The organism is Aureivirga sp. CE67 (genome assembly GCF_015767245.1).
In the GTDB taxonomy this organism is placed as follows: Bacteria; Bacteroidota; Bacteroidia; order Flavobacteriales; family Flavobacteriaceae; genus Aureivirga.
Genome location: NZ_JADOTV010000009.1, coordinates 1 through 57,671, shown reverse-complemented (window position 1 = coordinate 57,671; position 57,671 = coordinate 1). Strand labels below are relative to the sequence as shown.

General features: G+C 28.1%; 46 protein-coding genes (1 of these 46 running past the window's edge). 21 read left to right on the top strand and 25 right to left on the bottom strand.

All coding sequences use genetic code 11. The annotated features are described in order from the left end of the window. The 7 genes from I0K12_RS11945 to I0K12_RS11915 form a co-directional block, all read left to right on the top strand. Positions 1–508 carry the 3' portion of a carboxypeptidase-like regulatory domain-containing protein gene (locus I0K12_RS11945; protein WP_231372753.1) on the top strand. Its footprint begins 230 nt before the window's first position, so 508 of the gene's 738 nt are visible here — the last part of the coding sequence; its start codon lies off the left edge, out of view; it ends in the stop codon at positions 506–508. Position 509: 1 nt separating this feature from the next. Beyond that, entirely contained in the window at positions 510–1,229 is a 720-nt protein-coding gene (locus I0K12_RS11940) for a carboxypeptidase-like regulatory domain-containing protein (protein ID WP_196888347.1), read from the top strand. Continuing rightward, entirely contained in the window at positions 1,222–2,247 is a 1,026-nt protein-coding gene (locus I0K12_RS11935; RefSeq protein ID WP_196888346.1) for a transglutaminase domain-containing protein, read from the top strand. Before I0K12_RS11940 ends, I0K12_RS11935 begins: the two co-directional genes overlap by 8 nt. 415 nt (positions 2,248–2,662) lie before the next feature. After that, positions 2,663–3,298, top strand: a complete 636-nt coding sequence (locus tag I0K12_RS11930; protein WP_196888345.1) for a hypothetical protein — start codon at positions 2,663–2,665, stop codon at positions 3,296–3,298. Between the two features lie 210 nt (positions 3,299–3,508). Then, positions 3,509–4,129: a hypothetical protein gene (locus tag I0K12_RS11925; RefSeq protein ID WP_196888344.1), complete on the top strand. Its 621-nt coding sequence runs from the start codon at positions 3,509–3,511 to the stop codon at positions 4,127–4,129. Between the two features lie 282 nt (positions 4,130–4,411). After that, positions 4,412–4,753 (top strand): arsenate reductase (glutaredoxin), encoded by a 342-nt coding sequence (gene arsC, locus I0K12_RS11920; RefSeq protein WP_196888343.1) that lies wholly within the window; start codon positions 4,412–4,414, stop codon positions 4,751–4,753. Between the two features lie 204 nt (positions 4,754–4,957). Then, positions 4,958–6,079 carry a C1 family peptidase gene (locus I0K12_RS11915; protein WP_196888342.1) on the top strand — a complete coding sequence of 374 codons (1,122 nt, stop codon included), beginning with the start codon at positions 4,958–4,960 and terminating at the stop codon, positions 6,077–6,079. Between the two features lie 184 nt (positions 6,080–6,263). On the opposite strand, the gene I0K12_RS11910 is transcribed toward I0K12_RS11915, so the two are convergent. Continuing rightward, the gene (locus tag I0K12_RS11910; RefSeq protein ID WP_196888341.1) at positions 6,264–6,941 is read right to left on the bottom strand and encodes a hypothetical protein; all 678 of its coding nucleotides are present in this window, start codon (positions 6,939–6,941) and stop codon (positions 6,264–6,266) included. Positions 6,942–7,070: 129 nt separating this feature from the next. Here I0K12_RS11910 and I0K12_RS11905 point away from each other — a divergent pair, with 129 nt between their 5' ends. From I0K12_RS11905 to I0K12_RS11885, 5 genes are all read left to right on the top strand, one after another. Then, entirely contained in the window at positions 7,071–7,799 is a 729-nt protein-coding gene (locus tag I0K12_RS11905; protein WP_196888340.1) for a pirin family protein, read from the top strand. A gap of 185 nt (positions 7,800–7,984) precedes the next feature. Beyond that, complete coding sequence (locus I0K12_RS11900; RefSeq protein WP_196888339.1) at positions 7,985–8,875, top strand: hypothetical protein; 891 nt, start codon at positions 7,985–7,987, stop codon at positions 8,873–8,875. Positions 8,876–9,403: 528 nt separating this feature from the next. Then, a complete protein-coding gene (locus I0K12_RS11895) occupies positions 9,404–10,309 on the top strand; it encodes a hypothetical protein (RefSeq protein WP_196888338.1) in 906 nt (301 codons plus the stop codon). A gap of 179 nt (positions 10,310–10,488) precedes the next feature. After that, positions 10,489–11,199 (top strand): hypothetical protein, encoded by a 711-nt coding sequence (locus tag I0K12_RS11890; protein WP_196888337.1) that lies wholly within the window; start codon positions 10,489–10,491, stop codon positions 11,197–11,199. 3 nt (positions 11,200–11,202) lie between these two features. Next, positions 11,203–11,685, top strand: coding sequence for a hypothetical protein (locus I0K12_RS11885; protein ID WP_196888336.1), 483 nt, complete (start codon positions 11,203–11,205; stop codon positions 11,683–11,685). Here I0K12_RS11885 and I0K12_RS11880 read toward each other — a convergent pair. The 3 genes from I0K12_RS11880 to I0K12_RS11870 are packed head-to-tail and all read right to left on the bottom strand — an operon-like array spanning position 11,682 to position 12,975. Next, a complete protein-coding gene (locus tag I0K12_RS11880; RefSeq protein ID WP_196888335.1) occupies positions 11,682–11,969 on the bottom strand; it encodes a hypothetical protein in 288 nt (95 codons plus the stop codon). The two genes, I0K12_RS11885 and I0K12_RS11880, sit on opposite strands and share 4 nt — an antisense overlap. Continuing rightward, positions 11,966–12,733, bottom strand: coding sequence for an ATP-grasp domain-containing protein (locus tag I0K12_RS11875; protein ID WP_196888334.1), 768 nt, complete (start codon positions 12,731–12,733; stop codon positions 11,966–11,968). Before I0K12_RS11875 ends, I0K12_RS11880 begins: the two co-directional genes overlap by 4 nt. After that, positions 12,715–12,975, bottom strand: coding sequence for a hypothetical protein (locus I0K12_RS11870; protein WP_196888333.1), 261 nt, complete (start codon positions 12,973–12,975; stop codon positions 12,715–12,717). Before I0K12_RS11870 ends, I0K12_RS11875 begins: the two co-directional genes overlap by 19 nt. Before the next feature lie 64 nt (positions 12,976–13,039). Between I0K12_RS11870 and I0K12_RS11865 the strand changes: the two genes are divergently transcribed. Then, on the top strand, positions 13,040–13,540 hold the full coding sequence (locus I0K12_RS11865; RefSeq protein ID WP_196888332.1) for a hypothetical protein: 501 nt from the start codon (positions 13,040–13,042) through the stop codon (positions 13,538–13,540). A gap of 278 nt (positions 13,541–13,818) precedes the next feature. Further along, positions 13,819–14,493 (top strand): ATP-binding cassette domain-containing protein, encoded by a 675-nt coding sequence (locus I0K12_RS11860; protein ID WP_196888331.1) that lies wholly within the window; start codon positions 13,819–13,821, stop codon positions 14,491–14,493. A gap of 275 nt (positions 14,494–14,768) precedes the next feature. Here the strand turns inward: I0K12_RS11860 and I0K12_RS11855 are convergent, their stop codons facing one another. Further along, entirely contained in the window at positions 14,769–15,527 is a 759-nt protein-coding gene (locus tag I0K12_RS11855; protein ID WP_196888330.1) for a hypothetical protein, read from the bottom strand. Between the two features lie 208 nt (positions 15,528–15,735). Here I0K12_RS11855 and I0K12_RS11850 point away from each other — a divergent pair, with 208 nt between their 5' ends. Beyond that, a complete protein-coding gene (locus I0K12_RS11850; RefSeq protein WP_196888329.1) occupies positions 15,736–17,088 on the top strand; it encodes a DUF1800 family protein in 1,353 nt (450 codons plus the stop codon). A 20-nt stretch (positions 17,089–17,108) separates the two neighbouring features. Here I0K12_RS11850 and I0K12_RS11845 read toward each other — a convergent pair whose 3' ends face one another. After that, positions 17,109–17,258, bottom strand: a complete 150-nt coding sequence (locus I0K12_RS11845) for a hypothetical protein (RefSeq protein ID WP_196888328.1) — start codon at positions 17,256–17,258, stop codon at positions 17,109–17,111. A 241-nt stretch (positions 17,259–17,499) separates the two neighbouring features. Here I0K12_RS11845 and I0K12_RS11840 point away from each other — a divergent pair, with 241 nt between their 5' ends. Continuing rightward, positions 17,500–18,687, top strand: a complete 1,188-nt coding sequence (locus I0K12_RS11840) for a DUF1501 domain-containing protein (RefSeq protein WP_196888327.1) — start codon at positions 17,500–17,502, stop codon at positions 18,685–18,687. Positions 18,688–18,746: 59 nt separating this feature from the next. Here I0K12_RS11840 and I0K12_RS11835 read toward each other — a convergent pair whose 3' ends face one another. From I0K12_RS11835 to I0K12_RS11815, 4 genes are all read right to left on the bottom strand, one after another. Then, on the bottom strand, positions 18,747–20,456 hold the full coding sequence (locus I0K12_RS11835; RefSeq protein ID WP_196888326.1) for a hypothetical protein: 1,710 nt from the start codon (positions 20,454–20,456) through the stop codon (positions 18,747–18,749). A gap of 3 nt (positions 20,457–20,459) precedes the next feature. Then, positions 20,460–21,536: a hypothetical protein gene (locus tag I0K12_RS11830; RefSeq protein WP_196888325.1), complete on the bottom strand. Its 1,077-nt coding sequence runs from the start codon at positions 21,534–21,536 to the stop codon at positions 20,460–20,462. A gap of 237 nt (positions 21,537–21,773) precedes the next feature. After that, positions 21,774–22,838 carry a hypothetical protein gene (locus tag I0K12_RS11825; protein WP_196888323.1) on the bottom strand — a complete coding sequence of 355 codons (1,065 nt, stop codon included), beginning with the start codon at positions 22,836–22,838 and terminating at the stop codon, positions 21,774–21,776. Positions 22,839–23,379: 541 nt separating this feature from the next. Beyond that, complete coding sequence (locus I0K12_RS11815) at positions 23,380–24,042, bottom strand: class I SAM-dependent methyltransferase (RefSeq protein ID WP_196888319.1); 663 nt, start codon at positions 24,040–24,042, stop codon at positions 23,380–23,382. Between the two features lie 669 nt (positions 24,043–24,711). Between I0K12_RS11815 and I0K12_RS11810 the strand changes: the two genes are divergently transcribed. Beyond that, positions 24,712–26,106: a T9SS type A sorting domain-containing protein gene (locus I0K12_RS11810; RefSeq protein WP_196888317.1), complete on the top strand. Its 1,395-nt coding sequence runs from the start codon at positions 24,712–24,714 to the stop codon at positions 26,104–26,106. Between the two features lie 231 nt (positions 26,107–26,337). Here I0K12_RS11810 and I0K12_RS11805 read toward each other — a convergent pair whose 3' ends face one another. The 9 genes from I0K12_RS11805 to I0K12_RS11765 form a co-directional block, all read right to left on the bottom strand. Further along, a complete protein-coding gene (locus I0K12_RS11805; RefSeq protein WP_196888315.1) occupies positions 26,338–27,192 on the bottom strand; it encodes an ADP-ribosylglycohydrolase family protein in 855 nt (284 codons plus the stop codon). A gap of 16 nt (positions 27,193–27,208) precedes the next feature. Continuing rightward, the gene (locus I0K12_RS11800) at positions 27,209–28,042 is read right to left on the bottom strand and encodes a hypothetical protein (RefSeq protein WP_196888313.1); all 834 of its coding nucleotides are present in this window, start codon (positions 28,040–28,042) and stop codon (positions 27,209–27,211) included. Positions 28,043–28,047: 5 nt separating this feature from the next. Next, positions 28,048–28,803 carry a hypothetical protein gene (locus I0K12_RS11795; RefSeq protein ID WP_196888311.1) on the bottom strand — a complete coding sequence of 252 codons (756 nt, stop codon included), beginning with the start codon at positions 28,801–28,803 and terminating at the stop codon, positions 28,048–28,050. Between the two features lie 5 nt (positions 28,804–28,808). Continuing rightward, positions 28,809–29,549 (bottom strand): hypothetical protein, encoded by a 741-nt coding sequence (locus I0K12_RS11790; RefSeq protein ID WP_196888309.1) that lies wholly within the window; start codon positions 29,547–29,549, stop codon positions 28,809–28,811. Between the two features lie 37 nt (positions 29,550–29,586). Next, positions 29,587–30,045, bottom strand: coding sequence for a hypothetical protein (locus I0K12_RS11785; protein WP_196888307.1), 459 nt, complete (start codon positions 30,043–30,045; stop codon positions 29,587–29,589). 781 nt (positions 30,046–30,826) lie between these two features. Then, complete coding sequence (locus tag I0K12_RS11780) at positions 30,827–46,264, bottom strand: T9SS type B sorting domain-containing protein (RefSeq protein ID WP_196888305.1); 15,438 nt, start codon at positions 46,262–46,264, stop codon at positions 30,827–30,829. A gap of 96 nt (positions 46,265–46,360) precedes the next feature. Beyond that, the gene (locus tag I0K12_RS11775) at positions 46,361–47,191 is read right to left on the bottom strand and encodes an ABC transporter permease (protein ID WP_196888303.1); all 831 of its coding nucleotides are present in this window, start codon (positions 47,189–47,191) and stop codon (positions 46,361–46,363) included. 14 nt (positions 47,192–47,205) lie between these two features. Beyond that, positions 47,206–48,108, bottom strand: coding sequence for an ABC transporter ATP-binding protein (locus tag I0K12_RS11770; RefSeq protein WP_196888301.1), 903 nt, complete (start codon positions 48,106–48,108; stop codon positions 47,206–47,208). 219 nt (positions 48,109–48,327) lie between these two features. After that, on the bottom strand, positions 48,328–48,972 hold the full coding sequence (locus tag I0K12_RS11765; RefSeq protein ID WP_196888298.1) for a hypothetical protein: 645 nt from the start codon (positions 48,970–48,972) through the stop codon (positions 48,328–48,330). 119 nt (positions 48,973–49,091) lie between these two features. Here I0K12_RS11765 and I0K12_RS11760 point away from each other — a divergent pair, with 119 nt between their 5' ends. From I0K12_RS11760 to I0K12_RS11745, 4 genes are all read left to right on the top strand, one after another. After that, entirely contained in the window at positions 49,092–50,417 is a 1,326-nt protein-coding gene (locus I0K12_RS11760; protein WP_196888297.1) for an aspartate kinase, read from the top strand. A 233-nt stretch (positions 50,418–50,650) separates the two neighbouring features. After that, entirely contained in the window at positions 50,651–51,169 is a 519-nt protein-coding gene (locus tag I0K12_RS11755) for a hypothetical protein (RefSeq protein WP_196888296.1), read from the top strand. Positions 51,170–51,345: 176 nt separating this feature from the next. Beyond that, positions 51,346–52,248, top strand: coding sequence for a hypothetical protein (locus I0K12_RS11750; RefSeq protein ID WP_196888295.1), 903 nt, complete (start codon positions 51,346–51,348; stop codon positions 52,246–52,248). A gap of 156 nt (positions 52,249–52,404) precedes the next feature. Further along, a complete protein-coding gene (locus tag I0K12_RS11745; protein WP_196888294.1) occupies positions 52,405–53,031 on the top strand; it encodes a hypothetical protein in 627 nt (208 codons plus the stop codon). A 131-nt stretch (positions 53,032–53,162) separates the two neighbouring features. Here I0K12_RS11745 and I0K12_RS11740 read toward each other — a convergent pair whose 3' ends face one another. The 6 genes from I0K12_RS11740 to I0K12_RS11715 all read right to left on the bottom strand — a co-directional run bounded on the left by I0K12_RS11740 (position 53,163) and on the right by I0K12_RS11715 (position 57,380). Then, positions 53,163–54,200 (bottom strand): nucleoid-associated protein, encoded by a 1,038-nt coding sequence (locus I0K12_RS11740; protein ID WP_196888293.1) that lies wholly within the window; start codon positions 54,198–54,200, stop codon positions 53,163–53,165. Positions 54,201–54,655: 455 nt separating this feature from the next. Next, positions 54,656–55,429: a tetratricopeptide repeat protein gene (locus I0K12_RS11735; RefSeq protein ID WP_196888292.1), complete on the bottom strand. Its 774-nt coding sequence runs from the start codon at positions 55,427–55,429 to the stop codon at positions 54,656–54,658. Continuing rightward, complete coding sequence (locus I0K12_RS11730; protein ID WP_196888291.1) at positions 55,404–56,129, bottom strand: hypothetical protein; 726 nt, start codon at positions 56,127–56,129, stop codon at positions 55,404–55,406. The genes I0K12_RS11735 and I0K12_RS11730 overlap by 26 nt, the downstream gene beginning before the upstream one ends. Before the next feature lie 79 nt (positions 56,130–56,208). Next, the gene (locus I0K12_RS11725; protein WP_196888289.1) at positions 56,209–56,421 is read right to left on the bottom strand and encodes a YgjV family protein; all 213 of its coding nucleotides are present in this window, start codon (positions 56,419–56,421) and stop codon (positions 56,209–56,211) included. Then, positions 56,414–56,902: a GNAT family N-acetyltransferase gene (locus tag I0K12_RS11720; RefSeq protein ID WP_196888288.1), complete on the bottom strand. Its 489-nt coding sequence runs from the start codon at positions 56,900–56,902 to the stop codon at positions 56,414–56,416. The genes I0K12_RS11725 and I0K12_RS11720 overlap by 8 nt, the downstream gene beginning before the upstream one ends. Next, entirely contained in the window at positions 56,895–57,380 is a 486-nt protein-coding gene (locus I0K12_RS11715; RefSeq protein ID WP_196888286.1) for a MarR family winged helix-turn-helix transcriptional regulator, read from the bottom strand. Before I0K12_RS11715 ends, I0K12_RS11720 begins: the two co-directional genes overlap by 8 nt. Positions 57,381–57,671 lie beyond the last annotated feature (291 nt).

Genomic DNA, 57,671 nt, shown 5'->3' with positions numbered 1-57,671 from the left:
TTTAGAAAAGAAACCTCGATTTAAATATGCTGGAGCAGCAAGTATTATTGGATTTTCTTTACTTTCTTTTTTTAATCCAAATTCTGTTTATGCACAAAAAAACACGAATAAAACTCATCAAGTAGAATCGAAAAAACAGAAAGAAGTTAAACAAACAACAAAATATACTGTAAAAGGAATTGTAAGTGATGAATATGAAGGTTTGCCTTCTGCAACTGTTGTTTTGAAAAATTCGACGATTAGTACTGAAACTGACTTTGATGGAAATTTTGAATTCCCTGAAAAATTAAAAGCTGGTGATATTCTTGTTTTTAGTTTTGTTGGATATCGTGATTTTGAATATAAGATTAAAAGAAAAGAAGAAAATGAAACCATTAATTTAAATATTATTTTAGAGCAAGAATATATTGATGCGGTTATTGGTAAAGTTGCGACTAATAATGTTTACCAATCCAAACCTTCTTTTTTTCAAAGGGTAAAAAATATTTTCAAGAGAAAAGAAAAATAAAATGCAAAAGATTAAAATTTCAATTCCACAACCTTGTAGTGAAAAATTTAAAAACTTCACACAAACTGAAAAAGGTGGATTTTGTCAATCTTGTCAAACAGAAGTCATTGATTTCACAAAAATGTCTAAAGAAGAAATTATAACTTTTTTTCAAAATAAATCATCTAAAAACACTTGTGGAAGATTTAGAAAAGAAGATCTTGATTTTGTACTAACAGAAACTAAAAAAGTTAAACCTAAAAAGTATAATTTACTTGGAGCTGCAAGTATTATCGGGTTATCATTTCTTTCTTTTTTTACTTCAGGAACAACTTTTGCTCAAGGAAAACCTTATTATATAGAAGAAAATAAACAGGCAACTCCAAAGAAAAAAACAAAAAATGAAAAAAAATATTCTGTAACAGGTACAACATATGATGATACTGGAATATTTCCTGGTGTTGATATATTTCTTAAAGGCTCAAACATTGGAACTTCATCAGACATAAATGGGAAATTTATTTTTCCTGAAAAATTAAAAGAAAATGACATTCTTGTTTTTAGCTTTATGGGCTATGAAGAAAAAGAAGTTATAATTAAAAAAAATAAAAGAGAAGATATTATAATCCTTGATATCATTTTAGAAGATACTTCACATGCTTTAGGAGAATATGAAGTCATTGTAGAGAAACCTAATCTTTTTCAACGATTTTTAAATTTATTTAGAAAAAAAGATGCATAAAAAATACTTATTAATTTTCCTTTTTACCATTTATAGTTTTTCAATTAATGCACAACAATCCGATTTTGGAGAAATTGATTTTAAAAAAGCAGACTCCATTGCTGCAATTTATAAAGGTGAAGATTTAAAACATTTACATATTCTAACTTACAAACTAACTAATTCTCTGGAGACAGATGTAGAGAAGTTTAGAGCAATCTACAAATGGGTATGTGATAATATTAAAAATGACTACACAGCTTTTTCTACAAATCGAAATAAGCGATACAAATTTCGTAATGACAGTTTAAAATTACGAGAATGGAATAGTCACTTTGTTCCGATTGTGATCAAGAAACTTTATGAAAAGAAAAAAACGCTTTGTACTGGCTATGCCTATCTAGTCAAAAGAATGGCGAATATTGTTGATATTGAATGTGAAATCATAAACGGATATGGTAGAACTCCTGCAATTGTAGATGAGAAAAATAAAATTCCAAATCATTCTTGGAATGTGGTTTTATTAAAAGATAAATGGTATTTGTGTGATCCTACTTGGTCTAGTGGTTATACGGATTTGGATGTAAATCGTTATATTTTTGAATATGTTGATGGTTATTTTTTGACCAATCCGAGATTCTTTTCTAAGACACATTATCCTTTAGAAAAAAAATGGCTTTTGACAGAATCAAATCTAGCATTAGAAAAATTTCATGAAAGTCCACTTTTATACGAAAAGGCTTTTAAACATAAATTATTCCCTGTTTCTCCTTCAAAAATGAATATTAGAGTTTCTAAAAATGATACACTCACTTTTGTTATGGAACAAGAGCAGAAAAATAGAAATCAGAAAATAGATTTGATGATTGTTTCAGGGAAAAATACTATCAGAACTAAACCTGAAATTATTTATAAAGAAAATGGAATTGTAGAACTGAAAAGAGAATTTAAAACTAAAGGTACTTATGATGTTCACATTCGTGTTGATGGAGAAGTTATTTGTACTTATGTTGTAAAAGTGGTTCGTAAAAAGAGGTAAAATTTAGTTGATATTGAAATATCTCATTTACCCACACCTGGCGCACTTTTGTGAAGTGTGCCTATTGTTTCTAATGATTATATGAATATGATTTAGAAAATTTTACAAAAAAATATACTTCTTTCCTCTTTTTTTAAGAAAATTTATATAACTGTAAAAAGCGACACTATAGTCGTTGTTTAATCTTTAATATTTTAAATAAAAAATACTTATAAACTTTAAAAATAAAACTCATTATATAAATATTTAATAATTTATTATATATTTGCAGCCGGATGTAGAAAATATAAGTTTTAAATCTAGCATTAAGGAAGAGATTGGGATTTGGAACTACTGCTTATAGACTTCAACTGTTTATATACCTTAATCATTGTAATTGAAAATCAAACACAATTATTAATATAAACAGTTATTTATGAAAAACAGATTTTTATTTAGTACCCTTTTAGTTTTATTTATTACTGTATTTACAGCATGTAAAAATGATGATGATTCAACTAATTCAACAACTAAAACATACCCTAAAACTTTTGGAATTTTTACGGTAGTAGATGCTAACACTATAACTATGGATGGTGAAATTGGTCATAATTCTAAGAAAAACTTTGACAAACTTATTGCTGAGTATTCTGAGATTAATCAGATTAATATTGTTGAAATTCTTGGATCAAATAATGATGAAGTGAATCTTCAATTATCTAAAACGGTTTATCAAAACAACATCAATACACATCTTAATGATAATGGATTAATTGCTTCAGGTGGTGTTGACTTTTTCTTATCAGGGCATAAAAGAACAAAAGGAACAAATACAAAAATTGGTGTTCATTCTTGGGGAGGTGAAGACGATAACGGAAATGAAGTTACTGCAACAGATTTCCCTGAAGGACACGAATATCATTTACCATATATCGAATATTACAAATCAGTTGGTTTTTCACAAGAAGAGGCTGAAGCATTTTACTATTTCACGATAAATGCTGCCTCTTTTGATTCTATTCACTGGATGACAGATGCTGAAATTGAACAATATAAACTTCTTAAAGAGTAAATTTTTGACACAAAATATGGTTCTTACCTTAAAGTAACTTTCCCTTATTATTTACTTTTCCCCTTGAAATCATATTTATTAAGCTACTCCTTCATACGAGTAGCTTATTTTTTTATGTGTGTACTACTTTTTAATTTTACTTACAAATTCTTAACTACTTTTTAACTTTTTTATTAATTTAGCAAGCTATTTATAAAAAATTGATTTTAAATGAAACTTATCAAAAGTACTATTTTAGTATTGGCAGCTTCTATCTTATTTACAAGTTGCGCCTCAAAGTATGAACTAATTAAGCCAAAAACTCTAAACTACAGCAATGTAAGTATAGACAAAGGTGTTTCCGTTAGTTATAAATACAATTTACTAGATAAAAGGTATGCAAAAAAAGAAGAAAAGAAAGGTGTAAAAATTGTAGCTATTGAAATTAAAAACAACTCTGGAAAAGATTTAGTATTAGGTAAAAATTTTGAATTAGAATATTCAAATGGAAAAAAGCTTTATACAATAAATAATATGGAAGCCTACAAGATGGTAAAGCAAAGTACGGCTATTTATTCACTATATTTCTTATTATCGTTTTTAAAATTTGAAGTTACAAAAACTACACCTAATGAAATTAAAAAAGATTCGTATCCTGTAGGACTTATCGTGGGACCTGGAATTGCTGTCGGAAATATGGTTGCTTCTAGCAATGCTAATGGAAAATTCGAAAAAGAAATGATGGAATATGATTTAACAAATGCTGTTATCAAAAAAGGAGAAACAAAGTATGGATTAATTTCTGTTATTTCAGACGATTATCAAGAAATTGTTGGTAAAATAATCAACTAAAAAATATTACATTATTTTAATTATAGCTTTTTAGAAAAAATCAATTCTAGAAAGCTATTTTTTTATGTGTATATTTGGTTTCTTTTAAAAGAACTCGTTTAAACTTTTTAACTCAAAATTCGTTTCAAGCATGTTCATTACTGGCTTGTGAAAAATTTCAACCATAGCTAAGGCTATGCTGAAAATTTTTCCCTTCACCATCAATAAACATCAGATGAAACTCCTTGTTTTGGCAAAAATGTTTAAACGAGTTCAAAGTTTAATCAAATAAAACTACATAAAATGATTAAAATTTATCACAATCCAAGATGTAGTAAAAGTCGTCAAGGATTAGCAATTTTAGAGAATTCTGGAAAAGAATTTGAAACGATCAAATATTTAGATACACCTCCTTCTGAGCAAGAATTGAAAGATATTTTGGCTTTATTAGATATTTCACCAATCAATTTGGTAAGAAAAGGAGAAGCAATCTGGAAAGAAAACTATAAAGGGAAAGATTTATCAGATGCAGAAATCATTAAAGCAATGGTAGAAAATCCTAAACTTATCGAGAGACCAATTGTTATAAATGAAAAGAAAGCTGTTATTGGTAGACCACCAGAAAACATCGAATCAATCATTTAATGAACTCATTTAAACTTTTAAATCAAAAATCGTTTCAAGCATGTTCATTACTGGCTTGCGAAAATTTTTAACCATAGCTAAGGCTATGCTGAAAAATTTTCCCTTCACCATTAATAAACATCAGATAAAACTCTTAGTTTTGGCTAAAAAGTTTAATCGAGTTCAATTTCAAAAACAATTACGCATTAATTTAATCATTTATTTATGAAAAAAATCTTATTAAGTGCAGGATTATTATTAGCAACTTCTGCTTCTATTTTCGCACAAGAATATAAATTTAAAGATGTTGTAGATATCGAAGCTACAGAAGTTAAAAGTCAAGGAAGAACAGGAACTTGTTGGAGTTTTTCAACTTCTTCTTTCTTAGAGTCTGAAATTTTCAGATTGACTGGAAAAAAAGTAGATATCTCGGAAATGTATACTGTAAGAAATACGTACCCACAAAAAGCGCATAACTATGTGATGCGTCAAGGGAAAGCTCAGTTTAGCGAAGGAGGTTTAGCACACGATGTTTTAAATTCTGTTGAAGCAAATGGTTTAGTTCCTCAAGAAGAGTTTTCTGGATTATTTGGTCAAGAAAAAACATATAATCATGCAGAAATGATTGCTGTTTTAAGAGCAATGGTAAAAACATATGCTGATAATCCTGGGAAGAAATTAAGTCCAAAATGGAGAGATGCTATCAATAAAGTTTTAGATGTATATATTGGAGAAATTCCTGAAAAATTCACTTATGAAGGAAAAGAATATACACCTGAATCTTTTAGAGATGCCATGAAAATTGATGCGGACAACTATGTTACGCTTACCACTTTTACACATCAACCATATTACGAAAGTTTTATTTTAAACATTCCAGATAATTTCTCTAACGGTAGTATGTATAACTTACCTTTAGATGAATTTGTAAACGAAATCAATCATGCTTTAGAAAACGGATATTCTATTGCTTTAGATTGTGATGTTTCTGAAAAAACTTTCTCTGCAAAACACGGAGTTGCAACTTTACCTCATGACATTGGAGATAATGAGAAATCTATGACTGAAATTGTTGCTGAATTAAACGTAACTCCAGAAAACAGACAAGTAGAATTTGAAAACTTTAATACAACAGATGATCATTTAATGCATATCACAGGTATGGTAAAAGATCAAAAAGGAAATGTGTATTATAAAGTGAAAAATTCTTGGGGTGGAGATAGCCAAAGAGTTGGAAATGGAGGATACATCTACATGAGTGCTCCATATTTAAAAATGAAAACTATTTCTGTGCTATTACACAAAGACGGAATGACTAAGAAAATGAAGAAAAAATTAGAAATCTAATTTTTAGTTTCTCAAATAAATAAAACCTCCTATTTCACAAGAATTAGGAGGTTTTTTTATTTTATCAACTATTTTTACGATCGCTGGCGCGAGTTTGTAACTCGTGACCTCATAAATACTAGAAACAATGGGCACACTTTACAAAAGTGCGCCAGATTTTAAATTAAAAAAATTATATATTTTATCAATTATTTTTACCTAAATATAATTCTCCTTGTTTTAAAAGTAAACCACCAAAATCTTCCTTTTGCACATCGTCTAAATCTATATATTCGAAATAAGCATCTTTTCTGAAAACTTTATACAAAGCTGTTTCTATCTTATTCGCTTGTACTTCAAGATCATTTTTTGTTGAAACTCCAATCATAAAATAAGGTTCTGTATTATCTTCTGGAGCTAAATATAAACCTACAACGACTTTGTTTAAATAAATATCATTTTTCAATTTCTCAAATACTTTTACAAAACCTTTATGATCATATTTATTTGGTTTTGTAAAAAGTGTGGTAACCATTTTCATTTCAATTTCTTTAGACCTCACTCCTTCTTCTGTAAGATTCAAGAGAATATCTTCTGTCACATCTAAAGCTCCTTTTTTATTATTTTTCAAAAACTGGAGAGATTTAATTGGTCCCCAAGGAACAGCCCACCAACCAAATAAATACGTATATAAATTATATTTCTTTTTATATTTTAAAAAATCTTCTTCAGTCTCTACATATATTGCTGGAGAGATTCTTTCCATGGATAATAAAACAATTGAGATACAATACTGAAAAACTACAAATTTTCCTTTTTTCTCTATTTCTTCCTTTGAAATATCTTTTTCTATCACCAATTTTTGCATTAATTTCCTTTCCATACTTTATATTTTGATGGCTAAATGTAAGTATTTTTTTAATTCCATCAATTCAAATCATTTTCTTAACCTAGATTAATGGAAAAATACATAATAGAAAATAATTTTGTCATTCAACAAAAAAGGAATAAAATGAAAAAAAATATAATAATACACAAAGCAGAAAGTCGAGGAAATGCAGATTATGGATGGTTAAAAACTTCCTACACATTTAGTTTTGCAAACTATTTCAACCAGGAAAGAATCAACTTTGGTGCACTTAGAGTTTTGAATGACGATATTATTTCTGGAGGTATGGGATTTGACACACATCCACATCGAAATATGGAAATTATTTCTATTCCACTAAAAGGAGAAATTCGACACAAAGATAATATGAGTAATGAAGCTGAGGTTATAAAAAGTGGCGATATTCAAGTGATGAGTGCTGGAACTGGTATTACCCACAGCGAGTTTAACAATAAAAAAGAGGAAGATTTAAAATTGTTACAAATTTGGGTTTTTCCAAACAAGAAAAATGTTGCTCCAAGATATGATCAAACGACTTTAAAAGAAGAAGATCGAAAGAATAAATTCCAACAAATTGTTTCTCCAAATAAAGAGGACGAAGGTGTTTGGATTCATCAAAACGCATGGTTTCACCTTGGAATTTTTGAAACCGATTCTGAAACAACTTATTCCCTAAAAGATAAAAAGAATGGTCTATACATTTTTGTGATAAGCGGAAAAGTTCAAATAGAAAATCAAATTTTAAATCAAAGAGATGGTATGGGAATTACAGATTTCGAAACCGCTGATTTTAAGTTTTTAGAAAATAATTCAGAAGTTTTATTAATGGAAGTTCCTATGGATTTTGAATAAAATATTTAAAGTTGGAAGAGTATTTTTTAAAATTTAACAAACATTAAAACAATTAAAATCAAAAATATAAATCTAAATTAGTTTAAAACACACCCCTAACCCCTCTCAAGAGGGAAATTTGATAATATTCATTCAAAAAATTAAACCTTAGAGTCAAAATTATTTTTATTTTAGCCAAAAAAAAGATGAGAAAAACTCTGATAATTTTATTTTTATTTTCCATAAAATTTTGCAATTCGCAATCAAAAACCAATCTGAGTAAACTTCTTTGGGAAAGTGTCAATTCTTGTTATAAGATGATTGAAAATGGAAGTGATGAAGATTATGGCATGGATTTAAACAAAATTGATGATGCCAAAAATGGTTATTTACAAATCTCCGGAAGTTGGCCTACTTGCGGATGTTCTTGTACTTCTACTGTTGCTGCTTTTAAAAATCTTCAAGGAAAATATACACTTATTCAAACGGATGAAGAACCATGTGCTTGGAAAAAAAGTATTCATTCCAATAAAGATTTAAAAAGCATTTTTCCTGAAAATTTTGGAATTCAAAGTTTTGGAGCTAAAGTGAATTCTGAAAATGTTTCTTTTCCATATTTCTATCTTTCTATAGACATTCCAAGATATGGTACGGATATGAAAGTTGAATTATTCACAATTCCTTTTGGATTGAAAAACGAAGGAAATCAACTGATTTCTTATGGATATGGTAATTTTAAAGAGCGAAAATATCTCCATGGAATTTCTACAATTGTAAATAGCATAAAAGATCAAAACACTTTAAATCATTTAGTTTCTGGAAATTTCAATAAAATTCAGATAGAAGATTTAAAGATTATTCAAGAAGAAATTGGAGATGATGATAGTAGGTTTGATAATTTGGGTGAATTGCAAAAATATCTGAAAGAATTAAAAGAAATCTATATAGTGTACAATCAACTAGAAACTACTTCTCTTGTTTTCGGTTGGGATAAAAAATCATCTCGATTTTATATTAAATCAAAAGGAAAAAATAAGACAAAAACTAGTTTTTTAGAGTTTTTACAAAATCATGCTTATTGGAGTCCTGTTTGTTAGTATATTGAGTATTTGAAGTGTAAAAATCATATATTATTTCCTAATAAAACCTTTATGCAAAATAATATTTTAAACCAAATAAGTTCTTCATCTAAATCTGAGAAATATGGAATCTTAAATTTACTTATTTGGATTTCTACTTTTTTTATAATTTTTCTTACGGATATTTTTAACAAATATCCCTCTTTATATATAATTCAACGAAATGTAAGAACGATAACTTTAATTTTAAACCTAATTCTAGTTGTATTCTCTTTTCTAATGAGTTTAAGTTTAATCACAGATTTAATTTTAAAAAAAAATCAAAAAAAGAGAAAATTGATTTTTATAATTTTCATTTCTTTTCCTTTTATACTAACTATGATATTAGTGTTTATTGCATTTTTATTGACTAATTATTAAAGATTTTATCAAAAAATACTAAGCTCCTGTTAAACTTTCTAGTGAGTTTTCTTCTGATTTTAAATTTATAGTAACTTTAAGAGAAACAGACTCAAGTCTACTATTTATAAACTAAATCAGACTAAAATGAAAAATTTATTAGCTGGAATTTTCATTTTTGGTTTACTCGTAAATTTTACTTCTTGTAAACCAAAAACAGAAAAAGTAGAAACGGAAGAAGATGTTACTATTGTGCAACATTACTCAGAATACCCTCCAACTTATCATCATGAATTAGCTTTGGAAGTTTTGGATGCAAGCATGGAATGGATTGGAAATTTCAATAAAGGAAATGTTCAGGGTTGTGTAGATGGTTATACAGATAATGCGGAAATGAGTGCTTTACCTTTTGGAATTAAAAAAGGAAAAGAAGAAATTTCTGAGTTTTGGACTTCTTTGGTTAAAAAATCTGGAGCGAAAAATATTGTTTATACAAATGTGAGTGTAGAAATTGCTAGTAAAAATATCGCTTTTCTTTCTGCAAATTGGAGTATGAATATTGGTGAAGGAATTATCTTTCAAGAAAAATGGGAAAAAATCAATGGAAAATGGATTCTGACTTATGATAATTTTCAAGTTTTAGAACAATATAAAAGTCCAAAAAAAAATCCTACAAATCCTGTGGGAGATCATCTTCATTTGAAAACTATTATCAATAATTCTAAAAAATGGATTGAAGATTTCAATTCAGGGAAAGGAGAAATTCTTAGAGAAAGTTATACTTCTGATGCTCGCTTAAATGCAACTCCTTTTGAAAATATTGATGGTAATGAAGGAATTCAAAAATTTTGGTCAAAAATGATTTCAGATGGAGCAAATAATCTCACTTTTCATAATCCAACTTTTAAAATCAAAACAAAAAATTCTGCTTACATTTCTTCAAGATGGAGTTTGAATATTGGTGAAGGTAAAATTTATCAAGAAAAATGGGATTTAGTCGATGGAAAATGGAAAATGTCTTATGATGAATTTCGAATGTTTAAGAAGTATTAAATATCTATTTTAAAATCAGTTACTAAAAAAACACACCTAACCTCTCTCAAGAGGGAAAAATAAAACTAAAGAATCCGAGAATTAATTTTCTTGGATTTTTTCTTTTTTATAGAGGTTATGTTTGAAAATTTATAAGCATTTTTACATTTCTCAAAAAATAACTAAAAAAACGAAAAGATATGAATTACAAAATTATTGCAAATGAAGAAGAATTATTAAAATTCATCCATTGGTTACCAGAATTAGAAGAAGGAGAAAAATATTATTTAGCATTGTTTTCAAGAAAAAAATATTGTGAAACGCTAATTCAATCGAGTGATAAGACACAGTTGAAAAGATTTGTAACAGAAAAAGATCGTTTTTATAACAGATTGAGACAATTGGAAATTCCGGTTGGAGCTTGGAAATTAAAAAATGGAGAGGATGTTCCACAAGAATCACTTGCACTTTATATCACTATAAATCCAAGATCGATGAAAAAAGCTACGGAGATGATGGGTAAAAAATGTTGGGATTTGATGAGTAGAGGAAATTATAATGTTCATGCGGAAGCTTTGAGTTGTATTCAAAAATCAAAATCTAGAACTTGTTTTATCGATTTTGATATAGATACTAAAGAAATTGACTTAGATTTGCAGTGGTTAAATGAAGAAATTGGAGAAGCGAATTATGAAATTCTGGAAACTCGCGGAGGATATCATATTATGGTAAATCCTACTCAAGCTTCTGCATTTCGTCAAGAAAAATTTGGTGATAAGAATTGGCATGTAAAAATCCAAAAGAAATATCCAGTAGATCAATCTGGTGATCAATTGGTTCCTGTTCCAGGGTCTTATCAAGGTGGTTTTGTACCAAGATTTATTAAAAAGACATTATCTGTAGAAATTTAAAAAATGAAAGAAATACGATTTAAATATGAAATGAACACCAAAAAAACAATCTCTTCTTTAGTGTTTTTTGGAATCATTGGCGCTTTACTTTTAGGTGCTGGATTTACAAATAAAAAAGCAATTTCTATTTGGAAATTTAATTTTTCTCAGGAAGCTTCCACTACATTCTATTTTGTTTTAGCTGGAATTTCATTGCTTTTTGTTTTTCTTCCATTGATAGGAATCTTAAAAAATAAAAATACCAAACGTGAAATTATTGTTGGAGAAAAATCCATTTCTGCTCCAAAAAGTCAATTTAGTAATAAAATAATCACGATTGATTTTGATCAAATTACAAAGTTTTATCTGGAAGATGTTGCTGAAACTAAAAGTATGATTTTGAAAACTTCAAATCAAAAATTGGTAATTTATGATATCATGATTTCTAATAAAGAAAAATTTCAAGAGCTTTTTGAACTTGTAAAAGAAAGGTATAAGAACAATTAAATATTAAGCCAATTTATATTTAAAGCTTGACATTTTTTACAAATTACGTATTCATCTGTAGAAATTGAAGTTTTACAATTATGACATTTTTCATTTTCAATGTTTAGATGCTGAATCAAAAACTTAGCTTCTAGGTGTGAAAATTCACAATTATCCATAATAAATTTTACACCTAGAATTTTTGAATCTTTCGTAATAGTTACAATTTGTTGTTTTAAATTTTCATCGATTTTTTCAACTTCAATACCTTCTTTAGGCAAGCATCTTTTACATTTTAAATTCATATAGTACTTTTACTTAAAATTTCTTTCCAACGAGTCATTATTAAATCTGTATAAATCTCTTTTTCTAAATTATAAGAACCAAGTGCAAAACCATCATTCCATTCAATTAAGGCAGTTTCTCCATTACTTAAAACTCCAAAATCAATTCCGTAAGCAGCTGTTTTTTCATCTGATTTTTCAAAAACTTTAATTGCTTTTTCTACTTCTTTTAAATCTAATTTTATTTCAGGATTCCCAGCGTAATTTTTAATTCCAACAATTTTAGAATTTATAACAAAAACTCGAAATTCTGAAAGCCAATCTACAATCTCAGAACAATATAATTTTGTAGATTTTGAATAATTTTCAAGTTGAAATAAATCAAAACTTGAATTTAAAACAAAACCTGTAAACAATTTTGTTTTATTTTTTGGCTTAATGAATATATCTGAAATATCTTTTTCCAAACTTTCATTAAATAATCTAGTAAGTGAACTTTCCCAAACATTTCTTTTCAAAAAAGGTTTTAAACTTTCTGGATAAGAATTGTTTTGACAACTAAATTTCAGCCTTTTGAAAACTGTTTCCATTACAGAATGATCACCAACAACTAAAGTATTTTTATTTAATTTCAGTTGATTTCGATGCAACTTTTTAGAAGTAAATAATTCATAAGGAATGTCTCTGGATTCTAAAACTTGAACAATATTTTCATGTTCAATTTCTAACTTACCATTTCCATATTCATGAATTAAAGCTTTTGTAATTATTCCTTCTTTTTCCAACTCTCCATTTCGATTTTAACTAAACTATAAAATGAAACAATCGCAAAAGCACCACTAAACCATTTCTCTATTTTTTCACTATCATTATAAATAGGGTGAGAGATATTAAAAAAAGAGAAAAAAGAAATTAGGAAAACAAGAATTATTAATATTTTTAATCTAGTAGTTTTTTCGATTTTAAACATATAAAATGTTAATATAATTACTGTGATTGCTAATATAATTACAAATAATATTTTCATTGTTTTTCTTGCAATATTAACAAAAAAAAGAATTACTTTTCTTTTATTTGTAAAAAAATAAATAATGAAAGAAAATTTCTATATCAGCTTTAAGATTGAAAATTCTGTTCGACTAAAAGCTTTAGAAAAATTACTTAAACGTGTAAATGAAGAAAAAACAATCTATTTTGAAACTTTCGTTGAACCTCCAAGTGAATTAGAGTTTTGGGAAGAATATTTAGACCAAAAAACATTAAATCATTTTAATCAAAAAAATATTCATTGGGATTTTGATTCTATTTTACATACTATTATTAATGGAGAATACGAGTTTTTAGAAATTGAAAAAAAGGATAATATTTCTTATTTATATTATAATCCATTTAGTTGTCCTTTTGGTGGAACTGAATCTATTAAGGCAATGATTGAAGGTTTTGGAGCTGAAGTTCTATATGATTCTTGGAATGATGGCTTGGAAAAATTTGAAAATGATATAGAAGAAAATCAAATAAAATCTCCAAAAAGAAACTTTTTTATTCAATTCAAAAAAAGGATTTCTAAATTTGCTACGATAAACAAAACCTAAAAAATGTGTCTACTTAAAAAAGCCTTTCTAGTACATCTTAAAATTTTTCTGATTGCTTTTCCTATTTCTCTTATTTTTGTTTTAGGTGATTATGGATCAAGTTTTATATATCTAATTCTGACTTTTGCTCTGCACTACTATTTTCTGTATTACAAAGGAAAAAAACAATTGTATTATTACTACAATCTAGGATTCACAGAAAAATCTCTTCTAATTTATAATTTCATTTTTGGATTTTTTATTTCCTGTGTTTTAGAAATTATTTAAAATTTTAAGCTATGAAAAAATTACACATTGAAAATATTTTAAAATCTTATGATCATCGAAATATTCTTTCCAATATTTATCTTGGCTGCAATACTGGTGAAATTATTGGAATATTAGGTCGAAATGGTGTTGGAAAATCTACTTTATTGAAAATAATTTTTGGTTCTATAAATACGGATAATAAATTTATTAGAATTGATAATCAAACATTATTAAAGACTTCAGAAATAAGAAAAAACATTAAATATCTTCCACAAGATTCTTTTTTACCAAAAAACACAAAAATCAAATATTTAATTTCGAATTTCTGTTCAAAATCTATGAAAAATGAAATTTTAAATCATGAATTTGTAAAACCTTTTTTAAACCAAAAAGCAGTTGAATTATCTGTTGGAGAAAGAAGAATTCTTGAAACTTTAATGGTTATGCACACCAATGCAAATTTTATTTTATTAGATGAACCTTTCAGTGGTGTAGCTCCTTTGATTAAAGAAAAATTAAAAGAAATTATCCTTGAATTTTCAAAGAAAGGAAAAGGTTTTATCATCACAGATCATGATTATAAAAATGTACTAGAAATAGCTACTAGAGTTGAATTATTAAAAAATGGAAAACTAAAAAGTATTTCTTCTACTGATGATTTGAAAACGCATGGATTTTTGAGTTCTGTTTCAGTAAATTTTTAATTTCATTTTCTATGCATTAAAAGATTTTATCATGTTTAAAATCTTATGAATGAATTTTATTTAATCTAAAACACACCCCTAGCCCCTCTCAAGAGGGGAACTTGACACCTGTATCGTTTTATACAAAATCAAACGTAATAATTACTTAAAACAAAAAAACAGTATCTGAAAAAGATACCGTTTCTATATATTGAATTGTTATTATTTAATTTAAAACACACCCCTTGCCCCTCTCAAGAGGGGAATTTAAAATGTTGTAAAAATTTATCTAAATATTATTTACTAACAATTTTCGCGTCTTGACTTAAGATTTCTTTTCTTCCACGAAAAACCATTAAATATGCATCTGGAGAATCATTCGTTCCTAATTCATTAATATAACACTCATAGGTATAATCTACATTAGTAAATTTATATTTATGGTTTCCTCCACTCCCATCAGGAATCAATCTTCCATTTTTTAAAACCAAAGAAGGTTTATCTGTCATTTTTGAATCAAGCGGCCAAGAAGCATAACGATAAGTTCCGTTTTCTAGTTGATCCACACGAACTCTAAACTTCTTTGTTTCCATAACTAAAATTGGTTTCTTAAACACTTTTAAACTTTCATGAACTTTTCTACTGCTTTTCTTAGAAATTTTTGCTACTTTTTTATCTCCTTTTTTCGATTGGTAATTAACTGCAATTAAATTTCCATTCAAACCAAGCCAAAGCGCTCCATTTTTAAACATTATTCCATTAGAACCAACTTGAGACCAATCTTTATTTATATCTGAATTTACAATCATATTCATAAAATCTTGGTCAAAAATTTCTTTAAACTTTCTTTTAAACTCTGATTCATTTTTAATTGCAGAAAGTGGTTTTGCTCTCCTAAGGGGATATCTCACTATTTTTTTAAGTTTATTTACATCTTTATTTTCGATATAATCAATAAAAGTTTTCACCATTTCTTGTTGATTTTTTTCAAGACCTTGTGCAAAAAACTTTGTAGTAACAATTAGTAATAAAACAAATAAGTAATGTTTTTTCATGTGATTATTTTTGTTAAGTGTATTTTTCTTTCATACAAAAAAAGGAAAATAAATATTAATTTAAATAACTAACAAAAAAAAATTCGAATCTTTTCTTCACATTACATCAAACTGTTTTTAAACCTTTCTATTTTTTTACTGTCCTATTTATGGCACGAAATCTGTAAACGGATTCATTGCCAATAATTAAACTAAAAATACTCCAAAAATGAAAACAATAGAAATTAAGCATTTATACAATCGCGCTGGTTTTGGAAGTATTCCTTCGAATTTTAAGCAATACAAAAATACTTCTCGTAAGGAAGTTGTAGATAATTTGTTTGTGAAGCATACCGACAATCAACCTTTTCGATTGAATTTTGATATTCCTCAAAATATTCAGATGCTTCCAAAAGAAGAAAAAAGAAAAGCAATTAAGAAAATCACCAAATCGGTGCAAAAACTGAATTTTGCTTACATTGAAAAATTAGCAAATACAGATGCTTTTTTGAGAGAAAAAGTAACACTTTTTTGGCATGGACATTTTGCTTGTAGAACGAGAAAATCGGATAGAGCTCAGAAATTAAATAATACGATTCGTAAACATGCACTTGGAAATTTTCGTGATTTGGTAATTGCAGTTGCAAAAGAACCTGCAATGCTCGATTTTTTGAATAATAAACAAAATAGAAAATCGCATCCTAATGAGAATTTCGCAAGAGAGTTAATGGAACTTTTCACGATTGGACGAGATAATTACACCGAAAAAGACATTCAGGAAGCTGCAAGAGCTTTTACTGGTTGGAATTATAACAAACAAAATGAATTTGTATTAAAAAGAAAATTCCATGATTATGGAGAAAAAACTTTCTTCGGAAAAACTGGAAATTTTGAAGGAACAGATATCATCGATATTTTATTGGAAGACAAAAGAACTGCAAAGTTTATTGCAACCAAATTACATCGTTATTTTGTAAATGATTATGATAATACTTCAGAAATCAATGCGATTGCTGATGTTCTTTATAATTCTGATTATAACATTGAAGAAACTTTAAAATACATGTTCAATGCGGATTGGTTTTACGCTACAGAAAATGTAGGAACTAAAATCAAATCGCCAATTGAATTTATAACTGGATTACACAGAACATTTTCTATTTCTTATAAAAACAAAAAAGCAACTTTCATCATCCAAAAAATGCTTGGACAAGTTTTATTTCTTCCTCCAAACGTGGCAGGTTGGCCAAGCGGAAAAAAATGGATTGATAGTTCTAGTTTGACTTTGCGTTTAAAACTTCCTTCAATTCTTTTGAATAATGGAGAAATTCCTTTTTACGAAAAAGGGGACGACGTGGATATTGCTGTAAAACGAGGAAAAGGAAACAGAAAATTGAGAGCAGAAACAAACTGGGAAGGTTTTATGGAAGCAACTTCCGATTTTACCCAAGCAGATTTAATTGAATATTTGATTACTCCAAAATTGAGCGCAACTGCTCAGAAAATCTGTCAGGATTTGACTTTGGATAAAAAACAAAATGCAACTGTCTTGGTTTCTTTACCAGAATATCAAATGTGTTGATTTCGCTAATTAATATTTAATTACGAAACGATACTATTTTCTGGCTCAAGTTTGTAAACATTACTTATTGTAAAACACATTGCCCTATTATCAAGAGCTGGACTATCAAATTCTAATAAAATTTTCGCTAATACAGAGAATTTTGAAATCCTATTCACGTTCTTGTTCATTTTTTGCTTGTCCAAAAAACGAACCAAAAAAGGACACTTTCATAAAAGGTGTTTTTTTGACAACAAGGTCAAAAAACCGTATTTTAATTACTAAAATTCCTACAAGGATTCGGAATTTCTTAACGTAATTAAAATACTACACTCATTATGAAAGACTAAGAAAATCTTCGATTTTTAATAAAAAATTAAAGAATTTGACAATTTTAACTCTAAACAAGGGAATTTAAAAAAAGAAAAAAAAATGAAACGTAGAGATTTTTTAAAAACTACAGGAGTTGCTTCAATGACAATGCTTTTACCAAATTTCTTAAAAGCATTAGAGTTTTCTCCGAGTTTAAAAGGACATAAAAAACTAGTAATCATTCAGCTTTCTGGAGGAAATGACGGCTTGAACACTGTAATTCCTTATGAGAATGATTTATATTATAAAAACAGACCAACTTTAGGAATTGGTAAAAATGAAGTTCTGAAAATCACGGACGAACTTGGTTTACATCCGAGTATGAAAGGAATGGAAAAACTTTTTGAAAAAGGGTATGTTTCTATTCTGAATAATATTGGTTATCCAAATCCGAATCGTTCGCATTTTAGAGCGATGGATATTTGGCACACTGCAAGTGATTCGGATAAATATTTAGATTCTGGTTGGCTTGGTCGTTATTTGGATTCTAATTGTCAATCTTCACATGAAGTTTTAGAAATTGATACAACACTTTCTTTGGCTTTAAAAGGAGATGCAAAAAATGCTTTGGCACTGAAAAATCCGAATTCTTTATACCAATTGACGAAAGAACATTATTTTGATTCTTTGCTTCGAAATACTTCGGATGAAATGTTGAGCGAGGATAATTTAGGGTATTTGTATAAAACTTTGGTAGAAACAAAATCTTCTGCAAAGTATATTTTCAATACTTCTAAAACTTATGAAAGCAAAACAGAATTTCCGAAAACAGATATTGGTCAAAAACTAGAAACTACCGCAGAATTGATTAATTCTGGATTGGACACTTCAGTTTATTATGTTTCTACAACAGGATTTGACACACATGCTTTTCAGCAAAAACAACAAGAAAAGCTTCTTGGAAATTATTCGGATGCGATGCTTTCTTTTGTGGAAGAATTGAAAAAAGGAAATAATTTTAAAGATACTTTGATTGTTACTTTCTCTGAGTTTGGAAGAAGATTAGCTGAAAATGGAAGTCGTGGAACGGATCATGGAACTGCAGGACCAATGTTTGTAATTTCTGAAAACCTCAGCAAAAATGGAATTTTTAATGAAGCTCCAGATTTGGTAAACTTAGATGGAAATAAAGACATTAAATATCATTTGGATTTCCGACAAGTATATGCAACTGTTTTAGATAAATGGCTGAAAGTTGATAGCTCAAAAATATTGAATAATAATTTCCAGCATTTGGATTTTATTTAGGATTGACTTATTTTATAAATTGATATAAAAGCACAGTTTTTAGCTGTGCTTTTTTTGGATTAAATAATATTTAAAGTTTCATCTATTAAAGCCTTATAATTATTTGTGTTTTTAGACAAAAATGCTCTCTTTTCTTCTAAATTAATACAGATTAATTTAGCTTTATTATTGAAATAATCAGTATTATAATCTTCTACTCTTCTTAAGTTATCATCTGATTGAGCAATTGAAAAAATTATTTGAGTATCATTAGGTTTATTTTTTTCAATAAATTTCAAAATTAAACTTCGATTTGTATCATCTATATCTTCTTTAAAAATAGCATCTAAAACAAAAGGTAATCTATGAACATAATTAGTTTCTTTTATCAGTTTATTAAATGCAAAATTATATGCTAATAAAGTCTTTAATAATTCTACACCTTGTTGTGGAAAAAGCTTCATTCGATATAAAAAATAGTCCTCATTAAACGTTTCTACTTTTAATTCTTCTAAATATTTTATAAATATTTTTTTAAACCTGTTACCTTTAAAATTTCTTATTTTTTCTATATTTCCCTCTTCATTATATCTATCTAATAGTAAATTTAGTTCATTTACCTTAGTTTTTAATTTTTGTACTTTTTCATTTATATTTCCATTTAATTTTAAGTCCGCCTTTATGTCTAACCATTTTTCAAATGTTAATCCATCAATATCATAGTTAAACAATAAATAATAATCTTTAGAAATTTGTTCTTTTAATTCTGAAACTTGTTTTTTAACAGTATTTAATCTACCTGTTTTTTCTTTGATTTTTTTCTTATTAGTGCTTTTAAGAGAATTAATATCATCTTGATTTTGATAAAATTCATATACTTTTTCAATTGATGAAGGAAGGGATTGTTTACATGTAGGACAGTCATTTACTAAAGGTTCTTGTGATGAGTGTTCTAAATTAATTTTTCTTAAAATTTTATTATGTTCGTCTAAATAATTAATTTCATTACTTAATAATAGATATTCTTTCTCCTTTTCTATCAATTGTTTTTTATTGTTCTTATATATTTCTAGATAATCAATTGATTTTTGCACTAAATTATCATCATAAAAAATTGCTTCCTTAAAACTATCACCTTCTATTCTTTTTAAAAAACTGAGATTAAATTCTAAATCTTTCTTTTGAGCTTCTAGTTTTATTTTTTCTTCTCTATTAAATTCTTTTTGAATTCCTAAATAATAATCATAATAATCAAATTTAAAATTTTTATAAAAATCAAATCCTCGAAATGATTTTAATGTTAATACCCACCCATAATCCTGTGCAACATAATATGGAAGAAACATAGCTTCTATAGAAGCCAAAATAAACTCATCTTTTTGTTGTAAAAATAAATCAAACCCAAATAGTTTTGTAATATATTTTTTAAGCCTTTTATGTTCTGCAGAGCTATTACCTTTAATTCCAGAAAATTTTTCAATTTTATTATTACTATTATCCTTAATATAAATAAATTCAAAATCTCTTATTATGGTATAGTTTTTCTTTTTTTGATCTTCTTTAACCTCAAAATCCAATCTAAAAATAATATCCTCAGATAAAATCTCCTTCAATTTATGATACTCATCATTAATACCAAATGTGTAATTTATTGATTGTAATAATGTACTTTTTCCCGAGGTGTTTTTTCCATAAATAATATTGACTCCATCTTCAAACTTAACATAAAAAGATTTATCTGATGTTTCTGAAAAGACAAAAAATTGAATGTATTTGATTGTTTTTTTCATATTTTAATTTTTCTTATAAATTGTTTCAAAATAAGCTGCAAAAAAAATAGCTTTAACTTTATCTTTATCTAATAAAGAACTACAATTCTCATAGAACATTTCTATTAATTCTAAAACAATTTCTTCTTCTTTATATTTTTTACATTTTTTATAATTTAATCTAGTAAATTCTAAAATATCTCTATGCTCAACTTGTTTCATACTTTTAAAAAAATCAAATGAAGAATTAAAAGTTAATTCAAATTCCTCACGTTCATATGGTTTCACCTTAAGTATTTGAGATACTTGACTTTCATGTTTTCTCCAATAATCAAAACACTTGGATTTTGTAGTTAAAATTTTAAAAGTTTTTTCAATTTGTTCACTAGTAATTCTTTTAGAATTATCTAATAATTTCACTACATTTCCTTGATTAAATATAACTTCTAATTCATTAAACATTTCAAGCAAAGCCATAACAGCTGCTCTAGGATTATTAATTTTTTCACCAAAAACTTTATCTAATTGCCCAACTAATTCATTAATTTGTTTATCAACAGTTCTATTTAAATCAATCCAAATAAAATGTAAATAGTCAAATTGTTTATTTAGTGATTCATCATTTATTCCTTTAATTATTCTTTCTTTTATAGGAGTTGGTAAATAATTATATTCAACTAAATAGTTATCTTCTTTTATTGAAACACTATAAGGAACCTTATTTTTCTTAAGTTTTAATTGAGTTATTTGATTAGATGAAAAAAATAATAAATGTCTATAATCTTTTGATTTTATGATTTCATCTTTATTTAATGCTTCTCCTGTTTTTAATAATTTCTTTAAAATATTAAACAATTCTTTATCTAGTTTCCAGATATCAGGAGATTTCTTTTTTGATTGATATGCTTCAATTAATTCAATTTCATTTTTTTCTGACAAAAAACAAAATAAAAAATCATCATAATGTTCTAAACATAAAAAATAATTTTTATCCTTAAATTTTTCTTCATAAAACTCCAATAACAAGTATAAAGCTGTATTCCTTTGAAGAGCGAAACCAGTTTGAGCAGAAACACCTCCATTTATTGATTTATCAATCATAGTATTTTTTAGAAATCATATTTATAAATTAGTTTCAGTTAAAACTGAAAAAACCAAATATAACTTTTCCTAAAAAAACAACAAAACAAAAAACTCTTTTTTAAAACATTAAATATTAATTAATAAAAAACAAAAAATAGTTTTAAATCTACAAAACAAAAATCTTTAATTTAATATAGTTTATAACTGAATAAACTATCAATAAAAAGTAGCTTAATTCTTAGAATCTTTTTCAGTTTATTTATTCAAAATCTTCAATTTACACTTTATCCCAGCAGCATTACACTTATTAATTATTTCCATAAAACTTGGGTTTATTAAATACTCTGTTTTACTTTTTTCGTCTAAAAAACCCATATCATAATAAGTTTCACCCAAAAACCTATCGGTATTAATTGGTTCTTCTAAAATTATTTTATGGTTAGTTACTTTTTCAAAAACCTCAACTTCTGACAAATCAAATATTTCTGTAAACTTATATAACTTCCTCTTATCAAAAGGAATTTCCACATACCAATATTCATCTAATCCACGAATTTTCAATTCAAATTTTCGAACCCAATCTACTGGAGCTGATCCTGTCAATTCTATATCATCTGTTATTTTAGAAACTAATAAACTTCCTGTTCCAATCCACGTTGTTCTCTTTACACTGGAAACATATTTATCTTTTGTAAGAATTTTCGGAATCGTATAACAATAATCATATTCCATCACACCTTCTCTTAGCCCACACAATTGCTCATAAGATGCATCTTCTTTAAAATTCTTTTCAAAATAATCATCAACTCGCAGCATTAAATTATCTAATTCTTTTTTTGGAATCGGCGGTTTCTTTCTTTCCTTAATGTAATATTCAATTAGTTCAATTGCATGTCCTAACCTATATTTTTCAAAATCATTCTTTGCTTTTTGTTCTAATTCTTTAAAATAATATGGTGTTTCTTCATAATGCGCAATCCAACGTGTCGTATTATTTATCAAATCATATAAAAACAAAAAATCTTTATATAAATCCGCTTTTTCATCATGTCCTGAAAAACTTCCATTGAAATCTCCTAGAAAACTAGCATCATAATTATTTCTAATCCAATTCAATATCGTTTTACAGCTAGCATCAGATAACACAGAACCATCATGTTCTTTTAAGTACAGTAAATCATTAAGTATCTCTATTCCTTCTCGCCAAGTTATTCCTTTAGCATTAAAAATATTTAATTGTTTTTCAATCAAATTTTCTAATTCTTCTATCAGGATTCCTCCTTTTAAATTCTCAATTTCTGAAATTTTTGTTGTATCCATAACACACCCCTAATCCCTCTCAAGAGGGGAAATTATTAATCTTTAAACATTTATCTAAGACGACTCCTATTAAAAAATCTACTTAGAATAAAAAAACACGATTTCCAAAACCGTGTCTGAATATATATTGTTTGTAATTTTTAAAATGTAATTCCGATTTTCAATATTTATAAAAAATTAAAAACCTCTGTTATTTCTATTTCGTTCTTTGAAAATAATAATTTCCATCAAAAAGAAAAGAATTAGACAAAGAGCTAAAAAACTAGCTGAAATTATCTTTATAAAAAAATAATTATTCAAAAATAGAATAATAGTAGAAATAGTAATAAACATCCAAAGTAGTAAATTGACTACTGCAAAATGATCTTTCTTTCTTATTTTTAATTTTGACTGATTTATGAATAAAATCCCCATTACTAAAAGAAAAACTATAATAATACAAAGAGTCGTTGTTGACATATATAACAATTTTTTATTTTCATCAAATATAAAAATTTATTTGAAAATCTCAGGATACTAAAACTATATAATTATCAATCATCTATAGCTCAAAAACCTTTGTCAAAATAACTCCTTTCCAGTCATCTTTTATGCAAAGTAACACTTTTGTTTCTTTTATTTTAAAATTAAATGGTGGAGCTAAAACATCTAATCCGCTTTTCTTTTTCAGTCGAATTCCTTGTCCAGAAATAATATCGATATTTGGAGTAAATTCTCCTTCAGGGATGTGCTCTGTTAGAATTACATATTTATAATTGGAAAGTTTATCCAGAACACTTTGCACCTCAGTATTGGATAAATGTTGTAAAACTTGACGAATAATCACACAATCCGCAGCTGGCAATTCGTCTTTTGCAATATCTAAACATTGAAATTCTAAATTAGCCGCTTTAAACACTTTTTTGTTTCGCTCAATCAAATCTGGAACAATATCCGAAGCAATATATTTTTTGGTGTGCTTCACCAAATGTTTTCCTACATTAAAATCTCCACACCCTAAATCGCAAACTGTCAAAGGAGTTTCGGAAGCATTCAAAAACTCAGAAATCACTTTTAAATATGGTTCTACAATTTTCGGATCATGAGAACCAGAACCTGAATAAAATTCAACTTCTCCTCCCCAAAGATTCTTTTCATAAATCTGTGCCATCGCATCTTTGGTTGGCCATGGTTTTTTATTTCTTTTTGTTTCGTTTTTTGACATTTTTGTTTGGTAATTTTCTGGCTTAGGGATTGCAGCGGCATCCTTTTTTGCTTTTCTTCATAAAATTGCTTTAGCAAAAAAGATATAGCGGAAAGCCCGACTCTGCAGATCCTGAGCGAAGTGCAACGAAGTCGAAGGATTCTGTGGAGGAAGCTCCTAATATCTAGAGCCTGTTTAAATTTATGAATTGCAAATTTATCAAATTAGAGTTAATAACATTTGGTTAAAATCAGAAGAGTGAATTTTAATTATTTTAAAACACATCCTTAACTCCTCTCAAGAGGGCAGGGCTGTAAAGTTCTAATTTTATTTATCGATTTTGATGATTGCTGACGCGAGTTTGTAACTCGTGACCACACAAATGCTAGAAACAATGGGCACACTTTACAAAAGTGCGCCAGGTTTTTAATTAAAAAATTAGGAGAACCTGACAGCCCTGCTCTCAAGAGGGAAATTTGATAATCTTAATACAAAATGAATCGTGAAAATGTTTATGCAGTTTTAAAAATGTATCCTCAAAATAATTCTCACGCCTAATTTTAAAAAAGCTAAAATAAACGATAATTTGTTTTGATTTATTACAATTTTTAAAAGTTAATTAACATTTTTTTGAATTTTCTCCTTTATCAAAGCTTTATTTTTATGTATCAAACTTAAAAAGAGTTAATTATGCAAAAAATTACTTTTCTATTTTTTACTATTATTTTTAGCTTGAATCTATCTTTTGCACAGGTTTGTCCAGATGCAAATTATAGTTATACCAATCAGGATTTATTGGATAATTTCCCACAAGATTGTGACGAAATTTCAGGAAACATCCAATTATTAGGAAGCGGAATTACGGATTTGACTCCACTTGCAAACATCACTAAAATTGGTGGAACATTAAGAATTGCTACTTCAGGTTTAACTTCTGATTTGAGTGGATTGGAAGCTCTGACTTCTGTTGGTGGAGATTTGAGAATTGAAAACAATGAAAATCTTCAGACTATGGAGCAATTTGATAATCTGACAGAAATTGGCGGAGATTTAAATATTACAGGAAATGAAGCTTTATCAGCACTTCCTCAAAACAATATTTTGACCGAAATTGGTGGTTATTTCAACATCACGCAAAATAGTAATCTTACAACAACTGACGGTTTTAATAGTTTAGAAAACGTAGGTAGATTTATTCAATTTATATCAAATAGTAATCTAACAGAAATTCCAAATTTCAATAATCTAGTAAACTATGATGGAGAAATTAGAATTATCAACAATGAGTCTTTGGAAAGTATTATTGGTTTTTCAAATCTGATTTCTGTCACAGAAGATATTGACATCAAAAACAATCCTTTACTGAATAATTTGACAGGTTTTGATAGTTTGGAAGAAATTGGAGAATCTTTAGAAATTTCAGATAACGAAGGTTTGACTGATCTTTTAGGGTTTAACAATCTTGGAAATGTTGGCGAAAATATTGCGATTTTTCAGAACAATAATTTAGTTGATATTGCTGGTTTTGAAACACTAAACTTTGTACAAGGAGGAATTCAAATTGCTGTAAATCCTTTAATGGTAGATATTTCTGGTTTTGATGCTATTCCATCTATTAATGGTTATCTGATTATTTATTATAACGATGGTTTAGAAGATGTCACTGGATTTAATAATCTATCTGAAATCGGTGCTTTTATGGAAGTTAATAATAATCCTTTATTAGCTATGTGTGATGCTTTTTGTGAAGTTTTAAAAGATGATATTGGTTCTGTTACTATTAATAATAACGCTCCAGGATGTGATACTAAACAAGAAATATTAGATAATTGTAATATCGGAATTTTTGAAAATGATTTACAATCAATCTCTATTTATCCTAATCCAAATAATGGAAAATTTAAAATTGATGGTTCTATTTCTTTTGATAAGCTAGAACTTTTAGATCTTTCCGGAAGATTGATTCAAACAAAATCGGTTTCTAAAAATTCGTACTATGATTTTTCTAATCTGGATAAAGGAATTTATTTAATCAAAGCTTATAATGAAAACATTATTTATCAAACGAAAATTTTCATAGAGTAATAATTATTTTAGTGTATTTGTAAAAAAGCTTCTAATTTTTGGTTAGAAGCTTTTTTTGTAGTTTTTCCTTATTCTTTAAAATTGATAAAAACTAAAATATTTTATTGGTTTAGATCACTTTATTATGATAAAACCTTATGAGTGAATTTAAAAACACACCCCTAGCCCCTCTCGAGAGGGGAATTTGATAATCTGTATATTTTTATACTATACGAATTGTTATAATATCTATTATTTAATTCTATTTTGTTCAAAAAAATCATTCAATTTTAAATCCAATTCGTTTATATAATCTCTTCCAAAATCTCCATTTTCTAAATTATCATATAAAAAATGTGGTAAATCATTTTCGATAGAATTGTCTAGACTAGAAAGTGCTAGAGAAAGCGAAGCAACCGTATCTACATCTCCACCAAAAGTGACACTTTTTTGAAGTTTATTTTTCAGAGAAGAATCATTTAACACAATAGCTAAAGTCGCTTCAAAAGTTTCAATTCCATTCATTCCGACTTCCTGATTCCACATTCCTTTCCAATTGTATTTTTGAATATCATTTAAATATTCCAGCAAATCTTTTCGATTTCCTTTTTGATAAAGAAAATAGTGACTTATAAGCGCTACAGCATTTGCAGCCAAAATCGCTTCTTCGGTTTGATGAGTTACTTCAGCTTGAATTGTACATTTTTCAATAATTTCATTTTCAGATGGAAAAACTCCAAGAACATAAGCTCGCATTGCAGCTCCATTTCGATTACTTTTATTAATGATTTTATCCAAAAACTCTTGACCAGAATTAATTTCAGACAAAAAAGAATAAAATCGCTTTGCATATCCTCTTCTCGGATCTCTCTTGAAAGTATTTACAAAAGCTTCTGCAATATTTAGAGAATTCCATTCTTTGTTAGAAAGAATCAATTCTGCTAAAGCGATTGACATTTGTGTATCATCTGTATATTTTCCGCAGATTTCTGGAAAAAGTGGATGTGTTTCGTATGTTGTTACCTTATTTTTTTCTAGGATTTTTGAACTTTCTGCAAATTCAAAACCTGCTCCATAAGCATCTCCTATTGCTCCTTTTAATAGCATATTTTTTGTTATTTCATTAATATTTCTTCCCCAGAAAATCTTTCAAACCTTGATTTCTTATTGTTTCAAGATTATAATTCAGATTTTCATTTAATTTTTTCGGATCTCTGACTATTATTTTTTCATTCTCATTTTTAAAAATATATTCAGAGTGATCATTTGATTTTAAAACCATTTTCACATCAATTGTATCAGATTTTGATTTAATAAAATAAGAATAAATTGGATTTTTATCTTTATACAAAATCTCAACATTTTCATTATTTGGATAAAGTTTTAAACTATTTTCATCAAAATCCTCTCCATGTCCTCTTTTGATATGATCGCTATAAAAATTAACGATTACTATACTATCATTCAAACGAATTGCCAAATCATCTAATAAAATTCCAGAACCTGTAGAAGTCTTAAGAGGATTTCCAATATGTAAATAAACCGTTTGATAACTTAACAATTTTAATTTTCGTAGTAAATCAAATTTCTCTTTATGATTCTTAATTTCTTTTGGAAACTCTTCTAATTTTAAATATTTATTTTCTTTATAATTTTCTATAAGTTCTTTTTTCAAAGACTCTAAATGTGAATTCGTAGTTTCTAAATTTTTCGAATCCAATATTTTCTGTTCAAAATCTAAAAACAATTTATTTAAGGCTAAAGCTTCTTCATAAACTTCCTTTGTAAAATACTGATGATATTCTTCATTTGCATAAAGCTTAATTCTTTCTAGTTGGTATTCGATTTTTTCTTGTTTATACTTTAAATCTTCACGAACATAAGTTTCTAATGTAGATTTATAATCTTTTTTACAGGAAGTAAAAATTACAAGAAATAATAGTAAATACTTTTTCATAAGTTTTATTTTAAAAATACTTTTTCTCCAACAACAATCGTCGTATCTATTTTAGAAACAACACGTTCGATTTTTCTATTAGATTTCAAAACTGCATTGATATAAAATGTATCTAATTTTGATTTTATAAAATACGTTTCATAAATATCAGAATCTCTTTTTAGTATTTTTATTTTTTGATCTTTTAAATCTGTAAGTTTTTTCATTTCAAAACTTTCAGTACCATAATCACTATCTTTTTTAGCTAGTTCGCTATAAAAATTCAACATCACAAGACTATCATTTAAACGAATTGGCAATACATAAGAAGTATTTGATAATTCCTTTAAATCATTACTTAATTCTAAACCAGCGATTTTAAAATTCATCATTTTCATTTGTCTTAGCAAATCATATTTCTGGCGAGTATTTTCTATTTTCAGAGGTAATTTTTCACTTTTTACTTTAGGATTTTCTTTAAATTCGGAAGCAAGTTTATCATTTAATGAATTCAAATAAATATTTACAGCATCTAAATCTTTTGCATTAAGTATTTTTTGTTCATATTCAAAAAGTAAACTGTTTATTACATTAGCCAATTTATAATCTTCTAGGTAAATAGCTGGTTGTTCCTTAGATTTCACTTCTAAAGCTTCAAGATATAAATCAATATTTGATTGCTTGTTATTTAGATCTTCTCGAACATAATTATCTAAAGCAGGTTTGTATTCATTATTACACGAAGTAAAAATTATTAGAAATAGTAGTAGAAAGTTTTTCATAGTTTTTATTTAAAAAATGTTTTTGTTCCAACGACAATTGTGGTATCAATGATTTCTGTTGAAAAATCAGGATTTTCATTCATTTTTAAAAATGCATCTATATTTAAAATATCGGATTTTGTTTCAATAATATAAGAATCCAAAATATTTTTTTCTTGATCTAATTCTTCTATTCTTTTCTTATTTACATCAGATATTTCATATATGTAAAATTCATATACATTTTCTCGTTGACGTTCTAAATCTTTCCTTCCACTTGTAATATTTAATAGTACAGTAGAATCCGTCAATCTCATAGACGAAATGGATGATTTCTGATGAATAATAAAGCATTTTATTCCAAATCGACTTTCAATATACTTACTATTAATAGTTTTCAATTTTCTTAGCAAATCATATTTTTCACTTATTTCTTTAATTTTTTGAGGATAGTAACTTTCTTTAAAACTTGAATCTATTTTACTTTCTAATTCCGAAAGAAATACGTTTATAGAATCTTTATTTTCAGATTTTAAAATTTTTGGTTCATACTGAGAAATTAGCTCCGTAAAAAGATTAGATCTTAAATGTGATTCAAAATATGCGCGTGGCTGCTCTTTTTCCTTCTCTTTTAAGTGAAGAATTTTATAATCAATTTTACTTTGAATATATTTTAAATCTTCTTGAACATAATCTTCCAGAATTTCTTTGTGCTCATTTTTACAAGAAGTAAAAATAATTAGGAATAGTAGTAGATATTTTTTCATAGATTTTATTTCATTTTCCAATTATTTCGAAATATAGTTATTTCTCTTCTTTTAATTCAAAATCTAAAACTTTTTTACAAAACCATTCATTTTCAGATAATTTTTCAACTTTTAAAACCAGTTCCACTACTTGTTCTTTTTCTTTTAAATCTTCAAAAGTAAATTTTGAAAATCTCAACAAGTCTTCATCGTTCATGTAAACAATATAATCGGTATAAGAATTTTTTGTAATTCTTTTAGCAACATGGATATAATCTTTTTGTATTGAAATAGAATCTCTTCGGTTTGCATTTTCATCTAATTCAGAAAAATTAATTTTTCCTTTATAATCATGAAATATCAAATTCCCAACCAAGGTGTGTATGTCTCCTACTTTTACTAGTTCTTCTTCCGTTTCTGATTTATTTTTAATTTTTTGTTCAATTTCAATGGAAGCTTCAGAACTGAAAATTGTAGAAATAAAAATAGCTATTAGCACTAAAATAAATATCGGCAACAAAGATAGTTTTCTTCTTTTACGTAGGATTTTGACAAAAATTAAGGCACTAAAAATTATAAATAATAAAACAAGGATAAATGTAATTGTACTTAACATGATTTTCTTTTTCTAATTTTTAAAAAAGCAAAAATAGATGATTTTTTTAACACACCCCTAGCCCCTCTCAAGAGGGGAACTTCAGAATCTGCATATCTTTATACAAAATCAAACGTGATAATATTTATCATTTTCTAATTTCTCTCTTAATTATTAAAATAAATCACGGTAAATAGTTACTTCAATCCGTTATTGTAGTTATTTTCTATTACTTATTCAGGTATATTGGTTTAAATATTTTTTCAGAATAAAAAAACTACTTATCATTGTAATGTAAAACAAGATAACAATAGTAAAGTTATTATTTGAGGGGTAAAAAAAGGAACGCATTTAAACGTTCCTTTTTTTTGTTTTATCTAAAACCTCAACTTCTTCTCTTTTTAAAATCAAATTTTTATTTCTTTATTTTTTATGTTAATTATAATAAAACATATAAACTCATTGTTATAATAATATACAATTGCTTTTAATTAGAAATAAATCACGGAAAAAGGTTATTCAAAACAGCTCTCACAGTTATTTTCTGTTACTTATTCAGGTATATTGATTTAAATGTTTTTTCAGAATAAAAAAACTACTTATTATTGCAATGTAAAACAAGATAACAATAGTAAAGTTATTATTTGAGGGGTAAAAAAAGGAACGTATTTAAACGTTCCTTTTTTTTGTTTTAAAGAAATAATTATCGTCGTATTAAACTAAAGTGCCCCTTATAATTTATTTCCTCTCCTTCTTGGGTAACTAGATTAATTGTATACCAATAATCCGAAGATGGTAAATCAAATCCTTGATATGTTCCATCCCAACCTTTACTCTTTATATTAAACTGCGATAAAACTTTTCCAAATCTATCATAAATTGTCACTTTATTAAATTTGAAATCATTTTCCTCAAATCCTGTTACTTGCCAATAATCATGTGTTCCATCATTATTTGGTGTAAAATATTGTGGGAATCCCATAATTGAGAATGGAATTGAAATCGTCGTACAACCTTTTTGATTTCTTACATAAACTATATGATCACCAGCATTTACATTTTCAAAATATGGTTCTGTCTGATAATCTCCATCTATATCATCTAAAGAATACTCAAATCCGGTATCCGATTGATTTTGAACATTCACCGTTACAGTAGTTCCTTCAATCGTAATATCTGCTTTGGTCATTTGTGGAACATCAATTGAATGTACTTCAATAATTTTTGAGCTTTCACAACCTTTATCACTCATCACCGTTACAGCATACATTCCAGCATTTTGAATATAAATCGATTTTGTTTGCCCTAAAGAATTTCCATCTTCATCCATCCACTCGTATGTAAAACTACCTGAATTCGAAATATCAATATCTAATAAATGATCAAATCCTTCACAAATATATTGTGGTGTTTCTACTTCAAAATCTGGAAGCGGATTTACAATTAACATAAATGATTTTTCTGTATTCGCACAGCCTGTTGCAACACTTTCCACACGAACAAATATTTCTTGTTCATTTGGAGTTACATTTTGATAAGTTCCAATAGAAATTGCATTTTGACCACTCTCAGCATCTTCTTGTGAAATGTGGAATGTAACATTATGTGTTGTAAGATTTATACCATTTGCAATGGTTGTATTTTGATCATTTAAATCAAAAGTTTGAATTCCATCAGCAGCATCATCACACATTTCTAAATCATCAAAATCTGGAACTTTTGCAGTTTCATAAACATTTAAATCAAAAGAAATTACAGGTGATGGACAGTTTGTCTCTGGATCTACGATCACAACAAATAAGGTCTGTGAATCTGGACTTGTATTTGTATAAACTGTATCCGTTATCCTATTTGTATCATCTAAAGCATCTTGATAAGATGAATAAATATTAGCGATATGGTTTGTAATATTATTTTCTTGTAATAAAGTTCCAACGTGATTTGCAATCGTAAAGTCTGCAAATCCATCATTATCGTCATCGCAGATTTCCATATCTGGAATAGCTGTTAACGGGATTGGATCTGCTAAATTTACTTGGAACGTTTTCTTATTTTCACAATTGGCATTTGAAACAACTAATGTAAATAATCCTTGATGTGTAATTTCTAAAGTACTTAATGTACTTACTACAGTTCCACTTTCATTATACCAAGCATATGTTGCATTTAGATCTGAAACATTTGTTGGTTCTAGTGTTAAAGTCGAATTTAAACATAAAGTATATTCGTCTTCCATTTCAAACTCAACATAATTATTTACAATAATATCAAATGTTCCATAAGCTGGACAACCATTGTCATTATCTGCAACTCTTACCCAAATCGTCTGTGTATCAGGGATAATATTAGTATAATTTCCTGTAGGAATTGGATCTAAATTATTTCGAGCATCATTTTCAGATTTATGATATGAAATTGTATGGTTTGTCATACTCGATAATTCTGTATTTGTTTTAGAATGAATATTAAACGAACTCATAAATCCATCATTATCATCATCACAAAGTTCCATCGAGCTCATAGTTGGCATTACCGGAATTGCATCTACATTTAAATTGAATGACATATTTGTAACATAACATCCAGTGAAATTATCGGTAACTCTTGTATAAATAGTTTGTGAATTCGGAGATGTATTCGAATACATATTATTTAAATCCATAGAGTTTGTATCATTATCTGCATCACTTTGACTTGTATAAAGTTCAATTGTATACATATTTGCAGGATAATTTGTCAACACATTTTGCATATGACTATCCATATCAAATTCTGTAACTCCATCATAATCATCATCACATTCTGTCATGTCTGGAAGTGAAGTAATTTGAATCTCAGGATGCGCTGTTACTGTAAACACTTTAGAATTAGAACAATTTTGATTCGAAACAATCAATGTATATTCTCCTATTTGTGTTACATCAATAGAATCTGTGTTTCCAATTGGATTTCCACTTTCATCTTTCCACTCATAAGTAACGCTTGTTTCACTAACATTATCCGCAGAAAGCGTCACAAAAGAATCTTGACATAATTTATCATCTCCAACAATATCAAATTCTACATAATTGTTTACTATTAAACTAAAAGAAGTATAAGCAAAACAGTTACTATCCTTATCCGCTACTCTTACCCAAACTATTTGATTATCCGCTACTGTATTTGTATAATCTCCAGCAGGAATTGCATTTGCATTATTTTGCGCATCATTTTCTGTTTCATGGTAAGTAATAAAATGATTTGTAAAACTTGCTAAATCATTTGTTGTTACAGAATGAACATCAAACGTACTCATGAATCCGTCATTATCATCATCACAAAGTTCTAGATTTGTAATAGTTGGTAATGAAGGAATTCCTTGAACAACTACACTGAATGCAACCCCAGTTGTCGAACATCCAGTGCTGTTATCCAAGATATTGGTATAAATGGTTTGGTTAGTTACTATGGTATTTGTAAATAAATTATCTACATCAATCGGATTCGTTTGATTATCTGCATCATTTTGACTCACATATAAATCAATCGAATATTCTCCGTTAGGATAATTTGCATTTAAGAATCCGTTGATATGTGTTTTTAAATCAAATTCTGTAATTCCATCATAATCATCATCACACTCAAACATATCCGGTAAAGAAGTAATTTGAATCAATGGATGATTGGTTACTTCAAAAGTTTTACTGTTTATACAATTTTGATATTCTACAGCTAAAGTATATGTACCTGCTTGAGTGACATCAATTGATTCCCCAAAACCTAAAGTAGCTCCTGTTTCAAACCTCCAAGTATAAGCTACTCCTGTTTCACTAACATTATCAGCTGAAAGCGTTACAAAAGAATCTTGACAAAGTTTATCATCTCCAACAATATCAAAATCTACAATTTTGTTTACAATTAAATCAAATGAGCTATAACTCATACATCCATTTGCATTATCTTCTACTCTAACCCAAATAGTTTGAGAATCAATTGTCGTATTCGTATAATCTCCTACAGGAATTGGATTTGCATTATTTTGCGCATCATTTTCTGTTTCATGATAAGAAATTGTATGATTTGTAAAACTTGCTAATTCCGAAATCGTTTTAGAATGCACATTAAAGAAACTTATAATTCCATCAAAATCATCATCACACTGTTCGATATTCGATAAAGTAGGAATAACTGGTAATTGCTCTACAATAATATTAAAGTTTACACTCGAAATAGAACATCCTGTACTTGTATCTGTAATGTTTGTATAAATAACTTGAGAATCTACAGTTCCATTTGTAAATAAATTATTTGTATCAATCGGATTTGTTTGATTATCTGCATCATTTTGACTCACATATAAATCAATCGAATATTCTCCGTTTGGATAATTCGCATTTAAGAATCCATTGATATGCGCTTTTAAATCAAATTCTGTAATTCCATCAAAATCATCATCACATTCATTCATATCTGGTAAAGATGTAATTTGAATCAACGGATGTGCTGTAACTTCAAAAGTTTTAGTTGTTGTACAGTTTTGATTAGAAATATTTAAAGTATAAATTCCTATTTGTGTTACATCAACTGTATCTGAATTTCCAATTGGATTTCCTGTTTCGTCTAACCATTCGTAAGTCACATTTGTTTCACTTACATTTTCAGCTTTTAGAGTTACAAAAGAATCTTGACATAATTTATCATCTCCGACAATATCAAACTCCACAACTTTATGAATAATTAATTCAAAAGAAGTATAAGCCGGACAATTATTCGCATTATCTTCTACTCTAACCCAAATCGTTTGATTTTCTGCTACAGTATTTGTATAATTTCCAACAGGAATTGGATTAGCATTATTTTGCGCATCATTTTCTGTCTCATGGTAAGAAATTGTATGATTTGTAAAACTTGCTAAATCATTTGTAGAAACAGAATGAATATCAAATGTGCTCATGAATCCATCATTATCATCATCACAAAGTTCTAAGTTTGCAATTGTTGGTAAAGTTGGAATTTCTTGTACTACAATATTAAACGAAACATCTGTATTATAACATCCAGTTGTATTATCTAAAACTTTTGTATAAAGTGTTTGCGTTGTTACTGTTGTATTTGTATATAAACTACTTACATCAATCGGATTTGTATCATTGTCTGCATCATTTTGACTTGTAAATAATGTAATCGAATATTGATTTGGAGTATAATTCGATAATACATTTTGAATATGTGTATCTAAATCAAATGCTGCAAAACCGTCATAATCATCATCACAGACTAATAAATCTGGAATGGAAGTTATTTCTAAATCTGCCAATCTTCGAACTTTAATCTCTTTCGTATTTGAACAATTCGCATTAGAAACTGTTACACTAAAAGTTCCTTCTTGATTTACAGTTATAGTATCTGTATTTCCAATTACAGTTCCGTTTTCATCTGTCCATTCATAAGTTACTGTTGGTTCACTTACATTTTCTACTTTCAATGTTGTAAAAGAGAAAGGACAAAGTGTTTCTTCATCTACAAGATCAAATTCTACATATTTATGAACAAATAACTCAAAAGAACTATAAGCAAAACAATTACTAGAATCATCTTCTACTCTTACCCAAATCGTTTGATTTTCTGCTACAGTATTTGTATAATTTCCAGTAGGAATAGCATTTGTATTATTTTGCGCATCATTTTCTGTTTCATGGTATGAAATCGTATGATTCGTAAAACTTGCCAAATCATTTCCAGTTACTGAATGAATATCAAACGTACTCATAAATCCATCATTATCATCATCACAAAGCTCTAGATTCGTAATCGTTGGAATCGAAGGTAGCTCCTGAACAACTACACTGAACGAAATATCGGTAATGGAACATCCAGTGTTGTTATCCAAGATATTAGTGAAGATTAATTGGTTGGTTATTGTCGTGTTTGTAAATAAATTATTTGTATCAATCGGATTCGTATTAGTATCCGCATCGTTTTGACTTGTAAATAAATTTATCGTGTATTGTCCTCCAGGGAAATTTGAATCTAAATAATCTACAATATGTGTTTTTAAATCAAAGTCTGTAAAACCGTCATAATCATCATCACATTGTAATAAATCTGGAAGCGATGTTATCTGAATTTCCGGATGATGTTCAATTGTAACAGTTTGCGAAACTTCACAATTTGGTCTAGAAACTACTAAAGTATAATCTCCTGGAATTGTTGTTGTATAATCTTGTGTTGTTGCTAAAGAGTTATTATTAGAATCAAACCATTCGAAAGTTACATTTATATCACTTAAATTCGTTGGCGAAAGTGTGATAGACTCATTCGAACAGAATTGTTGTAGAGCATCCAAATCAAAAGTTAACGCTGGATCTACAATTAATTCAAATGTTTCTGAAACATCAATACAAGAAGTATTTTTATTTTCGATACGAATAAAAATCGTTTGCGGATTGGTTAAATTCGTATAATTTCCTGGTGGAATCGGATTTGCTCCATTTTCTGCATTTGCTAAAGTTTCGTGGTAAGAAACTTCATAATCATTTGGATCTAAATTCGCATAAATGAAATTCGTATTCTGATGTACATCAAAATCTTGTACAATTCCATTTGCATTATTTCCATCATTATCATTATCACAGGTTATTAAATCTGGCAATGAAACTGGTACTGGTAAAGGATTTACAACAATATCAAATCGAACATTCGTTACAAAACAATTTGTATTATTATTGGTAATTTTTGTATAAATCGTTTGTTGATTTACAGTAGTGTTTGTAAACGGATTTGTTGTAATTGGATTTGTATCATTTTCTGCATCTGCTGAAGTTTGGTATAAATCAATTGTATATTCTCCTGGATTATAATTTTGTAAAACTCCATCAATATGACTTACCAAATCAAAAGCTGCAAAACCATCTGTATCATCATCACAGACTTCTAAAGTTGGAATTGTTGTAATAGCCACTTCATCTAACATAATAACAGTTGCAGTTTGCGAATACACACAGCCATCTTCATTTGTTACTGTCAACGTATAATCTCCAGCATCTGTTACATCAAGTGTTTCTGTATTTGCTAAAACATTATTATTTCCATCTGTCCATTCAAAAGTAGTATTACCAACAAAAATTCCATCAGGATTTAAATTCAATGTCGTTCCTGGACAAATATTTTGTGGACTAGTTAAAGTAAATAATGGACTATCATTTACATTTATTTCAAAAGTTGTTGTATCAAAACAATTTGTATCTGTGTTTTCTACACGAACATAAATTATTTGTGGACTAGAAGTATTTGTATAATTTCCAACAGGAATTGCATTTACATTATTCTGCGCATCTGCTAAGCTTTCGTGATAAGAAACTGTATGAAAATTATCATCTAAAGTTTGGAAAATAATGGCTGTTTGCAAATGAATATCAAATTCCATAAATCCATCATTATCATCATCACAAAGTGCAATTGGATCTAAATTCGGAAGAATTGGCAATGGATTTACAATAATATCAAATGTTACATCTGTTACAAAACATCCTGTATTATTATTGGTAATATTTGTATAAATTGTCTGCTGATTTGCAGTTGTATTCGTATAAGGATTTACTGTAATTGGATTTGTATTATTCTGCGCATCTCCATCAGTTTCATAAAGTGTAATTGTATATTCTCCATTATTATAATTTGATAAAACATCATTTACATGACTTGTTAAATCAAAAGCTACAAAACCATCTGCATCATCATCACAGGCTTCTAAATTTGGTAAAGTTGTAATTGCAACGGCATCTAACATAATAATTGTTACTGTCTGAGAAGCAACACAAGAATCACCATTTGTTACAGTCAATGTATAATCTCCGGCAGCAGTTACAGTTAACATTTGCGAATTTCCAATAACTGTATTTGTACCATCTGTCCATTCAAAAGTAGTTCCTGCTCCGAAAACAGAATTTGGTCCAATTAATAAAGATTCTCCTGGACAAATATTTTGCGGACTTGGAATTGTAAATAATGGACTATCATTTATTATTAAATCAAAAGTTGCTGTATCAAAACAATTTGTATCCGTATTTTCAACACGAACATAAATTGTCTGTGGATTGGAAGTATTTGTATAATTCCCTGTAAGTGTATTGGTATTACTTTCAGCATCCGCAAGAGTTTCATGATAAGAAACTGTATGGAAATTATCATCTAAAGTTTGATAAATAATCGCTGTTTGTGCATGAATATCAAACGCCATAAATCCATCATTATCATCATCACAAAGTATTATTGGATCTAATGGTGGAATATTTGGTAATGGATCTACAATTAATTCAAAATTCACATCTGTTACAATACAACCTGTATTATTATTGGTAATATTTGTATAAATCGTCACAGGGTTCTGACCTGTCACTGTGTATAAATTATTAGTATCTATTTCATTTGTATCATTATCTGCATCATTTTGTGTTTCATAAAGTTTAACGGTAAACTCATTTACATTAAAATTAGTCAGAACAGTAGCAATATGAGATTGTAAATCAAAATCTGTCATATCATCACTTTTATCATAACAAGCATGAAGATCTGGAATTATTTGAAGTGCAATTTGATTTGATTCAATTACAGTAATTGTTTTTTCCGTCTGACAATCAAAAGCATTTCTAATCACAACGGTATAAACTCCCTCTTGCGAAACAGTTACAGTTGCAGAATTCCCTATAGAATTATTATTTGAATCAAACCATTCGTAAATAGGATTCGCAGAAGTTACATTATCTACAGAAAGTGTTACTGTTGAATTTGGACAAATTTGTTGTGGCGAAATCACATCAAAATCTGGTTTTGGATTTACAACCAAATTAAACGAACCAACATTCGAACAACCTGTCGGATCGTTTTCTAAACGAATATAAATTGTCTGTGGATTTGAAGTATTTGTAAAGTTTCCAGCAGGAATCGGATTCACATCATTTTGTGCATCTGCCTGCGTTAAGTGGAAAGTTACATCATGATCTACAAGACTTCCTAAAATTGTACTTGATAGAGAATGAATATCAAAAGTGGAAACAATTCCATCATAATCATCATCACAAAGTTCAAGATCTGGAACAGAAATAATTACCGGGAGTGGATTTACTATAATATCGAAAGTAACAGAACTAATAGTACAGTTGGTATCGTTATTAGTAATACTAGTAAAAATCGTTTGCGAATTTGCTGTTTGGTTCGTAAACGGATTGTTAGTGATTTCGTTCGTCTCATTTTGCGCATCGTTTTGGTTAGTATATAATTTGATTGTATATTCTCCAGGGTTAAAATTCCCTAAAACATTATCAATATGATTGGTTAAATCAAAACTTGCAAAACCATCTGTATCATCATCACAGACTTCCAAATCTGGAATTGTAACTGGAATTGGTTGTGATTCTATTACTGTTACAGTCTGAGAAACCGAACAATTTAAATTAGAAATTGTCAGCGTATAATCTCCTGGTGTAGTAACTGTTAAGTTTTGATTTGTTGAAATAGAATTTGAATTCGAGTCAAACCATTCGTATGTAAGATTTGTTCCTACAATATTTGTTGGAATTAAGTCTAAACTTTCTCCAAAACAAAGTGTTTGTGGTGTATCTAAATCGAAATTTGGTAAAGGATTTACAACTAAATCAAAAGAGCCAGTATTCGAACAACCTGTCGGATCATTTTCTAATCGGACATAAATAGTTTGAGTATTTGCAACAGTATTAGTGAAATTCGTAACATTTGTAATTGGATTTAAATCACTTTGTGCATCACTTAAGGTTGTATGATAAGTCACATCATGATCTGTTAAACTTCCAAGAATTGTTGCATCTTGACTTTGTAAATTAAACCCAGAAACAAATCCGTCATAATCATCATCACAAAGTTCTAAATTTGGTAAAGTAACAACTGTTGGAAGCGGATTTACAATAATTTCAAAAGTAACATCTTCTGTTTCACAGCCAGTTGTATTATTTGTTATGTTTGTATAAATCGTTTGTTGATTTGCCGTAGCATTTGTATAAGCACTATTATTCGTGATTTCATTCGTATCATTTTGCAAATCTGACTGTGTTGGATATGCTTTTACAGTATATTCTCCAGGAGGATAATTTCCTTCAACAGCATCCATATGTGCTTCAATATCAAAAACTGCGAAACCATCCGTATCATCATCACAGACTTCTATATTAGGAATCGTAGTAATCGCAATTGGAGGAAATTCCGTTACAGTAACAGTTTGTGATGTAGAACATCCATTTGAATCTGTCATCGTAAAAGTATAATCTCCTGCTGCAGTAACTAATAAATCTTTATCTGTTCCTAAAGTATTTGAATTATCAGCCCATACAAAAGTTGCACTTGGATCGGAAAGATTTGTTGGTTCTAAAAGTAAGCTTCCATTTGGACATATATTTTGTGGCGAATCCAAATCAAAAGTTGGTAATGGATTTACAACAACATCAAAATTTAACACCGACATACAGCCTTCATTGATATTTACCAATCGAATATAAAGTGTTTGCTGATTTGCAACTGTGTTGGTAAAATTATTTAATGGGCCAGGAACTCCATCCGTATTATTTAAAGCACCATTTTCAGAATAGTGAAAAGAAACACTATGACCTGGAAGAATCACTAAAGCAATTTGAGGAGTTAAATCAAAACCAGAAACAAAACCATCTGTATCATCATCACAAAGCTCTAAAGTTGGTAATGGAATTACAGTTGGCGAAGCATTTATAATTAAATCAAAAGTTAAATCTGTATTCGAACAACCCGTATTATTATCTGTAATACTTGTATAAATCGTTTGTGTATTTGCAACTGTATTTTGGTAAGTCGCACTTGTGATTTCATTTGTATCACCTTGTGCATCTGCTAAAGATTCATAAGCTTTGATAGTATAATTAGAACCTCCTACTCCATTTAAATGAGAAATCAGATCAAAAATCTCAAAACCATCATTATTATCATCACAGACTTCAATATCTGGAATTTGTGTAACAGTAATTACTGGATGTGAATTTACCGTTACAGTTTCAGAAGCCTGACAACCATTTGTATCTGTAATCGTAATAGTATAATCTCCTGCTATAGTAACGGTCAAATCTTTATTCGTACTAATTGAATTGGAACCAGAATCAAACCATTCGAAAGTTGCACTCGGATCAGAAATATTTGTTGGTGATAAAATAATACTTTCTCCCGGACAGAAACTTTGAGGTGAATCTATATCAAAAGTTGGCAATGGATTTACAATTAAATCAAAAGAACCTGTATTATAACAACCTGTTGGATCATTTTCTAAACGAATATAAATTGTCTGAGTATTTGCTACTGTGTTGGTAAAGTTTGAAACATTTGTAATTGCATTTGCATCTGTTTGTGCATCTGCTAAACTTGTATGATATGTTACATCATGATTCGATAATCCTGCAAGAATAACAACATCATAATCTTGTAAATTAAACCCAGAAACCAATCCATCAGTATCATCATCACAAAGTTCTATATCTGCAACTGTTAGCACTGTTGGGTAAGGATTTACAATGATCTGAAAAGTCACATCATCTTTCGTACAACCAGTATTATTATTAGTTATATGGGTATAAATTATTTGAGAATTTACAGATGTATTTTGATAAGCATTATTATTCGTAATCTCATTTGTATCACTTTGCATATCCGACTGTGTAGGATAAGCTTTTACCGTATAATCTCCTGGAGGATAATTTCCTTCAACATTATCAATATGCGTTTGAATATCAAAAGTTAAAAATCCATCTGTATCATCATCACACAATTCAATATCTGGAATTGCTGTAATTGCCACATCCGGATGCATTGTTACTGTTACAGTTTCTGAAGTAACACATCCATTTGTATCTGTCATGGTAAAAGTATAATCTCCAGCTGTGGTAACTGCTAAATCTTTATCTGTTCCTAAAGTATTTGAATTATCTGACCACTCAAAAGTTGCACTCGGATCCGATAAATCTGATGGTGAAAGAATCAATGTTTCGCCTGGACAAAGTGTTTCTGAAGTATCTAAATCAAAAGTAGGAAGTGGATTTACAATTAAATCAAAAGTAGAAGTACTATAACATCCTGAATCGTTATTTTCTAAACGAATATAAATTGTCTGTGTATTTGCAACAGTATTTGTAAAGTTTGTTTTATTTATAATTGGATTTGAATCCGAATCAGCATCTGCTTGCGAAGTATGATATGTAACATCATGATTTGTTAAACCAAAAAGAATTTGATTATCAAAATCTTGAATAAAGAAACCTGAAACTAATCCGTCTTTATCGTCATCACAAAGTTCTAAATCTACTACAGCAGGAATTACAGGAATTGGATTTACAATTAAATTAAATGTAACATCATGATTCTCACAACCTGTTGTATTATTTATAATTTTCGTAAAAATCGTCATTGAATTCGCACTAGAATTCTGATAATTTGAAGCAGTAATCTCATTAGAATCACTTTGTGCATCTGTTATAGATTCATAAGCTTTAATTGTATATTCACCTAGTGCATAATTTCCTTCAATAGTTGTAAAATGAGCTACTAAATCAAAAAGTGCAAAACCATCATTATCATCATCACAAACTTCAATATTTGGAATTGTCGTTATGGCTACTGCAGGATGACTTTTTACTTCGATAGTTTTTGTTGTAACACAGTTTGCATCATTTTTTACTTTTAAAGTATAAGTTCCTAAAGTAGTAACAACTACTGTTTCAGTACTTGCAATTAAAATATCATCTTTGTCAAACCATTGAAAAGTAGCATCTGGATCATTTACATTATCTGGAGCTAAAGTCAAATCTCCGTCTGGACATAAGAAAGCTTCTGCATCTAAATCAAAATCTGGATTAGGTTTTACAATTAAATCTAACAATTGACGAACCGCACAACCTGTATCATTATTTTCCAATCGAATATAAACCGAATCAAAATATGGGGAATCATTTGCAAACGGTCCTGCAGGAATTGGATTCAAATTATTCCTTGCTTCATAAGAAGAATTGTGATAAGTAACGGTATAGTCATTCGGATCTAATCCATCTAAAACATCAGGAGTTAAAGCATGAATATCAAAAGTTTGTACAATACCATTTGAATCATCTCCATCATCATCATTATCACAAAGAATAAGCTCTGGAGGAATTGTTCCAAATGGTGGTAATGGATTTACAATTACTTTAAAAGAATTAATTTCTAACTCACAATTCGTCAAATTATCTTCCACTCGAACATAAATTGTCTGTTCATTAACCACTGTATTTTCAAATGGACTTTGCGTAATCTGATTGGTTTGGTTTTCAGCATCTGTTTGTGTTAGATAATAAGTAATATTTAAATTTGAAGAATCTCCTCCAGCAATTTCATCTGCTTTAAAATTCTCTAAATCAAATTCTACAATTCCATCATAATTATCATCACAAAGTTCGTAATCTGAAAAATCTAAAGTATAAGTATTTTCATGTATCGTTAAATCAAAGTTTTTTGTTGTATCAGCACAACCTGTATTTTTATTTTCTAATCGTATATGGATTACTTCATTTGTAGAAGTATTTGTAAAAGGATCACTTAAAGCTCCTGTATCATCTTGAGCATCCGCTGCAGAACTATGGAAAGTAACTTCATAATCATTTGGATCTAAACTTCCTAAAACCTCCGTAACTTTACTACTAAAATCAATTGTTGCTAAAATTCCATCACTAGGGTCAGCATCATCATCACAAAGTTTATATTCTGTCACATTTTCCCCTATTGGTAATGAATTTATATTTAAAGTCAAAGTACCAATTGCATGACAGTTAGTTCCACTAGCTAAAATCCAAACATTATCACCATCATTTGCTGCATAATCTGCTGGATCTACATGATTTGTTCCACTATTTAAATCTGCCATAGATTCATAATATCTAACAGTAACAGCATTTGGATCTGGAACAAATAAACCAACTGCATCTTCTAAATTAAATTTTTCTTCTCCATCTCCGTTTTCATCACAAGCTGATAATTCAACAGGTGTTGTCAATGTTGAATTAATAGTAATTGTAAACGAACTATTTTCTGAACAAGAATTATTTACATTGCTAATAACTTTTACAAAAACAGTTTCTGAAGTAGTGATGTTAGTATGCTGTGTCGGATCTGGTATTAAATTAAAATAAGTATTATCCGTATAATATTCAAAAGTAAAATCATTTGGATCTAAACCATTTAAAATATAAGTTTCATTTTCGGTTAAATCAAAAAGAACAAGATCATCTGTTACAGTACCAACCGAAGTATCATCACATTTTGCAAGACCAGGAACCCCTCCTGTGTTTATAGTAATCGCAATAACTCCAATTTCGAAAGAATGGGTAACAAAATTAGAAGAATCCGTAGCATCTTCTACACGAACATAAATAGTTTCATTTGTATATGCTACAGAATTATCATAAGGATCTGCTATCACATTTCCTCCAATATCTGCATCCGCTTGTGTTTTATGATAAGTAATTTTATAATCCGACGGCGTTAATCCGTTCAATATTTCTGCGTCTTTTTCATTACTTAAAAAGAACTTTACAATTCCATCTCCATCATCACATAAAAACAAATCTGTTGGAGCTTGTGTCGCAATATTTGAAGGAATAACTTCAACACTAGCCGTTCCAATACTTGGACAGTCTCCATTATTTTTTGTTACAGTTAATTGATATACTCCTTCTTCAGTTACAACTAAATCTTCATCACTTTCAGCAAGAGGAGAACCATCTTTTGTCCACTCATAGGTATAACCTGCAACAGCATCTGTATATAAAGTATAGCTACTACCTTGATTTATTTTTATCTCTCCTGACAAAATATTGTCAGCTGGATGAATAATATCGATAAAATCTTCCCCAAAAAGTGATTGAATAAATGGTGGAAGCCCTAATTCTGTTTGTTTGGAATCATTATCAGGATCTACAACTACAGCATCAAAAGAAAATCCACTGCTTAATCCTGCAACATTTGGATTATTAATAACACTTATATTTTCTCTTCTACGTATCGAATAATATATTTTTTGATCTAAAGCTAATTGTAAAGCTCCACCAAACCTATTGACATTATCTTGATATAACTCTGTTTCTGTATTACTATTCTCTAAATCATATTGGTATAAAATAGAACCTCCTTTTCCATCTGAATTTTTACCTACAGAAGTATATAATTTAGTACTATCTGGTGAAAACTCAATTCCATAAGGTGAATCTGCATTAGATATTAAAGTCGGATTAGACACTGTGCCAGTTGCATTATCAAAATCATAGAGATAAACAGAACCATTTGCATCTGCATTAAGCGTAGAAGCATCACCAAAATGAGCAATAGCAAGCCTACTACCATCTGGAGAAATTTTCATATAGCCTACTGCGTTCTTATAATAACCATCTACATCTATAGATGGTGTTGTAACCGATGTAACGGCTGCGGATGTAACTCCTGAAGATGTAACTCGAAAAGCATAGAAAGTATCTACAAAATGCGTAACTACCCAAAATGACTCACAATCATTATGACGAATTGCTGTAATTTTTTCAGAGCATTTATAAAATACTTGATCAGAATCACCTGTGTCATATGTGGTTAAATGGATATTCTTTTGAGTATTATCTATTCCTCCTAGACCTCCATTTATTTGTAAATCAATAACTGTGTAATTCAGACCATTATTTTGAGTCTTAAAGCTTAACGAGCCTGAGCCATCAGGATCATCTGTAGTTGGATCTGTATGAGGTTGATCCACAGTGAATATATAGTAAATATTCGGATCTTCGGGTTTTGGTACAACAATAGAAGATTGTGTACTAGAGATATGCCCTTTTAGAGCTATACCTCCATTGGCCATCTCGTTTCCTGTTTTGTCCCAAACTCTTATACCATCTGTGTAAAAAATTAGATCTCCGTTTTCATCGGAAATTGCAGAACATCCTTCTGATGTACTTAAGGAACTATTGGAAAGTGGTATTGGTATTCCACTTGAAAAATCTAAGCCGGCGCCAGATCCAAAATACCAATTTGCAGATTGCTTTTGCGCAAAAACTTGGATACACAAAAACAATAATACGACAAACATGTGGGGTTTCTTCATCATATTCTTTGGGGTTTTATAACATAAAGTTACAAAGCAAAGAAATGAGAAGAAACCTAATTAACTGATTTTTAACTAGTTAATGGTAATTATTCTAAATTACAGATCTCTCTTCTTCAATAATTTAAAAGATAAAAAGATGAATAAGAAAATCCAAACTAAAACAATAATATATTCATACCAAGCTGCTCCAAAGTTAGGTTTTAACGTTTCTCCAACAGAATTTGCTAACTGCCCTACTCCTGAAATTCTAGTAAAAGGTTGCTTAATTAAATTAGACATTGCGTTAAATGGCAAAAATTGTAAAATAGCATTAGGATTTTGCATTTCTATTCCAAAAGTTAATACTAAATATATAATCCATTCTACTATAGCAAATAAAATCATTGCTCCAATAGCAAATGCCGATCTTTTCACTAAAATCCCGAAGAATAATCCCATAGAAAAGAATGCTACAAGTTTTATGAAATAAGCTAAAAGGAAATCTAAATCTGAGAAAACAATTGAAAATTCCGTATAAGAAGAAAATACTAATCCTAAAATTAAAGAAACAATAAATACAAAAACAGTAGAAATAACTGAAAAAAGTAAAACTGTATAAAATTTTGATAAAACAAATTCTTTTTTACTTAAACCATCAATAAGGTTTTGTTTTAAGGTTTTATTGGAATACTCATTAGAAACCATCGAAACGATAACCAAAAGCAGGAAAAATTTCAATGTTGCTGCAACATAAGTATTGAAATGCCAGATGTATGGAAAGTTGAAAATTCCAGAATCTGCTACACTAAATTTAAATCCTCCAAAGTTAAATTTAATGGAAGCAATCAATGCAATACATAACAACAATGAAAAGTAAACTATAGAAAGTACTTTTGCAGCTTTGTTATATTTTAATTTTATTAATTCTATTTGTAAAAGTCGTAACATGATGAATAAGAAGTTTAGTTGTTGTTAGTTAATTCTAAAAATTGTTGTTCTAAGCTTGGCATTTTCTTCTCAAAATAAGAAACTACAATATTCTTAGAAATTAAAAACTTATTGATTTCTGTTGCGCTTACATTTGCGTTTAATTTCGCTACAACTTTATCAAAATCTACGTTTGCAGATTCTACATACGAAGATTGTTCCAATGCAACAGCTAATTCTTCTAAAGAAATTTCTTCAGCACTTGCTTCAATAATTCCGTAAGTAGCCGTCATCTGATCTACTCTTCCAGAATATAACATCTGTCCTTTTCGGATAATTACAGCGTGTGTACAAACTTTCTCAACCTCATCTAAAAGATGCGAAGCCAAAAGGATTGTAGTTCCATTTTCAGCAATTTTTTTAATAATACTTCTTATTTCATGGATTCCTTGTGGATCTAATCCATTTGTTGGTTCATCTAAAATTAATATTTCAGGATCATTTAAAAGTGCAGAAGCAATTGCTAATCTTTGCTTCATACCCAAAGAAAACTGTGCGAACTTATAATTTTTCCACTCATAAAGATTTACTGCTTCTAGTTTAGAATCAATAGCACTTGTAGGCACTCCTTTGATTTTACAAACCAATTCTAAATTTTGTTTTGCAGTCATGTATGGATAAAAGTTTGGTCTTTCGATAATTGCACCAACTTTCTTCAAAGCTTCATGTGTACTCAGATTTCCGTCAAACCATTGAAAATCTCCATAAGTTTTGTTTACAACATTTAAGATGATTCCTAAAGTAGTTGACTTTCCACTTCCATTTGGACCTAATATACCATAGACATTTCCTTTTTCTATGGTGAAAGAGACTTTATCTAAAGCTCTTACATTACCAAAATTCTTGGTAAGGTTATTTATTTTAAGTATTGTTTCCAAAAATTCAATTTTTTAAATTACGCTTATATGACGGATAAGTCTAAAAATTGTTACATCAATTTAAAAACTGATGTGAAAATACTTAAAAAAGTTAAAAATAACAACTCGTTATATTTCTATACAAAGCGTAATTTTTACTCAAAAAAAAAGCACTTAATAATCTACTGATTAGCAAGCGCTTTTAAATGTGGGAAAATCTTTTTTTTGTGGAAGTGATTTTTAGAAACTCTTTATTTCATTCATTAAAATAAATGCTTTGTTTGCATACTCTTTTTCAAGGAAAATTGTGAAATAATTGGATGTTGAAATGATTTCAAACACAGGAATTCCTTCATAAGCTAAAAGCTTAAATAAGTAAAAATAAAGTCCGATAATATCAGAACTTTTCTTAGGTAATTCAATCGATAACGAAGAAAGATCATCTTTAATACAGATACAAGTTTCATCTTTAAAATATTCTTCTACTACAGGTTTTAAAGTTGAAGAAACAATGATACTACTCTCCTGATAATTACTAGCATAAGTAAAATATGCTCCATAATTATCTTTAATATCTGTCAAAAGTTTTGCTTGATTTTTTACTAAAGTATTCGAATTTACGAAAGTATAATCTGTGATATTTGACCTAAAAACAATATCTCCAAAACCTTTAAATGAACTGTTCATTTCTAAGTTTCTTGGTAGATATCTTCGTAGCGCCATCACAATAGATCCTTCCTTTACAGGCTTTCGCATCATCTCTTCAATCTTAGGCTGTAACTCCTTTGCCAAAGAACTGAAGTTGATAATATCCCTATACAGAGCATCTTCTAAAAATGGTTGGTGTTTGATTAAATCATGTACGTAATTTGTAATTGTTTTCATTGTGTTAACTATTTAACTAGATGTACAAATATATATATTTTTATTTATAAATATCTTTAACTGAAAACTTTTAGTTAATTATGCACTGTTTTTAACGAAGAAATTAAAGAAAAGAGATCATGAATGTATTAAAATTTGGAGGAACTTCTGTTGGATCATACGAAAGCATACAACAAATAAAGTCAATTGTAGAGAGTCAAAACAAGAAGACTCTTATCGTTTTATCTGCTATGTCTGGTGTTACTAATGAATTAGTAAAAATCAATGCTAAGTTGAAATCTGGAGATTCTAAGATTGATACACATATCGAATTCATTAAAAGTAAACACCAATCTGTTTCGAGAAAATTATTTTCTGACAAAACGATTATTGAAGAAGTAGATAATTATATCGATTCTATCTTAAACAATATCGAAAAATTCAGAGATGAATTTCTTACAAAAGAGGGAGAAGCAATTATTATTACACTTGGTGAAACACTTTCTACATACATTTTTTCGAGATATTTAAAAGCAAATAATATTTCTAATCAATTATTAGATGCTAGTTTCTTCATGATGGTAGAGAATGATGAAAATCCAAATTTAAAAATCATCAACACTTTATTTAATAGAGAAATCGAGCGTATTGAATCTTCAGATATTTATATCACACAAGGTTTTATAAGAATAGATAGAAATAACAAAATCTCTACGCTAGATCGTGGAGGAAGTGATTATACTGCAACGATTCTGGGAGCTGCATTGGAAGCGGATGAAGTTCAGATTTGGACAGATATTGATGGTTTCCATAATAATGACCCAAGATATGTAGAAAATACACAGCCTATCGAATATTTAACGTTCGATGAAGCTGCCGAGTTGGCTTACTTTGGTGCAAAAATTTTACATCCAAAAACAGTAATGCCGATTCGTAAAAAAGGAATTCCTCTTTATTTAAAGAATACTTTTAAACCAGAATCTAATGGAACTTTGATTTTTAACAAGTCTAAATATTATGGTTTAAAATCGATTTCTGCAAAAGACGGAATTACAGCAATTAAAGTAAAATCAAACAAAATGTTGATGGCTTATGGTTTCTTGATGAAAATTTTTGAAGTTTTCGAAAAGCACAAGACTCCAATTGATATGATTACAACTTCGGAAGTTGCAATTTCATTGACTATCGATACCACAACAAAATTGGATAAAATCGTAAAAGAACTTAAAAACTACGGAGAGATTGAAGTAGAAACGAACCAAAGTATTATTTGTTTGGTTGGTCAATCGATTATCGAAGATAAAGGTTCTAATAAAATATTTGAATTATTAAATGAAATGCCAGTAAGGATGATTTCTTACGGAGGAAGTGAAAATAACATTTCGCTTCTGGTAAGTGAAGAAAATAAAGTAACAGCACTACAGTCTTTACACCAAAAATTATTTCATAACATTATAAAAGTTTAGCATGTTTCTTTTAAGTATATAAATACTTAATATTGTCTTAAAAAACCCATTCCTTGTCAGTTTGGGTTTTTTTGTGTTTTGAGGTAAATGATTTTTATTCTATATAGCATTTCTTCTCTATTTATTTTTTTAAAATCAACTTGCTAAATTTGATTTATTTATATAAAAATAATAGTTTTAACAAAAATTTTGAGGTTTATGCGCTAGCTAACTTCTGCTATAAATAATTAAAAATGAAATATGTACTAAGCTTTTTAATATTATTATTGATTTGTTCTTGCGGAACAGGAATGAAAATCAAGAAAGAAAATTTCAAAGAAATAAACTCACCACATTTAGGAACATTCGAGTTAATTTCTTATCAAAATAGTTCTAAGTCTAACACTAATCGTAGTTTATTAAGATTGTTCGATATCGAAATAGAAGATGATATTAAAATCTCAAAAATAACTCTAGAGTTTGACAGTAATAATTATTTAAGCATTACATACAAAAGTATTTTAGGCACGGAAACTAAATATTTTAAAGGAGAATTAAAAAAGAAAGGCTATTTCGAAATATTTTTAAAGAAAAAAAGAATTCTAATTCCATTATTTTACACAATTATAGATGTTGATCGAAAAAGAATTGGATTTACAAATGATGGTGATTTAATTATAGATAATTATGTAAATAGAGGAGGTATGATATTTCTTATGGCAGCTGGAGGTAAGTATAGAACACAGTACTATTTTAAAAAAATAAAACAATAACTTCTGTGAAAATTATAACTCAAAAATTAAACTATTAAATCACAATTCTAATTCCTGTAATAATTGGTGTGATGATTGATAAATATATTTTATGAAGTTTTTTTTCATTTTTAAAACTTAAAAGATTCTTCACTTAATATTATTAAGGTTTAATAATAATTTTAACAAAAAAATCTATGAAAAACATATCAATATTTCTTTTATTCTTCTTATCATTTATAAACTTACAAGGACAAAATGCTTTCCCTTCAAAAAATCCTGGAAAATTTCCAAAAGATAGTGTAAGCATTCGTTCAAAATTTACAAAAAATAATAATTTAATCATTTTCTTAATGAATAGAACAAAAGACACTATTTCATTTATAAGTGATCATCAATATAATATTTCTATTGGCAAAGAAGTTTTAGATGAAAATAAGCAATGGGTAAAATTTGATCAAGATCCAATAAGAAAACCATCATGTCTATCAGGTATCAAAATATTAAAAATTCCAACAGATTATTATACTTACCAAGTTTATGAAAATGAAAAATATGCAGGAGATTTTAAAACAAAAATGCGATTTTCATTAAGAGTTAATGATTCCACAATTGTCTATTCAAAGAATCTAGATATTTCTGTAAATAAAGAACTAATTCTTCCCCCTGAATTAAGGCTTAATAAAATTTTAGAACAGAAATATGCGCAAGAAAAATCGATTGAAAAAAAGTATGTATTACTAAAACAAATGATTCAGAATTATAATGATTTTAATTTAATGGAAAAATCTGTTCTTCTTTGTAAAAATTGGAAAGAAGATGAATTTTTAGAAAAAGTCAATGCTCATTATCATATAACTTTATCTAAGTTTTTAAATGCAAATCCAGGATTAGACAAATATCATAAAACATTGATTTTATGTAAATATTTAGAACTTTTCCAAAATTCTTTTTTAAAATCGAATACAGAAAAATTAGAATCTTATAGAAAACTATTGCCAACAAGAGAAGAATGGGAAGAAATCAAAGGAGATTGTAAAAGCAAAAAATGCTACGAAGATCTCATTATTAAAGATTTTGTAGAAATTCAATTCAAGTAGTTTTTAGCAATTTTCTCTTTCCCTATTCTACTTATAAACCTCAAACAAATGAACTACAAAATACAACAATCCTTTTAATTATTAAAAAAAAGAATGAATATGAGAACAATACGAAAATAATTTTGTTTATTTGAGTTAGAAAACTAAAAAAAAGTTATGAAATTTTTTAAAATCTCTCTATTACTTCTAATTTTTTGTGCATGCAATACTAATAAAGAAGAAAGCTCTAAATATTCTAATGATTTCTATATCTATCAACTTCTTGATGAAGAAATAAGTTATACTAACAATATTTTGAAGAATCAAATTGAAAATAAACTAAACCAAGGAAATTCTTTAAATAACAAAGGTTTAAAAACTTATGATAAATTGACGAAAGAATATTTAAATTACTTAGAAAAAACAATTTCAGAATTAGAAAACTCTGTAAAATCAGCAGTTTCTCAGGAAAAATATTTTGATGAGATCAATAAAAGTTCTTATGTAAATAATTATTTTTTTTCCAATAATGATTATAGTCAAAAAGGTTCTGAATTCATTTCTAAAACTACAAAATATAGAAATCAAATTTCACTTTTAATAAAAGATGAAAATTTCTTAAAAAAACTAGAAGTAACTTTAGGAACAGAAAATTTCTTTGATCAAAATGGTAACCTCATAAAGCATTTAAATGCTATGTATCTAGATCAACCTTTGAGAGGAATACTAACACGTCTAAAATATAAACAGAAAAATGTTTTAGAACTTGAGTATGAGTTTTTAAATAATTTAGCATCAAAATAAGAATATTCTTTGTTAAATATTACACTATAAATACTAGAATAAAAAAGCACGATTTACAAAATCGTGCTTGTATGTTCCATCTATTTCTTTATACAAATATTTTAACTCTCTAAAAATGACGTTTTTCACTTTTAATTTTCCTCTTCATAATATATTTTATAATATTTCCTCCCTCTATCATCCACTCCTTTCTCGATCATATTTTTATCTCCTTTAATATAAATATCAAAATTACTATCTAGTTTTAAAACTCTCTTAAATGCTCTTGATTGTTTTTTAACTGCTGAAGGTGATATTTCAAAATTAGCAATTTCTTCTAACTCATTTTCTTCTCGATAATTAGTATCGTATTCTCTAAAAGATTCGATTACATTTTCATCTTCAAATACCGTTTCTTCAAACTCTTCTTTATCAAAATATTCGTTTTCTTTAAAATAAGCAACCGATTTATTCAGCAAATCTATTTGTTCCGATTTAGACACCTCAAAATCATTCGGAAGTTGTTTTGTAAGAAACTGTTTCGTTATAGACAAAAAATCATTCGTAGTATGGTATTCATCCGAGGCTGGCTTTATCTTTAAAAAATCTTCTTTCCAATATTGTGAATCTCTAGATTTTGTATCAACAATACAAACTTTAAAACCATTTTCCGCTTCCAAATTAAAAATCAAACAACCTTTGTCTAGCTTCTGAATATTGATTCCTCTTTCATGTGCAACATTTCTTTGGTTCTCTGAAGAATTTATCTTTAAAAACACATCTTTCACTTCTGATTTAAACAAGCCTATCGCATCGCAAACAACTCCTTCCACCAGACAGTTTTTAAAATAACAAACACAAAAATCTCCTTCATTTACCTTCGGATGCACCGATTTTTCATACAATCTTTTAGAAACCGCTATCGAAGTATCATATAAATTCTCTGGAGAAGAAAAAAGTCTTTTGGATAACGTATAGATTTCATTCATCTCTAGTTCTGAAGAATGCGTGAAATTGTAAATCTCATTGTCTTTAAACGGAGACAAAAAGTACTTTAACAAATAGCTTTCTGTCTCTGTATCTTCAAAAGAACTGTTCTCTTTGGAAATTTTCAAATCTTCATCTCGCAATTTATTCCCTACTTGATGTACACAAAAGGATTCAAGTTTAACTTCACTAAATTCTATCATTTTATAATCTAAAATTTTAATTTTTCTTTGCTCTTAACAACAATGTAAAGTTAAGAACCTATTTAAAATTTACGGCAAAATTTTTATACAATAAACGATTTCACGTTTGATTTTTATAAAAAAATACAGATTGTCAAATTCCTTTCTTTAGATAGGTTACAGACTGTGTTTTAGATTCAATAAAATCCATTAAAAATTCTTAGGAAATATTTAGGAGCTTCCCCTTAACACTTCGACTTCGTTACACTTCGCTCAGAGTACGGGTCGGGCTTTCCGCTATATCTTTTTTGCAGAAAATTTTGTTTAAAAAAGAACCTTCCAGAAAAGCAAAAAAGGATACCGCTGCAATCCCTAAGCCAAAAAAACATTTCAATAAAAACTAACTTTAATCTATCTTTGAAATTTCAACAATTAAAATAAACAAACACGTTTTACAAAATCGAACTAAAGAAAAATTAGATCTTTAATTTCTCAATCTTTTTTTTCAATATCAAAATTTGAGATAAATAGATTTCATTTAAAAATTCATTATAAATGTCTTCTCTTTTATATTCCAAAGTTTCTTCTGCTTTATGAATATTCTCTTCAGCTTTTTCTTTTTCGCCTAATCGATAATAAACTTTAGCTAAACCAAAATATGCTTCTGGTACATTTTTATTTTGTTGTAGAACATTTTGAAATTCATCAATTGCTTTTTCATAATTTTCTAAATAATATTCACAAAGACCTAAATAAATAAAACTATGAATATCCGCCCAATCTTCTTTTTGATTTTCGATACTTTTATGAAAAAACTCTTTAGCTTTATCATAGTTTTTCTTTCCAAAATAACATTCTCCTCTCAAAAAATCAATATCTTCTCCATTTGGAGCATCCACAAAATTTGGAGTCAAACTATCCAATTTATTAAAATCAATTAAAGCTTTATCATAATCTCTCAATTTTCTCAGACGAATCCAACCTCGGTAACCCAAATTTTCTACCGGATTTAATTCCACAGCTTTATTTAAAGAAAGAAAACCTTTTCGAAAATCTCCTGCTTTATTTAACAATACAGAATGCTCTCTCCAGACTTCACTATCTTTTTCATCTGCTAAAACGAAATTTTGATTTTTATAATTTTTTTCATAACTCAAAAAGCTATGTAATCCAAAACCTAAATAAAAAACTAAAATAGATCCAATAATAATTATAAAACTAATTTTAAAAAACTTCTGTGATTTGTCCATCTTGAATTTTTAATCTGATTAAATGAAAAGTTTTTACTGCTTTATCTCTTTGCCAATACTTCAATTTTGAAACAATTCTTTTTACTTTCTTCACTAATGTACCATTGTTAAATTTTGTTCTTTCATAATTTTCATCTATTTGAAAAGTTTCCATATCACAAAAAGTCCCATCTGGCATTTGATGAATTCTTATGGTAATAAAGCCATTTTTTGGTTCAATATTTTGCTCTTTTTCTTGTAATTCTTTAAAATAATCTCGCAAAAGTGGGCCTTCACCAACCAAATATCCATTAATATTTGAAGCATAATATGGTTGAGAAATTTCTTGACAATCTATATGTCTTTGATAAGAAGGAGAATTATAAAAAAAACCCCAAATCCATAGTATTGTAATGGGAAGTAAAATCAATTGAAAAAGTAATACAGTAGGTGTATAACGATATTTAAAAGTTTTTTTAAACTTAATTTCTTTTAGAATAAAATATAAAATCAATAAAATAAAACAAAAAATAGATACTACTAGAGAGTAAGAAATCATAATCCCCGTATCTACAGCTAAATAAGGAAATTCAGAACTAATTTTATAATAAGCATATGGGAGTTTCCCTACAGAAACCGTATAAATAAGAGAAATTATAAAAAGATATATGTAAAATAAAATTACTCCATAAGAAGATAATTTAAATAAAAATCGTAACATGTTTTTATTTTTGAAACGAAACTTTTTCTATTTTATTTTTCTTTAAATATTTAAATTGAATAATTATAAAACTAATACTTTAAACCTCCCTCCTCCACTTATAAATCTGAAACAAATGAATTGCAGAAAACAAAATTCCAGAAATTAAAATTGGCGTTGCTGGTTTTAAAATTCCATAAATAATATAGGAAACACAAGAGGCGATATGCCATAAACGAAAAGAAAGCATCTTTTTTTTCGAAATGGCATATAATCCTGTTGCGATTGCTAAGTAGGCAAAACTATCAATCATCTAGCAAACTTTTATACATAATATAAGTATCCACAAAACCAAATTCTGGATGCTTAAATCCTTTTGGAGTTGTACCGATAATTTCAAAACCATACTTTTTCCAAACTGCAACAGCAACTTTGTTTGTACTAACTACAATATTAAACTGCATCGCAATAAATCCGATTTCTTTTGCCAAAGCCAAAGAATGTTCACAAAGCTTCTTCCCAATTCCTTTTCCTTGCGCTTCCGGATGCACGATATAACCTGCATTTGCAATATGACTTCCTAAATCTATTTGATTTGGTTTGACAAAATAAGAACCTAAAATTTCTCCATTTTCTTCATAAACATAGGTATGCATATAAGTTGCAAACCAATGTTTTTGCAAATCTTCTTTTGGTGTATTTTTATAGAAAACATGTGTGTCTTCCGTTTGAATTACTGCATGAAATATTTTCCATACAGCATTTAAATCTTCTAAAGTTGCCTTTCTAATCATCTTGTAAATTCTTTAAAACTCTTTGTTTGTAATTCATTTTGGAAATCTGATTTTCTATTTCGTCCAATTGCTCTAAAATAGTTTCGTTTCCTTCCAAAATTTCCATAATTGATTTTCGTCCTGCCTCCCACACTTTCTCCAATTTTGGCAAATTCTCCTTTGCTTTGGCAGAAAGTTGTAATAATTGTTTTCTACTATCCGTTGCGTCTTTGGTAAAAATCAAATATTCTTTTTGCTTCATTTTGTTGATGATTTTAATCACCGCAGGTTGCGAAATCTGAAAAGCATCTGCAATTTCTGTCATGGTTAAAGTGTCTTTTTCTTTAAACATCATAAAAATCAAATGCCAATTCGGATCAATATCCAATTCTAATTCTTTGTACAAATCTTTTGCATTATAAAGCATATTATCGCTGATTCGCTTTAATCTTGCAGTAAATGCCAAATACTTTAATTCTCTGAAAATGTCGTTTTCCATTTTTAATTTACTTAACTAGTTATGCAAATATATAAAATTTTAGATAACTGGTTATGTTTTTTTTAGAATTTCAATTTTGATAATTTATTATTTTAGTAAGTAATTATAAATCTGGCGAATTTTTGTAAAGTGTGTCTATTATATTTCTATTTACATTTTAAATAATATTAAACATTATCACGATTAAAATTGTATAAGATAAAAAAAGACTTCAAAAGGTTATAGTTTTGTTTCTACCAAAAAATAATCCTAAACCTCCGAAGTCTTGAGCAAATTTAATTCATTATTAAG

Coding starts and splice junctions, on each gene's coding strand:
- I0K12_RS11940 (WP_196888347.1), top strand. CDS start 510: ATGCAAAAGATTAAAATTTCAATTCCACAACCTTGTAGTGAAAAATTT.
- I0K12_RS11935 (WP_196888346.1), top strand. CDS start 1,222: ATGCATAAAAAATACTTATTAATTTTCCTTTTTACCATTTATAGTTTT.
- I0K12_RS11930 (WP_196888345.1), top strand. CDS start 2,663: ATGAAAAACAGATTTTTATTTAGTACCCTTTTAGTTTTATTTATTACT.
- I0K12_RS11925 (WP_196888344.1), top strand. CDS start 3,509: ATGAAACTTATCAAAAGTACTATTTTAGTATTGGCAGCTTCTATCTTA.
- arsC (WP_196888343.1), top strand. CDS start 4,412: ATGATTAAAATTTATCACAATCCAAGATGTAGTAAAAGTCGTCAAGGA.
- I0K12_RS11915 (WP_196888342.1), top strand. CDS start 4,958: ATGAAAAAAATCTTATTAAGTGCAGGATTATTATTAGCAACTTCTGCT.
- I0K12_RS11910 (WP_196888341.1), bottom strand. CDS start 6,941: ATGGAAAGGAAATTAATGCAAAAATTGGTGATAGAAAAAGATATTTCA.
- I0K12_RS11905 (WP_196888340.1), top strand. CDS start 7,071: ATGAAAAAAAATATAATAATACACAAAGCAGAAAGTCGAGGAAATGCA.
- I0K12_RS11900 (WP_196888339.1), top strand. CDS start 7,985: ATGAGAAAAACTCTGATAATTTTATTTTTATTTTCCATAAAATTTTGC.
- I0K12_RS11895 (WP_196888338.1), top strand. CDS start 9,404: ATGAAAAATTTATTAGCTGGAATTTTCATTTTTGGTTTACTCGTAAAT.
- I0K12_RS11890 (WP_196888337.1), top strand. CDS start 10,489: ATGAATTACAAAATTATTGCAAATGAAGAAGAATTATTAAAATTCATC.
- I0K12_RS11885 (WP_196888336.1), top strand. CDS start 11,203: ATGAAAGAAATACGATTTAAATATGAAATGAACACCAAAAAAACAATC.
- I0K12_RS11880 (WP_196888335.1), bottom strand. CDS start 11,969: ATGAATTTAAAATGTAAAAGATGCTTGCCTAAAGAAGGTATTGAAGTT.
- I0K12_RS11870 (WP_196888333.1), bottom strand. CDS start 12,975: ATGAAAATATTATTTGTAATTATATTAGCAATCACAGTAATTATATTA.
- I0K12_RS11865 (WP_196888332.1), top strand. CDS start 13,040: ATGAAAGAAAATTTCTATATCAGCTTTAAGATTGAAAATTCTGTTCGA.
- I0K12_RS11860 (WP_196888331.1), top strand. CDS start 13,819: ATGAAAAAATTACACATTGAAAATATTTTAAAATCTTATGATCATCGA.
- I0K12_RS11855 (WP_196888330.1), bottom strand. CDS start 15,527: ATGAAAAAACATTACTTATTTGTTTTATTACTAATTGTTACTACAAAG.
- I0K12_RS11850 (WP_196888329.1), top strand. CDS start 15,736: ATGAAAACAATAGAAATTAAGCATTTATACAATCGCGCTGGTTTTGGA.
- I0K12_RS11845 (WP_196888328.1), bottom strand. CDS start 17,258: ATGAACAAGAACGTGAATAGGATTTCAAAATTCTCTGTATTAGCGAAA.
- I0K12_RS11840 (WP_196888327.1), top strand. CDS start 17,500: ATGAAACGTAGAGATTTTTTAAAAACTACAGGAGTTGCTTCAATGACA.
- I0K12_RS11835 (WP_196888326.1), bottom strand. CDS start 20,456: ATGAAAAAAACAATCAAATACATTCAATTTTTTGTCTTTTCAGAAACA.
- I0K12_RS11830 (WP_196888325.1), bottom strand. CDS start 21,536: ATGATTGATAAATCAATAAATGGAGGTGTTTCTGCTCAAACTGGTTTC.
- I0K12_RS11825 (WP_196888323.1), bottom strand. CDS start 22,838: ATGGATACAACAAAAATTTCAGAAATTGAGAATTTAAAAGGAGGAATC.
- I0K12_RS11815 (WP_196888319.1), bottom strand. CDS start 24,042: ATGTCAAAAAACGAAACAAAAAGAAATAAAAAACCATGGCCAACCAAA.
- I0K12_RS11810 (WP_196888317.1), top strand. CDS start 24,712: ATGCAAAAAATTACTTTTCTATTTTTTACTATTATTTTTAGCTTGAAT.
- I0K12_RS11805 (WP_196888315.1), bottom strand. CDS start 27,192: ATGCTATTAAAAGGAGCAATAGGAGATGCTTATGGAGCAGGTTTTGAA.
- I0K12_RS11800 (WP_196888313.1), bottom strand. CDS start 28,042: ATGAAAAAGTATTTACTATTATTTCTTGTAATTTTTACTTCCTGTAAA.
- I0K12_RS11795 (WP_196888311.1), bottom strand. CDS start 28,803: ATGAAAAACTTTCTACTACTATTTCTAATAATTTTTACTTCGTGTAAT.
- I0K12_RS11790 (WP_196888309.1), bottom strand. CDS start 29,549: ATGAAAAAATATCTACTACTATTCCTAATTATTTTTACTTCTTGTAAA.
- I0K12_RS11780 (WP_196888305.1), bottom strand. CDS start 46,264: ATGATGAAGAAACCCCACATGTTTGTCGTATTATTGTTTTTGTGTATC.
- I0K12_RS11775 (WP_196888303.1), bottom strand. CDS start 47,191: ATGTTACGACTTTTACAAATAGAATTAATAAAATTAAAATATAACAAA.
- I0K12_RS11765 (WP_196888298.1), bottom strand. CDS start 48,972: ATGAAAACAATTACAAATTACGTACATGATTTAATCAAACACCAACCA.
- I0K12_RS11760 (WP_196888297.1), top strand. CDS start 49,092: ATGAATGTATTAAAATTTGGAGGAACTTCTGTTGGATCATACGAAAGC.
- I0K12_RS11755 (WP_196888296.1), top strand. CDS start 50,651: ATGAAATATGTACTAAGCTTTTTAATATTATTATTGATTTGTTCTTGC.
- I0K12_RS11750 (WP_196888295.1), top strand. CDS start 51,346: ATGAAAAACATATCAATATTTCTTTTATTCTTCTTATCATTTATAAAC.
- I0K12_RS11745 (WP_196888294.1), top strand. CDS start 52,405: ATGAAATTTTTTAAAATCTCTCTATTACTTCTAATTTTTTGTGCATGC.
- I0K12_RS11740 (WP_196888293.1), bottom strand. CDS start 54,200: ATGATAGAATTTAGTGAAGTTAAACTTGAATCCTTTTGTGTACATCAA.
- I0K12_RS11735 (WP_196888292.1), bottom strand. CDS start 55,429: ATGGACAAATCACAGAAGTTTTTTAAAATTAGTTTTATAATTATTATT.
- I0K12_RS11730 (WP_196888291.1), bottom strand. CDS start 56,129: ATGTTACGATTTTTATTTAAATTATCTTCTTATGGAGTAATTTTATTT.
- I0K12_RS11725 (WP_196888289.1), bottom strand. CDS start 56,421: ATGATTGATAGTTTTGCCTACTTAGCAATCGCAACAGGATTATATGCC.
- I0K12_RS11720 (WP_196888288.1), bottom strand. CDS start 56,902: ATGATTAGAAAGGCAACTTTAGAAGATTTAAATGCTGTATGGAAAATA.
- I0K12_RS11715 (WP_196888286.1), bottom strand. CDS start 57,380: ATGGAAAACGACATTTTCAGAGAATTAAAGTATTTGGCATTTACTGCA.